At 49.7% G+C, this 57671-nt stretch carries 36 protein-coding genes and 1 riboswitch (1 of these 37 running past the window's edge); of the genes, 17 read left to right on the top strand and 19 right to left on the bottom strand.

Annotated features, from left to right (window positions below):
* A protein-coding gene (locus CWE07_RS12430) for a bifunctional diguanylate cyclase/phosphodiesterase (protein ID WP_111570546.1) crosses the window boundary here: on the top strand, positions 1-1150 show its 3' portion. Its footprint begins 773 nt before the window's first position; the window shows 1150 of its 1923 coding nt (coding positions 774-1923); the start codon falls outside the window, past its left edge; the stop codon is at positions 1148-1150.
* Here the strand turns inward: CWE07_RS12430 and CWE07_RS12425 are convergent.
* From CWE07_RS12425 to CWE07_RS12390, 8 genes are all read right to left on the bottom strand, one after another.
* On the bottom strand, positions 1134-1475 hold the full coding sequence (locus CWE07_RS12425; protein WP_111570547.1) for a tryptophan synthase subunit beta like protein: 342 nt from the start codon (positions 1473-1475) through the stop codon (positions 1134-1136). The genes CWE07_RS12430 and CWE07_RS12425 overlap by 17 nt on opposite strands.
* A gap of 14 nt (positions 1476-1489) precedes the next feature.
* Complete coding sequence (locus tag CWE07_RS12420) at positions 1490-2083, bottom strand: LuxR family transcriptional regulator (protein ID WP_111570548.1); 594 nt, start codon at positions 2081-2083, stop codon at positions 1490-1492.
* A gap of 2 nt (positions 2084-2085) precedes the next feature.
* Positions 2086-3534: an HlyD family type I secretion periplasmic adaptor subunit gene (locus CWE07_RS12415; protein WP_111570549.1), complete on the bottom strand. Its 1449-nt coding sequence runs from the start codon at positions 3532-3534 to the stop codon at positions 2086-2088.
* Entirely contained in the window at positions 3534-5660 is a 2127-nt protein-coding gene (locus CWE07_RS12410) for a type I secretion system permease/ATPase (protein ID WP_111570550.1), read from the bottom strand. The genes CWE07_RS12415 and CWE07_RS12410 overlap by 1 nt, the downstream gene beginning before the upstream one ends.
* Positions 5661-5686: 26 nt before the next feature.
* The gene (locus CWE07_RS12405; RefSeq protein ID WP_111570551.1) at positions 5687-7078 is read right to left on the bottom strand and encodes a TolC family outer membrane protein; all 1392 of its coding nucleotides are present in this window, start codon (positions 7076-7078) and stop codon (positions 5687-5689) included.
* 105 nt (positions 7079-7183) lie between these two features.
* Positions 7184-21349, bottom strand: coding sequence for an Ig-like domain-containing protein (locus tag CWE07_RS12400; protein ID WP_126819013.1), 14166 nt, complete (start codon positions 21347-21349; stop codon positions 7184-7186).
* A gap of 92 nt (positions 21350-21441) precedes the next feature.
* Positions 21442-22413 (bottom strand): alpha/beta fold hydrolase, encoded by a 972-nt coding sequence (locus CWE07_RS12395; protein WP_111570462.1) that lies wholly within the window; start codon positions 22411-22413, stop codon positions 21442-21444.
* A 132-nt stretch (positions 22414-22545) separates the two neighbouring features.
* Complete coding sequence (locus CWE07_RS12390) at positions 22546-24246, bottom strand: DEAD/DEAH box helicase (RefSeq protein ID WP_111570461.1); 1701 nt, start codon at positions 24244-24246, stop codon at positions 22546-22548.
* A gap of 410 nt (positions 24247-24656) precedes the next feature.
* Here CWE07_RS12390 and CWE07_RS12385 point away from each other — a divergent pair, with 410 nt between their 5' ends.
* On the top strand, positions 24657-25211 hold the full coding sequence (locus CWE07_RS12385; protein WP_157983272.1) for a glutathione S-transferase family protein: 555 nt from the start codon (positions 24657-24659) through the stop codon (positions 25209-25211).
* Between the two features lie 31 nt (positions 25212-25242).
* On the opposite strand, the gene CWE07_RS12380 is transcribed toward CWE07_RS12385, so the two are convergent.
* The 3 genes from CWE07_RS12380 to CWE07_RS12370 form a co-directional block, all read right to left on the bottom strand.
* Positions 25243-25869, bottom strand: a complete 627-nt coding sequence (locus CWE07_RS12380) for a hypothetical protein (RefSeq protein ID WP_111570459.1) — start codon at positions 25867-25869, stop codon at positions 25243-25245.
* Between the two features lie 334 nt (positions 25870-26203).
* Positions 26204-27508 (bottom strand): Glu/Leu/Phe/Val family dehydrogenase, encoded by a 1305-nt coding sequence (locus tag CWE07_RS12375; protein ID WP_111570458.1) that lies wholly within the window; start codon positions 27506-27508, stop codon positions 26204-26206.
* A 119-nt stretch (positions 27509-27627) separates the two neighbouring features.
* Positions 27628-29652: an NADPH-dependent 2,4-dienoyl-CoA reductase gene (locus CWE07_RS12370; RefSeq protein ID WP_111570466.1), complete on the bottom strand. Its 2025-nt coding sequence runs from the start codon at positions 29650-29652 to the stop codon at positions 27628-27630.
* A gap of 212 nt (positions 29653-29864) precedes the next feature.
* Between CWE07_RS12370 and CWE07_RS12365 the strand changes: the two genes are divergently transcribed.
* The 7 genes from CWE07_RS12365 to CWE07_RS12335 all read left to right on the top strand — a co-directional run bounded on the left by CWE07_RS12365 (position 29865) and on the right by CWE07_RS12335 (position 37867).
* Positions 29865-30338, top strand: coding sequence for a hypothetical protein (locus CWE07_RS12365; RefSeq protein WP_111570457.1), 474 nt, complete (start codon positions 29865-29867; stop codon positions 30336-30338).
* Complete coding sequence (locus tag CWE07_RS12360) at positions 30335-31462, top strand: PQQ-dependent sugar dehydrogenase (protein WP_111570456.1); 1128 nt, start codon at positions 30335-30337, stop codon at positions 31460-31462. Before CWE07_RS12365 ends, CWE07_RS12360 begins: the two co-directional genes overlap by 4 nt.
* 2 nt (positions 31463-31464) lie before the next feature.
* Positions 31465-32922: an NAD-dependent succinate-semialdehyde dehydrogenase gene (locus CWE07_RS12355; RefSeq protein WP_111570455.1), complete on the top strand. Its 1458-nt coding sequence runs from the start codon at positions 31465-31467 to the stop codon at positions 32920-32922.
* Entirely contained in the window at positions 32919-34277 is a 1359-nt protein-coding gene (locus CWE07_RS12350) for an aldehyde dehydrogenase family protein (protein WP_111570454.1), read from the top strand. Before CWE07_RS12355 ends, CWE07_RS12350 begins: the two co-directional genes overlap by 4 nt.
* 86 nt (positions 34278-34363) lie before the next feature.
* Complete coding sequence (gene trxA / locus CWE07_RS12345) at positions 34364-35248, top strand: thioredoxin (protein WP_111570465.1); 885 nt, start codon at positions 34364-34366, stop codon at positions 35246-35248.
* A gap of 171 nt (positions 35249-35419) precedes the next feature.
* A complete protein-coding gene (locus CWE07_RS12340; RefSeq protein ID WP_126819012.1) occupies positions 35420-37003 on the top strand; it encodes a methyl-accepting chemotaxis protein in 1584 nt (527 codons plus the stop codon).
* Positions 37004-37042: 39 nt separating this feature from the next.
* A riboswitch (yybP-ykoY riboswitch) is annotated at positions 37043-37213 on the top strand.
* A 42-nt stretch (positions 37214-37255) separates the two neighbouring features.
* Complete coding sequence (locus CWE07_RS12335; RefSeq protein ID WP_111570452.1) at positions 37256-37867, top strand: TMEM165/GDT1 family protein; 612 nt, start codon at positions 37256-37258, stop codon at positions 37865-37867.
* Between the two features lie 11 nt (positions 37868-37878).
* Here the strand turns inward: CWE07_RS12335 and CWE07_RS12330 are convergent, their stop codons facing one another.
* Positions 37879-38097 carry a hypothetical protein gene (locus CWE07_RS12330; protein WP_111570451.1) on the bottom strand — a complete coding sequence of 73 codons (219 nt, stop codon included), beginning with the start codon at positions 38095-38097 and terminating at the stop codon, positions 37879-37881.
* Positions 38098-38171: 74 nt separating this feature from the next.
* On the opposite strand from CWE07_RS12330, the gene zapE reads away from it, so the two are divergent.
* Positions 38172-39263 carry a cell division protein ZapE gene (gene zapE / locus CWE07_RS12325; protein ID WP_111570450.1) on the top strand — a complete coding sequence of 364 codons (1092 nt, stop codon included), beginning with the start codon at positions 38172-38174 and terminating at the stop codon, positions 39261-39263.
* Here the strand turns inward: zapE and CWE07_RS12320 are convergent.
* Entirely contained in the window at positions 39260-39598 is a 339-nt protein-coding gene (locus CWE07_RS12320; protein WP_111570449.1) for a zinc ribbon domain-containing protein YjdM, read from the bottom strand. The two genes, zapE and CWE07_RS12320, sit on opposite strands and share 4 nt — an antisense overlap.
* Before the next feature lie 186 nt (positions 39599-39784).
* Here CWE07_RS12320 and CWE07_RS12315 point away from each other — a divergent pair, with 186 nt between their 5' ends.
* Positions 39785-40990, top strand: a complete 1206-nt coding sequence (locus tag CWE07_RS12315; RefSeq protein WP_241974140.1) for a multidrug effflux MFS transporter — start codon at positions 39785-39787, stop codon at positions 40988-40990.
* A 19-nt stretch (positions 40991-41009) separates the two neighbouring features.
* Here CWE07_RS12315 and CWE07_RS12310 read toward each other — a convergent pair whose 3' ends face one another.
* Positions 41010-42290, bottom strand: a complete 1281-nt coding sequence (locus tag CWE07_RS12310) for a phospholipase D-like domain-containing protein (protein ID WP_111570448.1) — start codon at positions 42288-42290, stop codon at positions 41010-41012.
* 174 nt (positions 42291-42464) lie between these two features.
* Here CWE07_RS12310 and CWE07_RS12305 point away from each other — a divergent pair, with 174 nt between their 5' ends.
* The 5 genes from CWE07_RS12305 to nspC all read left to right on the top strand — a co-directional run bounded on the left by CWE07_RS12305 (position 42465) and on the right by nspC (position 50597).
* Positions 42465-43883, top strand: coding sequence for a sodium-dependent transporter (locus CWE07_RS12305; protein WP_111570447.1), 1419 nt, complete (start codon positions 42465-42467; stop codon positions 43881-43883).
* A gap of 8 nt (positions 43884-43891) precedes the next feature.
* On the top strand, positions 43892-45820 hold the full coding sequence (locus CWE07_RS12300; protein ID WP_111570446.1) for a tRNA(Met) cytidine acetyltransferase TmcA domain-containing protein: 1929 nt from the start codon (positions 43892-43894) through the stop codon (positions 45818-45820).
* A gap of 38 nt (positions 45821-45858) precedes the next feature.
* Positions 45859-48135, top strand: a complete 2277-nt coding sequence (locus CWE07_RS12295; protein WP_126819011.1) for a prolyl oligopeptidase family serine peptidase — start codon at positions 45859-45861, stop codon at positions 48133-48135.
* 93 nt (positions 48136-48228) lie between these two features.
* Positions 48229-49431, top strand: a complete 1203-nt coding sequence (locus CWE07_RS12290; protein WP_111570444.1) for a saccharopine dehydrogenase family protein — start codon at positions 48229-48231, stop codon at positions 49429-49431.
* Positions 49432-49460: 29 nt separating this feature from the next.
* Positions 49461-50597: a carboxynorspermidine decarboxylase gene (gene nspC, locus CWE07_RS12285; protein ID WP_111570443.1), complete on the top strand. Its 1137-nt coding sequence runs from the start codon at positions 49461-49463 to the stop codon at positions 50595-50597.
* A gap of 81 nt (positions 50598-50678) precedes the next feature.
* Here the strand turns inward: nspC and CWE07_RS12280 are convergent, their stop codons facing one another.
* The 4 genes from CWE07_RS12280 to murB all read right to left on the bottom strand — a co-directional run bounded on the left by CWE07_RS12280 (position 50679) and on the right by murB (position 54145).
* Positions 50679-51359 (bottom strand): tetratricopeptide repeat protein, encoded by a 681-nt coding sequence (locus CWE07_RS12280; RefSeq protein ID WP_241974139.1) that lies wholly within the window; start codon positions 51357-51359, stop codon positions 50679-50681.
* Positions 51360-51441: 82 nt separating this feature from the next.
* On the bottom strand, positions 51442-52167 hold the full coding sequence (locus CWE07_RS12275; protein ID WP_111570442.1) for a type III pantothenate kinase: 726 nt from the start codon (positions 52165-52167) through the stop codon (positions 51442-51444).
* Positions 52164-53156, bottom strand: coding sequence for a bifunctional biotin--[acetyl-CoA-carboxylase] ligase/biotin operon repressor BirA (birA, locus tag CWE07_RS12270; protein WP_111570441.1), 993 nt, complete (start codon positions 53154-53156; stop codon positions 52164-52166). Before birA ends, CWE07_RS12275 begins: the two co-directional genes overlap by 4 nt.
* A complete protein-coding gene (murB, locus tag CWE07_RS12265) occupies positions 53153-54145 on the bottom strand; it encodes a UDP-N-acetylmuramate dehydrogenase (RefSeq protein ID WP_111570440.1) in 993 nt (330 codons plus the stop codon). Before murB ends, birA begins: the two co-directional genes overlap by 4 nt.
* Positions 54146-54342: 197 nt before the next feature.
* On the opposite strand from murB, the gene CWE07_RS12260 reads away from it, so the two are divergent.
* Entirely contained in the window at positions 54343-54915 is a 573-nt protein-coding gene (locus CWE07_RS12260) for a YceI family protein (RefSeq protein WP_111570439.1), read from the top strand.
* A gap of 90 nt (positions 54916-55005) precedes the next feature.
* On the opposite strand, the gene CWE07_RS12255 is transcribed toward CWE07_RS12260, so the two are convergent.
* Positions 55006-57414, bottom strand: a complete 2409-nt coding sequence (locus tag CWE07_RS12255; RefSeq protein ID WP_111570438.1) for a TonB-dependent receptor plug domain-containing protein — start codon at positions 57412-57414, stop codon at positions 55006-55008.
* Positions 57415-57671: the final 257 nt, after the last annotated feature.

Below are 57671 nucleotides of genomic sequence, written 5' to 3'. Positions count from 1 at the left end.
CGATATTGACGAAGCAGCAAGCCATGGCTTAGTGATGCTAAGGTTACGCGATTTAGACAAGTTGAATCGCACGCTTGGGCGGCGTTCAGTGGATGAGTTTTTGGTGAATCTGAGCCACGAGCTAGACGCTTACTGTCAGCAACAACACTCAAGCATGCAAGAAGCCTTAGTGGCGCGCCTAAATGGCTCCGACTTTGCGATTTTGCTCGAGCAGCCAACCCATACCGAAGAGTTTGCTGAGCGTTTACAGTCTCACGTTGCGCGAGTGCTAGAGCGTTTTAATCAAGCGAATGATAGCGTATTAATTGGCTCAACGAACTTCAATACGAAGGACAGTAAGTCGCAAGCGATGATGCGGCTCGATTCTGCCCTAAGCCAATTGGAAAGCACTGAGACACACCGAGCGTTCCTGCATATCGAAGGCTCTATCGACATACCCTATGCGACTGCCGACGAGTGGCGCAAAGACTTGCTCGATGCAATTGCGTCCAATCAGGTATTTTTTGAATTCTACCCAGTGGTGCATACGGCAAGCGCAGCTGTTATTCATTACGAAGGTATGATCCGCGCTCGACTGAATTCAGATATTCGCCATGCGGGATACTTTTTACCGTGGGCACGGCGACTCGAATTGATTGATCAAATTGAATTAGCTGCGCTACGGCAATTATTCAGCCGCGAACAAACCACAACTGACAACGTGGCAATTAAGTTGTCCTTTGACTTTATCAGTCATCAAGCGAACCGCCACGCCCTTGTGGAATTGATACAGAGTCACCCGACGAAAAAAGTGACTCTTGAGTTTCACGAAGCGGCCCTGATGGGTCATGCCGTGGCATTTGAAGTTTATTGCAAAGAGTTACGCCAGGCAGGTTTCAAAGTGGGTATACAAGGTGCGCTGAATTGCTTTAACCAGTTGAGCAACATTCACGAGTTTGGCCTCGATGAAATTAAACTGCATGCATCTTTGACCCAAAGTGCGCATGACAGCGAAGCAGGTAAGAGCATGCTTGCTGCGTTTTGTAGTTTGGGTCACTCCATTGGCGCAACTGTGATCGCGCAAGGGTTCAATACCAACCATAACGCGAAGCTGTTAGCTGAATTAGGAGTCGACGGTATTACTGGTCCAGGGGTCAGCCTATCTGAATAGTGTCGTCGTCGTGGTCTGCGTCAAACTCTAAATTGGTCGCTTGTTTGCGCAGAGTTTGACGCTTAATTAATTTGCGTTGCGCGGGTTCAGGCAAGTCAGTAAATTGAATCACGCCTTTGGCAATCAAAACATCTACCAAATCTTCAAATATCCGCGCGACTTCGGTATCTGTCTGACCGATAGTGCTAGCGCCTTTGGGCGCTAAGCCAGCCAGATAGTTCTGTAGCTCCACGTCTGATTTAGCGATAAATTCTGCGGTTTCTTCGGTTTTCACCGCGCTAACCAGCTCAATCTCGTTTGCAGCATTGCGTTTTATATAGGGCATAATGACCTCCGCTATTAACTTTTCAGCACTAGTAACGCCAACTGCAAGCGGTCTTTAACGTCTAGTTTTTTAAAGATATTGGTTAGATGCTCTTTTACTGTGCGCTCAGTAATGAATAAGCGGGCGGCAATATCTTGGTTCGATAAGCCATCAATTAATAACGTCACAACCCCAGCTTCTCGAGCCGTCAGTCCGAGCTGTTCATAGCGTGACTTCTTAGGGTTGCCGCCAAATAAGCGTGCAACTGCGCCTGTCATTTGGCGCAGATAAACCGCTGGCACCCAAATAGAATCTTGCGATGCAGCGACTTTGACCGCTTGAATGGTGCGCTCGTCAGCAACTGCAGGACAATAACACAAAGCGCCGCTATTTAACGCCTGATTCATCTCGGCGGCGTCCGGTAGCGCCGCCAGCACCACCACCGCCACTCCTTTTTGCACCGAATCTGCCACCACACGAGACCAGTTGGCATGCGCTGTTAATATCCAGAGCGTATCACCTGCACTCAACTGCTGTGCCGTAGCCGTATCCTCACTCACTTGCACATGTGTATCTAACGTGCGCCACGATGAATTGAAGAATCCCGAAGACGTAAGAAATAAATCCATTTTTAGCGCTCCGATAACGCCATTGAAGTTGCTCGCAGAATAGGCTTGAGTAAATACTGCATCACTGTCCGCTTGCCCGTAATAATATCCACGTCTGTCGTCATACCCGGAATGATATTAATTTCTTCTGGAAACTCATCAGCCACGGTGGCTAAGCGCACAATATAGAATGTATTGTCACGCTCGTCTGTGATGGTATCGGCACTAATATGACGCACTTCTGCCGCGAAGCCACCATAAATCATGAAATCGTACGCGGTAAATTTGATCATGGCATTCTGCCCTGGCCTTAAAAATGCAATGTCTTGTGGCCTAATTCTCGCTTCAATTATCAGTTGATCATTCAGCGGTATAATATCGACTACATCGCGCCCAGGCGTCACTACACCACCAACCGTATTAACATGTAAGGTCTGCACGATACCCCGACTCGCGGTGCGTATTTCACTTTGCCGTACGCGATCGGCAAGGCCCGACTCTCCTGCGGCTAAACCACTCAAACGCGCAGCAGAACGATTAAGCTGCTCACGCCATTCGTTACGCATGGCGACGCTCACTTCACGCAAGCGCGCTTCCGCCTCGTTGATAGCAGCCTGGGTGCGGGCAATCGATGCTTCAGTGCGCTCAAAGTCGCCTTGCAAGATAGTAACCTCACGCTCAAGGCGCAATAGTTCAACTTCTGACACCGCACCACTGCGACGCAGCGGCTGGGTGACCTCTAACTCGCGCCGGGTCAACGCCAAGCTATCCCGATACTGACGAGACGCCGCACGCAGCTCTGCCAACTCATTCTGACGTTGGCTTAACTGCGCTTCGAACACCTGACGGCGTTGGTCAAGCTCATCTAAACTCGACTCATACAAAGAGGTTTCGTCGCTCACCACTTGCGCAGCGCTCTCTTCTAACTCGGCTGGAAAACTCAGTTCAGTGCCCGCAATCAACGCTCTTAAGCGCGCCACCTCGCCAGACAATGCGAAATACTCTGCGCGTTGGGAGCGAAAGTCCGAAACAAAACGGGTTGGGTCAATACGCAGTAGCGTTTCACCCGCTTCAACAACCTGACCTTCGCGCACCAGAATTTCTTGCACTACACCTCCATCAAGTGACTGTAAGCGTTGTAACTGTGAAGACGGCACCACACGCCCTTCGCCGCGCACCGTTTCGTCGATTTCTGCGAACGTCGCCCATACAATAAGCGCAATAAAAGCCAACAGCATGCCATACAATAAAGCTCTTGAGCGCACCGGCTCCTGCTGAACCTTGGCCCATTCACTATCCACGACCCAGTCGCTGCTGGTTGGCATCTTCAACCAGCGGCCAAAAACTTTGGTCAACAAACTACTACCGTGGCCACCTCGTTTAGCCACCGAGTTGATGGCATTGAAAGCGCGCTCTTCGGCAGTTGCTTTTGGTTGCTTGGAGTTAGGCTGCTTCGTATCTTGTTTTGCCATTACCCAGCTCCCACGCGCCCAGAGCGCAACGCATGTAGCACGTCGTCTTTCTTGCCATCGGCGACAATCTTGCCACTGTCCACGACAATAATACGCTCAACTAAATCAAGCATAGATGTTTTGTGGGTGACCACTATCAGCGTTTTTACCTTGGTGTTCTCCAATAGCGTGCGCTTAAGCTGGTCTTCACTACTATGGTCCAAAGAGCCTGTTGGCTCATCCAGAATAATCATGGGAGGATCATTGATAAGCGCCCGCGCCAACGCGATAAGCTGGCGTTGGCCGCCAGAAACATTGCGTCCACGCTCCTGAATCATGTGATTGAGACCGTCTGGATACCGGTTAGTAACATTCGCTAAACCAACTTGGTTAGCGACCTGCACTAACTGCTCCGCGTGCAGCGTTTCGCTCGGCATGGTGATGTTATCTTGAATTGTGCCGAACATAAGATCAGCGTCTTGCGGTAGATAGCCAATGTTGCGTCGCAGCTGGGTCAAGTTGATTTGCTGAAGGTCTATATTATCGACCCGCACCTGCCCTTTTTGTGGGTGATAAAGCCCCATGATTAAACGCGTTATCGATGACTTACCCGAGCCATTACGACCAAGAATCGCTACTTTCTCGCCTGGATTAATTTCAAAACTTACATTACTCAACGCCTCTGGCGTATCATTCGAGTATGCAAAGCTCACATTCTTAAACTGAATGTGTCCATTTAGTATCGGCTTTGACTGTTTACTTGCGTCATCATTGCCCTCACTTTCACGCGCCATCACATCATTTAATGATTTCATTGCTGTTGCTGCAGTATGATACTGGCCAAGCAGGCTTGCCGCCTGACCTATCGGTGCCATTGCACGCGATGACAATAAATACGCAGCAATGATGCCACCTACGGTCAAGTTGCCGGCTATGACTAAGTAGACTCCAATAATGATCATGCTAATCGCAACCGTTTGCTGAATCCATGTACCAGAGGTCGCAAGGGAAGCCGACAGCACGCGCATTCGGGCCGCTGAGCGGCTAATGTAGATAGTGCTCTTCTCCCAAGTTGCCTGCGCTTTACTTTGCCCATTAAAGGTTTTTACCAGCGCCAATGAGCCAACTGCCTCCACCAGTGAAGCATTACGCATCGCAGAGGCACGCATACTGTCTTCAGCCATGCTGCGCATCTTATGCTGGGTGGCGAGCGCGTGGAGAAATAGCAATAGAGCACCCACGATAATTGGTAGCGCCAAATAAGGGTTGATAATCGCAATAACAGCAATAAAGAACACCACAAAAGGTAAGTCGACTAGCGCATTCACTGATGCAGAGCTGAAGAACTGCCTGACGCTCTCAAACCCTTGGATACCAGAGACAAAGGAGCCAGTAGCTTGCGGCGCGTCAGCCATGCGCATCGCAAGCACCCGCTGCAAGATGGATGAAGATACTTTGACGTCGGTTCGGTTGGCCGCCAAATCAACATACCAAGTGCGCATTAAACGCAGAACCATGTCCGCTGTAATCGCAACGAAAGCCCCCACGGCCAGCACCCAAAGCGTTTCGGTTGCTTGGTTTGGCACCACGCGGTCATATACATTCATCACGAATAAAGGCATCGCTAGTGCAAAAATATTAATAAGCAGGGCTGCGATTAAAACGTCTTTATACAGCTTTCGGTTCTCTCTGATAACCCCCCAAAACCAATGGCGATGATTGGCTTTAAAGGTGTCGTCAGCGCGTTTATCAAAGTCAAACTCAGGACGGCAATAGATGATATAGCCATTCGCTTGCTCGGCGATGTCATCTAGCGCAATCTCCGTAGCTGCATCGTTTAGTTCGGGGTAAATGACCTCTGCACTGCCCTTGGCTTTATCGATAGAATGAACGACACAGGCACGATTGTTTGTGAGTAGTACAATGGCAGGTAATAGCGCAGGATTGATGTCCTCAACACTACGCTGAACAATTTTAGAGGCGAGCTTCAAACGCTGAGCCGCACGCTCGAACACACTGGGCGTTAAGTCGTGATTCTCTAGCGGCAGTCCGGCTAAGACTGCCGCTTCGTTAAAGTCGCGGTGGTGAGTGCGAGCTACAAACTCTAAACAGCGAAGTAGCTCCTTCCCTGAACCAGATCTTGGCACATCATGTCCTTGTACTGAATGTATTTTTAATAATTAACGTATTGCCCTAAGTCATATTGAGGACAAACATAATTAAAATCAACGTTCAGTTTAGTGTCATTTCGCGGTGTTGGGAATACACCTTGATTGGCACTGACAGCTTGCATGAGCTGACCCGTACTGCGCAACAACGCAGCTTGACGCACAGTTTGGTCATAACGCGCATTGGTATAGGCAATGCTTGCCTGGAAAAATTCATTTTCCGAGTCGAGCACGTCCAGTAAGGTTCTGTTGCCAATACCGAATTGATCCGCATATGCCACACGCACACGATCAGCTGAGTTCATGTGCTGCTGTAAGTTCGGCAGCTGGCGGTCTAGGTTACGCAAGTCATTGTTACTGACCTGCACTTCCTGACGAATATCCATACACACGCCTGAACGAATATCCTGCGCTTGCTCAAGACCTTCGAGAGAGCGTCGAATATTGGCGCGGTCACTGCCGCCTCGGAACAAATTGTAACGCATTTGCACGCCAACTCGCGCTTCACGCTGAGTGCCCGTAAAAATACCAATTTCGTCGTTTTCACGGATTCCGTATGACGCATTCAGCTCGAAAGTCGGCTTATAACGCCCTTCATTAGCGGTCACGTTATGATTCTGCGCCTCAATATTGTGTAACGCTGCAATAAAGCGCGGATTATGCTCGTACGCGGTTCTTAGCTGCGCAACGACATCGCGGCTTAGTACAGGGTGGTTAAATTCAACGTCCGCTAACACCTGCGGCGGCAAGTCACCGACGATACGTAGGTAACGTGCAATGACATCATGCAAATTTGACTGTTGGGTCAACAAGTTAGATTGCGCTAATGCAGTTCGACCGCTGATTTGCTCTAAATCCGAGCTACGAGCCACACCCGCGTTAAAGCTTTCTTCTACTTGTCCAAACACACGCTCATGCTGGCGAAAGTTCTCCGCCGCTAAACGCACTAACTCTTGTTGCCGTTTAACGTCTAGATAAGCGCGTACGGTTTCATACGTGATGTTGTTGGCAACATCTAGTAACTCTTGGTAGCGAACCGACTGAATTTCTCTTGAACGAGCAATATTGTGGCGGGCAATACCGTTGTATAACAATTGATTCAGCTGAACCTCAGCAAAGCCACCGTTAAAAGTTTGGTTCGCTGAATAATTACGGTCAACGTATTCATAACCGCCAACGACGTCCATATTTGGCTTAATATCACTCGCAGCAATATCAATATCAGCGTCACTCATCAAAACTTCACGCCACTGCTGGCGTACGTCCGGGTTTTGGTTGAGCGCCTGATTTACCGCGCGCTCCAGATTTGCAGCCGCTGGTAGCGAACAAGTCATCGCTACCACGGTTAGACCGCATAAAGCATGCTTCACTGACATGCTTGTTTTATTCTTGTTCATGGTTGCCCCTTAAAAAAAACCAACCTGATCAAACTTCCGGTATTGGCGGTTTTCTGGCCGCCAATACTAGTTCCCTTTAAATTTATTGCCAATCACCTATTAGTACTACTTCGATAATTGGTCTTCATTTGCGTTTGTGCTATTGAAATCAAAAGCTGATGTGCCTTGGTTACCCGAGTCGATTAGCAACTGCCCATCATTTAATAACTTCTGAATGAAGTCAGCAGAGCTTAAACCACCCATATCAACATCACTAAGCTTGATCAATTGGTTAGCATTACTGCTGTCACCAGCCAACGAACCATTTGAACTGATGTAAAGCACGGTGTTCCCTTGACCGTCCTCGGCCGCAATAATGAATTGATGAATATTGTTCGAGTTTTCCCCCTCCAACAAACGCGACAAATCAAGTCTGTCGGCTTCTGGATTGACGTTAAACTTACCTAAGGTAAAGTCTTGTACTTTATCAAAGGCTGGAATATTAACACTACCTTGGTGGTTTTCTTTCCAGATGAACGTATCGTTGCCGCCGCCGCCGATCAGAACGTCACTTCCACCACCACCAATAAGTTGATCATCCTGTAAGCCGCCTACGATAAGATCCGACTCATTACTACCCTGTAAGGTATTTGCGATATTAGTTTCACCGAATATAAACGATTTGATATCTGTAGAAATATTACCAAAGCCATCAGTTGAGACCACGTTAAGTTGACCTTTACGGCCAACCAAAGAGCCTACATCGAAGCTCCAGTTACCATTTGCATCGGCAGTTACGTTACCAAGCAGTGACTGGTTACCCGACTCATTGACTTGGTAAATCTCAATCGCTGCGTTAGCGGCACCTTGCCCGTTGACAATAAACTCACGGAAACCAACATCGGTATCAAACAAGTCATTGATAATATATTGTGTGCCATTCCAGCCCGACCATGTATTACTTCCAGTTGCGACACCCTCTGAGTCAATGACTACGTGTACCACGTTGCCGTTGACCAATCCCCGAAGAATCAAAATATCACGTGCCTCGCCAGTTACGGCGAAATAGTCCGACCGGGTAACTGTCATCACAGTATCCACAGTTTCAACGACGCGCCCTCTACTGTCGACTCGCTGCCAAGAGACTTGATACTTGTCACCCACAGCAAGTAACGCGGTAGCATGACTATCACCAATACTAGTAATCCGCAGATTCACAGTGCGTGACACATCATTCGTAGTCAAACGACCGACTGTGCCACTTGAGCTATTTGCTAAGTCACTAGTGACACCAAATTGAGAGGTCGATAAACCGCCTTCCCAGATCAAGCTTGTTACCTCGATACCAGCCTGCTCTTTTAGCTTGAAGGTAGAGATAGATACTGAAGGAACAATGATGCCTGGTGCATTAGCATCCATCATCGCAAAGTTTCCTACCGCATCACTGACGGTTGCGCTTGCAGTGTACTCACCCACCACAAGCGGACGAACTAGGGTAACTGACCATGTGCCGTCACTTTGAACGACACCTGACACGGTCTGGCTAATTCCATTCGCATCGGTTACCACGACTGAAACGGTTGCACCGATTTCATCCGAGGTACCTGTCAAATCAAGTAAAGTGACATTGGTGTTAGTTGGCAAATCATCGAACGCTAATAACGGAGGTGTCAGATCAATGTCACCACTTGTATCGGCAACCGCTGTGTTTCCAACGTCATCACTTACAGTCGCTTCAACTTGGTAAATACCCTCGGCTAAAGGCTGTTGAACATTTGCACCCCAAGTTCCGTCAGCTAATACCGTTGCAGTTAAAATCTGAATCTGACCATTCGCGTCAGTTACTACGATGCTCACTGTGGCCCCGACTTCATCAGAGGTTCCGCTAATGGCCGGTGTAGTGTCGTTGCTGTCAGGCGCATTGACAGTCAAAGTAGGTGCTGTGGTGTCTAAGTTAACGCTCTCGTTGTCGGTTACGACATCTCCGTTGTTGTCGATAGCGCTAGCCGTTACATTTAAGGCACCATCGCTTAAGCTGCTGACATCAACATTCTGCACACTAAATGCACCATCACTATTAACGGTTGCTTCGGTAGTGACGAAGTTGCCGTTCTGGTCTGTAATAGTCACACTTACTTTAGCGCCAATCGGTACATCTGAGGTCGAGCCATTAATATCCAGCGTTGCTTCCAGATGATCGACTGTTACAGACACATCAAGTGACGGCTCAACCGCATCCAATACAACACTTGTAGTGCTCTCAACAACCTGACCGTTATTATCTACAGCACTAGCCACCACTGAAAGCGGCCCATCTGATAGGCTGCTTACATCAATGCCATCGACCGCATAGGCGCCGTCTTCATCTACTGTAGTTGTCACCACAATTTTGACACCGAATTGGTCTGTGATGGTGATGGTTACAGTTGCGCCTTCAGCTACGTCTTGGGTTGTACCATTCACATCCAAGCTACTTGAACGAGGGTCACCGACTGAAGTGGTGTCGCTATAACTAAATACTTGAGTCCCAGCAGCCTTAGGCATCGCCACGCCATCAGAAGTGAAGATATGCGTACCTGCATCTGGGCTTGCAATGAATGTAGCTGCGCCTGGTTCGAACGTCATCGATAGCTCAAAACTACCGCCGTTAGCACGCAACTCACCGGTAATAGGAGAGTCAGTTCCATTGATAACTCGCCAAATTGTATACGTTTGGCCGTCATCACCCACCATGGTCCCCCTGGAGGTGAAAATAATACCTTCGTTAGTGACAAATACCGATGGTGTCAACGACGGGTCTTGGGCTAAAGCTTCATCGATAGGTAACTCAACGCTACCCAATGATGCCTCAACGGTGATTGAGCTCGCGACTGCATCTAATACTACCGTGGTATCTGCTTCAATCTCGTTGCCATTGTTGTCAATCGCAACTGCATCGATGCTTAATGGCCCGTCGATTAAGCCGCTTACGTCCACAGCTTCGACGCTGAAAGTGTCGTCTGCACCAACAGTGGCTTCGGCCGTTACGGTAATGCCGTTTTGGTCGGTAATCGTAATAGCAACTTTCTGACCCGCAGCTACATCAGTCGAAGTTCCACTGATATCCAGAGTTGCGGCTTCATTATTTACGCTCGCATTGAGGCTAAGCGCAGACTCGAGTGCGTCCAATTCATCAGTATCACTGGCAACAAGATAGTTACCATTATTGTCTGTGGTCGTGCCACTAGCAGTTAAAGTGCCGTCACTTAAACCACTAACGTCGATGTTACCAACTGCAAAGCTACCATCAGCAGCAACTACAGCATTCACTGTGACCAAATTACCAAACTGGTCTTGAATAACGAACTTCACGAGCGAGCCTGGTGCAACATCAACCGAAGTACCGGTAATACTTGCTGTCGCAGTGTCGCTATCAACGGTTAACTCAATAGTTAGACCTGAATCAACTGCGTCTAAAACCACTGCAGTATCAGCTGTGATTTCGTTACCGTTGTTGTCAGTAGCAACAGCGTCAATGGTTAACGGGCCATCGGACAATCCGCTGACATCCACACCTTCCACACTGAAGGTGCCATCTGCATTCACAGTGGCTTCAGCGGTGACTGTGACACCGTTTTGGTCGGTGATGGTGATCGCTACAGTTGAACCTGCAGCGACATCTGTCGAAGTACCGCTGATGTCCAAAGTTGCAGCGTCGTTATCTACAGTCGCAGCAACAGTTAACGCTGACTCTACCGCATCCAATACCGCTGAGGTATCAGCTGTGATGTCGTTACCGTTGTTGTCAGTAGCTGCCGCGTCGATGGTTAATGGACCATCAGTCAGGCCCCTCACATCGACACCTTCTACACTGAAGGTGCCGTCTGCATTCACAGTAGCTTCAGTAGTGACAGCCACACCGTTTTGGTCGGTGATGGTGATCGCTACGGTTTCGCCAGCGGCTACGTCAACTGAAGTACCGCTGATGTCCAGGGTTGCAGCATCATTGTCTACAGTGGCAGCAACGGTTAGAGCAGATTCAACAGCATCCAATACCGCTGAGGTATCTGCAGTAATTTCATTACCATTGTTGTCCGTGGCTACGGCTTCGATAGTCAATGGACCATCAGTCAACCCGCTCACGTCAACGCCTTCAATGGTAAACGTACCGTCTTCTTGAACGGTCGCATCAGCGGTGACAGTGTTGCCATTTTGGTCAGTGATGGTGATCGTAACGCTCTCACCAGCGGCTACATCAACTGAAGTACCGCTGATGTCTAAAGTGGCAGCGTCGTTATCGACGGTTGCAGCTACGGTTAGAGTTGATTCAACCGCATCCAAGACCGCTGAAGTATCAGCTGTGACCTCGTTGCCATTGTTGTCAGTAGCAACCGCGTCGATAGTCAATGGGCCATCAGTCAGGCCTCTCACATCGACACCTTCCACACTAAAGGTGCCGTCTTCTTGAACAGTCGCTTGAGCAGTGACAGTGTTGCCATTTTGGTCGGTGATGGTGATCGCTACAGTTGAACCTGCAGCGACATCTGTCGAAGTACCGCTAATATCTAAAGTGGCAGCGTCATTATCTACAGTGGCAGCAACCGTTAGAGCTGATTCAACTGCATCTAATACCGCTGAGGTATCAGCTGTGATGTCGTTACCGTTGTTATCAGTCGCAACCGCATCGATGGTTAATAGGCCATCAGTCAGGCCGCTGACATCGACACCTTCCACACTAAAGGTGCCGTCTTCTTGAACGGTCGCTTGAGCAGTGACAGTCGCACCGTTTTGATCCGTGATAGTGATCTCAACAGTTGTACCTGCAGCGACATCCGTAGATGTACCGCTGACGTCCAGGGTCGCAGCATCATCGTCTACAGTGGCAGCAACGGTTAGAGCCGATTCAACGGCATCCAATACCGCTGAAGTATCCGCAGCAATTTCATTGCCATTATTGTCAGTGGCAACCACGTCGATGGTTAATGGGCCATCGGTTAAGCCGCTCACATCCACACCTTCCACACTGAAGGTGCCGTCTTCTTGAACGGTCGCTTCAGCAGTGACCGTCACACCATTCTGGTCTGTGATGGTGATCGCAACAGTCGAGCCTGCAGCGACATCAGTCGAAGTACCGCTGATGTCTAAAGTGGCAGCATCATTATCGACGCTCGCAGCGACGGTCAGGGCAGACTCAACCGCATCCAATACCGCTGATGTATCTGCAATAACTTCGTTACCGTTGTTGTCAGTCGCAACCGCGTCGATGGTTAATGGGCCATCAATCAACCCGCTCACGTCAACGCCTTCAATGGTAAACGTACCGTCTTCTTGAACGGTCGCTTGAGCAGTGACCGTCACACCATTTTGGTCAGTGATGGTGATCGTAACGGTCTCACCAGCAGCTACGTCAACTGAAGTACCGCTGATGTCTAAAGTGGCAGCGTCATTATCGACGCTCGCAGCGACGGTCAAGGCAGACTCAACAGCATCCAAGACCGCTGAGGTATCAGCAGCAATTTCATTACCATTATTGTCAGCTGCAACCACGTCGATGGTTAATGGGCCATCGGTTAAGCCGCTGACATCCACACCTTCCACGCTGAAGGTGCCATCTGCATTTACAGTAGCTTCAGCAGTAACGCTAATGCCGTTTTGGTCGGTGATGGTGATCGCAACAGTCGAACCTGGCGCGACATCGGTAGATGTACCGCTAATATCTAAAGTGGCAGCATCATTGTCTACAGTGGCAGCAACGGTTAGAGCCGATTCAACGGCATCCAATACCGCTGAAGTATCCGCAGCAATTTCATTGCCATTATTGTCAGTGGCAACCACGTCGATGGTTAATGGGCCATCGGTTAAGCCGCTCACATCCACACCTTCCACACTGAAGGTGCCATCTGCATTCACAGTCGCTTCTGCAGTGACCGTCACACCGTTCTGGTCGGTGATAGTGATTGCAACAGTCGAGCCTGCAGCAACATCAGCAGATGTACCGCTGATGTCTAAAGTGGCAGCGTCATTATCGACGCTCGCAGCGACGGTCAGGGCAGACTCAACCGCATCCAATACCGCTGATGTATCTGCAATAACTTCGTTACCGTTGTTGTCAGTCGCAACCGCGTCGATGGTTAATGGGCCATCAATCAACCCGCTCACGTCAACGCCTTCAATGGTAAACGTACCGTCTTCTTGAACGGTCGCTTGAGCAGTGACTGTGACACCGTTTTGGTCGGTAATGGTAATCGCAACCGTTTCACCAGCAGCGACATCTGTCGAAGTACCGCTAATATCTAAAGTGGCAGCATCATTATCGACGCTCGCAGCGACGGTCAGGGCAGACTCAACCGCATCCAATATCGCTGAAGTATCAGCATTAATTTCATTACCGTTGTTGTCAGTCGCAACCGCGTCGATGGTCAATGGGCCGTCAGTTAAGCCACTCACATCCACACCTTCCACACTGAAGGTGCCATCTGCATTCACAGTGGCTTCAGCTGTAACGGTATTGCCATTCTGGTCGGTGATGGTGATCGCCACGGTTTCACCAGCCGCAACATCAACTGAAGTACCGCTGATGTCTATAGTCGCAGCGTCGTTGTCTACAGTTGCAGCGACGGTTAGAGCAGATTCAACGGCGTCTAAGACTGCTGAGGTATCCGCCTCGATTTCATTGCCGTTGTTGTCGGTGGCAACCGCATCAATCGTTAATGGGCCATCAGTTAAGCCGCTTACATCGACACCTTCCACGCTGAAGGTGCCATCTGCATTCACAGTAGCTTCAGCAGTAACGGTATTGCCATTCTGGTCGGTAATGGTAATCGCAACGGTTTCGCCAGCGGCAACGTCAACTGAAGTACCGCTGATGTCCAAGGTTGCAGCGTCATTGTCTACGGTCGCAGCAACGGTTAGAGCTGATTCAACGGCATCCAAGACCGCTGAAGTATCTGCAGTAATCTCGTTGCCATTATTATCAGTCGCAACCGCGTCGATGGTTAATAGGCCATCAGTCAGGCCGCTGACATCGACACCTTCCACACTAAAGGTGCCGTCTTCTTGAACGGTCGCTTGAGCAGTGACAGTCGCACCGTTTTGATCCGTGATAGTGATCTCAACAGTTGTACCTGCAGCGACATCCGTAGATGTACCGCTGACGTCCAGGGTCGCAGCATCATCGTCTACAGTGGCGCTTACGCTCAACGCTGACTCTACTGCATCCAATACCGCTGATGTATCTGCAATAACTTCGTTACCGTTGTTGTCAGTCGCAACCGCGTCGATGGTTAATGGGCCATCAATCAACCCGCTCACGTCAACGCCTTCAATGGTAAACGTACCGTCTTCTTGAACGGTCGCTTGAGCAGTGACCGTCACACCATTTTGGTCAGTGATGGTGATCGTAACGGTCTCACCAGCAGCTACGTCAACTGAAGTACCGCTGATGTCTAAAGTGGCAGCGTCGTTATCGACGCTCGCAGCGACGGTCAAGGCAGACTCAACAGCATCCAATACCGCTGAAGTATCAGCAGCAATTTCATTGCCGTTGTTGTCGGTGGCAACTGCATCGATGGTTAATGGGCCATCAGTTAAGACGCTTACATCGACACCTTCAATACTAAACGTACCATCTGCTTGAACGGTCGCTTGAGCAGTGACTGTGACACCGTTTTGGTCAGTAATGGTGATCGCAACGGTTTCGCCAGCAGCAACATCAGTCGATGTACCGCTGATATCCAAGGTCGCAGCGTCGTTGTCTACAGTCGCGCTTACACTCAACGCTGACTCTACTGCATCCAATACCGCTGATGTATCTGCAATAACTTCGTTACCGTTGTTGTCAGTCGCAACCGCGTCGATGGTTAATGGGCCATCAATCAACCCGCTCACGTCAACGCCTTCAATGGTAAACGTACCGTCTTCTTGAACGGTCGCTTCTGCTGTGACGGTCGCACCGTTTTGGTCGGTGATGGTGATTGCCACGGTTTCACCAGCGGCAACATCAACTGAAGTACCGCTGATATCTAAAGTCGCAGCGTCGTTGTCTACGGTCACAGCTACGGTTAGAGCTGATTCAACCGCATCTAATACCGCTGAGGTATCAGCTGTGATGTCGTTGCCGTTGTTGTCAGTAGCTACGGCTTCGATAGTCAATGGACCATCAGTCAGGCCACTCACATCGACACCTTCCACACTGAAGATGCCGTCTGCATTCACAGTGGCTTCAGCAGTAACGCTAATGCCGTTTTGGTCGGTGATAGTGATTGCAACAGTCGAGCCTGGAGCAACATCAGCAGATGTACCGCTGATGTCTAAAGTCGCGGCATCATTGTCTACTGTGGCAGCAACGGTTAAAGCAGATTCAACGGCATCCAATACCGCTGAGGTATCCGCTTCGATTTCATTGCCGTTGTTGTCGGTGGCAACTGCGTCGATGGTTAATGGGCCATCAGTCAGGCCGCTAACATCCACACCTTCCACACTGAAGGTGCCATCTGCATTTACAGTAGCTTCAGCAGTAACACTAATACCATTCTGGTCGGTGATGGTGATCGCGACAGTCGAACCTGGCGCGACATCGGTAGATGTACCGTTAATATCTAAAGTGGCAGCATCATTGTCTACGGTGGCAGCAACGGTTAGAGCAGACTCAACCGCATCTAAGACCGCTGAAGTATCAGCTGTAATGTCGTTACCGTTGTTGTCGGTGGCAATCGCGTCGATGGTTAACGGGCCATCGGTCAGGCCGCTAACATCCACACCTTCCACACTGAAGGTGCCATCTGCATTCACAGTGGCTTCAGCGGTGACTGTGACACCGTTTTGGTCGGTGATGGTGATCGCTACAGTTGAACCTGCAGCGACATCTGTCGAAGTACCGCTGATGTCTAAAGTCGCAGCGTCGTTGTCTACAGTTACAGCAACGGTTAGAGCAGATTCCACAGCATCTAAGACCGCTGAAGTATCAGCTGTGATGTCGTTACCGTTGTTATCGGTGGCAACCGCATCGATAGTTAATGGGCCATCTGTTAAGCCGCTTACATCCACACCTTCCACACTGAAGGTGCCATCTGCATTTACAGTGGCTTCAGCTGTAACGGTATTGCCATTCTGGTCGGTAATGGTAATCGCAACGGTTTCGCCAGCGGCAACGTCAACTGAAGTACCGCTGATGTCCATGGTTGCAGCGTCATTGTCTACGGTCGCAGCAACGGTTAGAGCTGATTCAACGGCATCCAAGACCGCTGAGGTATCAGCTGTGATTTCGTTACCGTTGTTATCGGTGGCAACCGCATCAATCGTTAATGGGCCATCGGTCAATCCGCTTACATCCACACCTTCAATAGTAAACGTACCGTCTTCTTGAACGGTCGCTTGAGCAGTGACCGTCACACCATTCTGGTCGGTGATGGTGATCGCAACAGTCGAGCCAGCGGCTACGTCTACTGAAGTACCACTAATATCTATAGTGGCAGCGTCATTATCGACGCTCGCAGCGACGGTCAGGGCAGACTCAACCGCATCCAATACCGCTGAGGTATCAGCTTCGATCTCATTGCCGTTGTTGTCAGTGGCTACCGCGTCGATAGTCAATGGACCATCAGTCAACCCGCTCACGTCAACGCCTTCAATGGTAAACGTACCGTCTTCTTGAACGGTCGCTTCAGCTGTGATAATCGCACCATTCTGGTCGGTGATGGTGATTGCCACAGTCGAACCTGCTGCGACATCTGTAGATGTACCGCTGATGTCTAAAGTAGCGGCATCGTTGTCTACAGTCGCAGCAACGGTTAGAGCTGATTCAACGGCATCTAAGACTGCTGAGGTATCAGCTGTGATGTCGTTACCGTTGTTGTCAGTAGCAACCGCATCAATGGTTAACGGGCCATCGGTCAACCCGCTCACGTCAACGCCTTCAATGGTAAACGTACCGTCTTCTTGAACGGTCGCTTCTGCTGTGACGGTCGCACCGTTTTGGTCAGTGATGGTGATCGCTACGGTTTCGCCAGCGGCAATGTCAACTGAAGTACCGCTAATATCCAGGGTGGCAGCGTCGTTATCTACAGTTACAGCAACGGTTAGAGCTGATTCAACCGCATCCAATACCGCTGAGGTATCTGCAGTAATTTCATTACCGTTGTTGTCGGTGGCAACCGCGTCGATGGTTAATGGGCCATCGGTCAATCCGCTGGCATCCACATCTACCACGCTGAAAGTGCCGTCTGCATTCACAGTGGCTTCAGCTGTAACGGTATTGCCATTCTGGTCGGTGATGGAGATCGCAACAGTCGAGCCAGCGGCTACGTCAACTGAAGTACCGCTGATGTCTAAAGTGGCAGCGTCGTTATCGACGGTTGCAGCAACGGTTAAAGCAGATTCAACGGCATCCAATACTGCTGAGGTTTCAGCAGTAAGCTCGTTACCGTTGTTGTCAGTCGCAACCGCATCAATGGTTAATGGGCCGTCGGTTAAGCCGCTTACATCCACGCCTTCTACACTAAAGGTACCGTCTTCTTGAACAGTAGCTTGAGCAGTGACCGTCACACCATTCTGGTCGGTGATGATGATCGCTACGGTTGAACCTGCAGCGACATCAGTAGATGTCCCGCTGATGTCCAAGGTCGCAGTGTCGTTGTCTACAGTGGCAGCAACAGTTAGAGCTGATTCAACGGCATCCAATACTGCCGAGGTATCCGCTTCGATTTCATTGCCGTTGTTGTCAGTAGCTACGGCTTCGATAGTCAATGGACCATCAGTCAGGCCACTAACATCGACACCTTCTACACTGAAGGTGCCGTCTGCATTCACAGTGGCTTCTGCAGTAACGGTAGTGCCATTCTGATCGGTGATGGTGATCGCCACGGTTTCACCAGCCGCAACATCAACTGAAGTACCGCTGATGTCTATAGTCGCAGCGTCGTTGTCTACAGTTACAGCAACGGTTAGAGCCGACTCAACGGCATCTAGTACTGCCGAGGTATCCGCTGTGATGTCGTTACCGTTGTTGTCAGTGGCAACAACATCAATAGTGAGCTCACCATCGGTCAGTCCGCTGATGTCCAAACCTTCAATACTGAAGGTGCCGTCCGTATTAACAGTCGCTTGTGCAGTGACGGTGTTGCCATTCTGGTCGGTGATGGTGATAGCTACAGTCGAGCCTGCAGCGACATCTGTCGAAGTACCGCTAATATCTAAAGTGGCAGCGTCGTTATCGACGCTCGCAGCGACGGTCAGGGCAGACTCAACTGCATCCAATATCGCTGAGGTATCCGCAGTAATTTCGTTGCCATTGTTGTCCGTGGCAACCGCATCGATAGTCAATGGGCCATCGGTTAAGCCGCTAACATCCACACCTTCCACGCTGAAAGTGCCGTCTGCATTCACAGTGGCTTCAGCGGTGACCGTCACACCGTTTTGGTCGGTGATGGTGATAGCTACAGTCGAGCCTGCAGCGACATCTGTCGAAGTACCGCTGATATCTAAAGTCGCGGCGTCGTTGTCTACAGTGGCAGCAACAGTTATAGCCGATTCAACCGCATCCAATACCGCTGAGGTATCAGCATTAATCTCATTGCCGTTGTTGTCAGTGGCAACCGCGTCGATAGTCAATGGGCCATCGGTCAATCCGCTTACATCGACACCTTCTACACTGAAGGTGCCATCTGCATTTACAGTCGCTTCAGCAGTAACACTAATACCATTCTGGTCGGTGATGGTGATCGCTACAGTCGAACCTGGCGCGACATCGGTAGATGTACCGCTAATATCTAAAGTGGCAGCATCATTGTCTACGGTGGCAGCAACGGTTAGAGCAGACTCAACGGCATCCAAGCCCGCTGAGGTATCAGCTGTGATGTCGTTACCGTTGTTATCAGTAGCTACGGCTTCGATAATCAATGGGCCGTCAGTTAACTCGCTAACATCGACACCTTCCACGCTGAAGGTGCCGTCTGCATTGACAGTCGCTTCAGCAGTAACGCTAATGCCATTCTGATCGGTGATGGTGATTGCAACGGTTTCACCGGCCGCAACGTCTACTGAAGTACCGCTGATGTCTAAAGTCGCAGCATCGTTGTCTACTGTCGCGCTTACGCTCAACGCTGACTCTACTGCATCCAATACCGCTGAGGTATCTGCTTCGATCTCGTTGCCATTGTTGTCAGTCGCAACCGCATCGATGTTCAATGGGCCATCAGTCAGGCCACTCACATCGACACCTTCAATACTAAACGTACCATCTGCATTCACAGTCGCTTGTGCAGTAACGGTAGTGCCATTCTGGTCGGTAATAATGATCGCTACGGTTGAACCTGCAGCGACATCCGTTGAAGTACCGCTAATATCTAAAGTTGCAGCGTCGTTATCTACGGTTGCAGCAACAGTTAGAGCCGATTCAACGGCATCCAATACCGCTGAAATATCCGCAGCAATTTCATTGCCGTTGTTGTCAATAGCAACAACATCAATAGTGAACTCACCATCGGTCAGTCCGCTGATGTCCAAACCTTCAATACTGAAGGTGCCGTCCGTATTCACAGTCGCTTGTGCAGTGACGGTGTTGCCATTCTGGTCGGTGATGGTGATCGCAACAGTCGAACCTGGCGCAACATCGGTAGATGTACCACTAATATCTAAAGTGGCAGCGTCGTTATCTACGGTTGCAGCAACAGTTAGAGCCGATTCCACCGCATCTAATACCGCTGAAGTATCAGCTGTGATCTCGTTGCCATTATTATCAGTGGCAACAACATCAATACTGAGCTCACCATCGGTCAACCCGCTGATGTCCAAGCCTTCAATACTGAACGTGCCATCTGCTTGAACCGTCGCTTCTGCAGTGACGGTGACGCCATTTTGATCGGTAATAATGATCGCAACAGTTGAACCCGCAGCGACATCCACCGAAGTACCGTTGATATCTAAAGTGGCAGCGTCATTATCTACAGTGGCAGCAACCGTTAGAGCTGATTCAACAGCATCCAATACCGCCGAGGTATCAGCAGAAATTTCATTGCCGTTGTTGTCGGTCGCAACCGCGTCGATAGTCAATGGACCATCAGTCAGGCCGCTAATATCCACACCTTCAACGCTGAAGTTACCATCCGCATCCACAGTAGCTTCCGCGGTGATGGTATTGCCATTTTGATCAGTGATGGTAATCACAACCGTCGAACCCGCAGGCACATCTGTCGATGAACCGCTAATATCGACTGTCGCAGCATCGTTATCCACGATAACACCGACGCTCAATCCTGATTCAACTGCGTCCAACACAACTGAAGTATCAGCAGTAATTTCGCTACCATTGTTGTCAGTAGCAACCGCCTCAATCGTCAATGGGCCATCAGTTAACCCACTGACGTCCACGCCCGACACGCTAAAGGTACCATCTGCATTGACAGTCGCTTGCGCTGTAATGCTGTTACCATTTTGGTCGGTGATCGTTAATGTTACCGTTGAGCCAGTGGCGACATCGGCCGTGGTACCAGTGATCGTTAAACTTGCGCCGTCACCGTCAATTGCAGCAGAGACTGCGATGCTTGAATCGACTGCATCCAGCAATGCTGAGGTTGATGCTTGAACTGAATTACCGGCAAAGTCAAAGCTGCTCGCAACAATTTGCAGCGCTCCATCACTTAAGCCACTTACATCAATTCCGCTGACTAAATAATTACCAGAACCATCAATGGTCGCATTGACGGTAATAGAGTTACCAAACTGATCAGTGATAGTGAGTGAAATCGTTGCGCCAGCAGGAAGGTTAGAAGTTGTTCCGCTTAAGGTAAGCAAGTTTGAGCCAGCTTCAATACTTGCAGCTACAGTGATTTCCGCGTCATCAATTGCTCCACCGCCATTGGCTTCATTCAGCAGCACTGGCTCAGAGCTTACGTTAGCGTATTCGTAACTATTAGCGCTGCTATTCTCATCAGCAATACGCATCAAGCGAACGAAGGATGATCCTTCGCCACCGCCGCCACCATCGCTACCAGCCGCAGTTGCTTCTAAGGTTTCAAGCAGGTCGCCCTCGCCTTCAAGCATCGCAAGCACTGCATCAGGGCTGTCTGCATCAAGTATATTGTCGGGGTCAAAAGCAGGTTCGCTAGTGAAAGAATCTTCACTTACTAAGGCTTCAAACGCAGGGGGAATAACTTGCTGAGCACCATCCTCAAACACTAGAGTGACCGTCGCGCCTTCTGCGGTTACGACCACTTCACCTGGCAATACTTGATCACCTGCTTTTAGCTCGCGCATCGAACCGTCTTCGCTGCGTGCCCATGCTTGCCCTTGAATGTTCAGTACTTGTGCAGTAGCCATAACCCAACCTTTTATGCGGTGAAAATAGGGATTTCTCGTTATGGCTATTTAATCAAATTGGTGCAATAAAACTACTGGACTCAAGTCCAGTTTTACTCTGCTTGTAAACTTCCTATGGGTTGCAGCTGAAACCAAGCATCTATGGGCGCGATGGCCGGCTCAAGCGGCATCGCCATCGCGGGATGCTCAAAACTAGGTAAGTTAATACCAGCTAAGTAAAAGTGTCGATGGTGCCGTGCCACCTCAGCAGAAACCAATGAGAAGTTGCTAATACTGTCATAATAAGAACCCACAACTAAAGTGTTGCTTGGCAGCAGAGTAACCGCGTAGGGCCAAAATAATTTCTTTCGTTCAACGCTAGCGTTTAGCGCAAGACGCTCTAAGCCTTGCTGAAAGCTTTGTTGTGGTATAGCCCGGGCGAATACTGTGTTACGACGGTATAGGTCAATCAACTGCGACGCAGCGTCGTCAAAATCAAGCATCGGCGCAACGACTATCGCGCCCTGAACTGGAAAGCGTTGACTGAGTTCTGCTACTGCCAACGACCCCATCGAAAAGCCATAGGCGTAAACATCATGCGTCGAGTAGTGGTCAGTTAAGTAATCTGCGATGACCTCGATGGAACTCAAACCGAAATTAAAGGGCTTTTGCTCGGTTGGGCTGGCAACCACCAAGGGGCGGAAGCCGCGACTGCGGAAATACAGCGCCTTCAAGCCCAATGCTTCGGCTCGCATGCCATACCCCGGAAACATAACGATAATCGGCGAATTGTCGCTCAGTGGCTCAAATTCCAGCACCACATCTTCTTCATAGAGCTGTTGGTCAATGGCAACTCTCAACGACGCTGTAAGCTTGGTTAATGGCTCTGTGCCGTTCATCTTTTTAACATCAGACCAATCGGTGACATTGACACAGCCAGCTTGGGAGCACCAAGACTGAGTATACTGGCCAACATCCATGTTCAAGTGCCGAGACCCTTTGTAGCTCGCCATTTGGCGCTCAATTAATTGCGCACAGCCGCTTAACAGCCAGACTGCCAGAAGCGTAAGTGTCACTCTTTGCATCTGAAACTCCTTGTAAATTTGTTCCTTGTTATAGCACAGCTTGCAAAGTGAACGCATGACATCATCAAAATCTACGCAAAAAAAAGCCACCTTGGTTATTCCCAAGGTGGCTTTATTCAAATGAAGCTTAGTTTACACTTTCGTCATGCCTGATGGCTGCTGACGGATGCGTGCACGTTGTAACTTCGCGACTACCGCTGCTGGTAAGCCTTTTGGAAGCTCAACATAGCTGTGTTCGCCGTGCAGCTTAATATTGCCGATCATGCGGCTGTCCATATTGGCCTCGTTCGCGATAGCACCAACGATATCACCAGGACGCGCACCATGGTCTTTACCTACGCTTAAGCGATAGGTTTCAAACTCAATGTTGCTCTCACGACCTTTACCTTTACGCGGGCCTTTAGCGCCTTTGTCGAAACGGTCGCGGCCTTTCGCCCCACGGTCGCCACGGTCCGAGCGACCTGAACGGTCAAAACGGTCACCGCGTACTTCACGCTCTTCGCGACGTGGTTTCGGGTCGTCTTTAACAAATAATGGACGTGTTTGCTGCTGCTCGAATAACAATGCTGCGGCTAAATCTTTCATATCCACACCGCCGTCGTTCGCCATTTGCTCAACTAACTCGCGCATTGTGTTCAAATCTTGATTCGCCACTACATCGGCTAAACGCTTCTGACATGCTTCCAAACGGTACGCCGTCATTTCACGTGCAGTCGGCACTTCCATCATTTCGATGGTGCCCTTCGTCTCACGCTCATAGCGACGTAGTAAGTGCATTTCACGTGGACGAGCAAACAAAATCGCTTCGCCTGAACGGCCAGCACGACCAGTACGACCAATCCGGTGTACATAAGACTCAGCGTCGTTCGGCAAGTCATAGTTAATTACGTGACTTACGCCAGGTACGTCCAAACCACGTGCTACGACATCAGTCGCCACTAACACACGAACGCTACCCGCTTTAAGTTGGGAAACCGTCGCTTCACGCTGGGCTTGGTTCATGTCACCGTTTAAGCCCGCCGCTTTAAAACCTTTGTTCTGTAAGTGCTCAGCCAACGTAATCGTGTCTTGACGAGTACGCACAAAGATTAGAGCCAGGTTGTAATCGGTTGTTTCTAAAATACGCTCAAGAGCCGTATTTTTGCTAAGCACAGATACTTTCCAAGCCTTCTGAGTAATATTGGCTTTATGCTCTTGAGTTTTCTCAATTTGCACATGCACCGAATTGCTCAAGAATTTCTGTGCAATTTTGCGGATTTGCGGTGGCATCGTCGCCGAGAACAAAGCACGTTGTGCATCTTTCGGCACGCTTTCCATGATGAACTCGATGTCTTCAACGAAGCCCATATTTAGCATCTCGTCGGCTTCATCAAGCACGCTCATTTTCAGCTTGCTCAGATCTAAAGTGCCTTTATTGATGTGGTCCATCAAACGGCCAGGCGTACCTACAACTACTTGCGCGCCGCCTTTCAGTAATTTAATTTGTGGACCGTACGCAGCACCACCGTACACGGTTGCTACGCTTAAGCCGCGCATAAATTTGCCCATTTGCTCTAGTGATTCAGCCACCTGAATGGCTAATTCACGCGTCGGAGCAACTACTAATAGCTGCGCACCGCGCACTGTGGTATCAATATTGGCTAAAGCAGGCAAACCGAAGGCTGCGGTTTTACCAGTACCTGTTTGCGCTTCACCTAATACGTCACGACCTTCCAATAACGGGCCGATAGCACGTTGTTGGATAGGCGTTGGCGCAGTAAAGCCCATTTCAGTAATGGCACGGATGATTGGCTCTGGTAATTCCAAAGCAGAAAAAGTAGTAAATTCAGACATTTATTAATTCGCACTATTCAACGCTGCAACAAACGACAACCCTGTTACAGACTCACATAGATGTAAGGGCATCGCCCGGCACTTTAGGTTGGAGCTTGAACGCGCGAGAAAAGATTTCGCGGCAAGCCAACTGGATAGGCGTAGTCACCCCATGACAATTCAAGGGTCACCGGCACGTCACAGCAGGCATTTACCTTGAGGAGGCAGAACTATACGCGGATTCACGCAACTTGCAAGGGGGGCGCGCAAATATTGAACAAATTTAACATATGATAAGGGCTGCAGCCTTATTGCGCTGCATTCGTGATGCGATAAAAGCGACTTCTCCATACTGGAAAAATTTTAAGTGCATGGAATTACAAGCATGGCATACTGCGCAAAGTCATTTTAGCAGCTTTTTGGGAGCCACTATGCATTTGTACGGAAGTTATACATCACCCTTTGTTCGCCATTGCCGTATTGCCTTACTTCAGTACCAAGCCAAGTTTAAGCTCATTGAAACAGACTATCAGCAAAGTGCAGCTGGAAGCGCCGCTATGCGAGTGCCTTATTTTGAACATCAAGACATTAAGCTACACGACTCCATGAGCATTATCCGCTTCATTCGAGAATTGCATGGGCACCGGATGTGCGAAACAACCGCAGAATATGACCTGTTATTGTTGGTCAATACCGCGATCGACAGCACGATTAACTTGTTTCTGTTGGAGAAAAGCGGCGTCGATATCGCTGCCAATAGCTACACGCAGCGTCAATCTCAACGTATCCAACAATGCTTAGAGCATTTCGAGTCGGCCGCTGAACAATTAAAGTGGAACGACGCTGGTATTCGCTTAGCGTGTTATCTTGATTGGGTACAGTACCGTCAGCGCCTGGATCTTCGCCAATATCCAGCGTTAATTGCTTGGCTAGAGCAAGCACAGCAGTATCCTGAGTTTGCCGATACTGCCCCGCCTGCTGCATAGCGCGCAATACGTGCTTAGCAGTTGTCATGAATTACCAGCCCTGCGCTTGCAGGGCATCGCGGTTCTCTTGCATCTGCTTGGCATCAACATGAACGCCGCCATCAATCACGCGCCATGGCATCTCGCTGGTGTAACTGGCTAATTCACTCGCATCAAGTTCACCACGGTCTAAGGCGCGTTGGTAATCAAGCAGTAGTTCATACGTGTAAGAGTTGCGCGTATCAATGAAGTCATCTATCAACATCAACACCTGCGGATAGTGCATTTCAGTAGTGACTTTAATTGAACCATCTTGAGCAGGTTCAGCCGCCACGGCCTCAACCTTTACTTGCTCACGCACTAAAGCTTCTAATTGGTGAAATTCATGACCTTCTTGCAATCTAACCTGATTAGCGCCAGCAGCATGTTGCTGAATTTCATTCCATTGTGCTTCATCCCAGACCGCCTTATCCGCAGCCGAGAGAAACTGGTAGTCCATGCTGTCGATAAAGTTCTGTACTACAGCAATTGAAGCCTCAGTGTCGATATCTTGCGTTTGTTCAGGTGACTGGGCGTGCGCTGACACACTAGTGGCAACCAATAAACCCGCAGTTGCTAAAGCCGCTTGGACTAAACTTCCAAGCTTTTTAACTTGCATCTTAGTATCAGTAAATTCCATCGTAGTCTCTCCCTAGGTTATGCCGTAGGTCCTCACGCTTAAGGCATAAACGCTTAACTTCAGTATGACGATTCGATACGCTAGCAAATTCTATTCTGTTGCCGTGTCATTGACGCTTTTATTTTTGCGCGCCTTTGGATACTTAGCTAAGTACTACCAGACAACTTATATGGTATTAAGCCTAGCTTGGTTGGCCATAATCGCCGTTGCCTTTACATACTTTTACGAATGCATGCAGGACAAACATGGTGGGCATGAATGTAACTAGTTGAGTGCTCAAACAAATAAAAAGGGGCTCAAACATGAGCCCCTTGTGTAAATAAATGGATATGCGTTACTGCGCACTGAAGAATTGTTGTGAACCACGGCTATCCATGGCGTCGGTAATACGTTTAATACCTTGCATGTAAGTGGCGGTTCTCAAACTCACTTTCTCTTTCGCTGCAAGCTCAAAAATAGATTCGGCTTGCTCACGAATGCGCTGTTCCGTGCGCTCATTGACCTGCTCAGCGCTCCAGTAGTCGCCACTCCGGTTTTGAATCCACTCGAAATAGCTGACGATCACGCCGCCAGTATTTGCAATAACATCGGGAATAATGGTCACGTCTTTATTCGCTAATACTTGTTCCGCTTTACTGCTTACTGGGCCATTCGCGATTTCTAAGATAACCGGCGCTTTAATGCTTTCAACATTCTCTGCATTAACCGCATTTTCAAGTGCAGCCAGCACTAAAACATCGACATCCAGACTTAATAGATCATCGCGTTCAAGGACTTCGCCATGCTCTTTTTTGCCGCGACAAACAGGTTTCAACGAGCCATCTTTCTTACTGTCATGCACAGCATCAACATCTAAGCCATCTTTGCTATACACGGTACACTTAGAATCTGAAACCGCCACCACTTGGTAACCTTGAGCCTCGGCATTGCGTGCGAAGTGATAGCCAGCGTTGCCAAAGCCTTGCACTGCAACGGTTAGCTTTTTCGGCTTTTTCTTCGCTTTTTCTGCCCAAATGTTCAGCACTTGCAACGCACCCTTGCCAGTCGACTCAACACGCCCTAGCGAGCCGCCTAGCCCCACCGGCTTACCAGTAATAACCCCAGGTAATTGGCGTCTAGCTATCAGGGTGTGCTCATCTTCCATCCAACCCATCACAGTGGCATTGGTGTTCACATCAGGTGCAGGAATATCAATATCGGGGCCGACAAAGTCGTAAACCCCGCGCATGTAGCCGCGAGACAAGCGCTCAAGCTCCATATTCGACAATGACTTAGGGTCGCACTTCACTCCGCCTTTACCACCGCCATAGGGTAAATCGACGGCCGCGCATTTTATGGCCATCCAAAAACTAAGTGCTGTCACTTCGTCGGCATCTACATCAGGGTGGAAGCGAATTCCGCCTTTGGCTGGTCCACGGGTAATGTCATATTGCACTCGATAACCTTGAAATACCTGCAATGAGCCGTCGTCCATACGCACTGGAATTGAGAACTGAATAAGCCGATGGGGGTAACTAAGGCGTTGACGGGCGTCCTCAGACACCTCTAAGCGCTGGTAAATATCTTCAAGTCGGCTCTGCGCATCTGCGAGCACTTCGGGTACTTGTTTATCCGTTGAGTTGGCTTTTTTCTTGCTCATCTAACGCTCCCTTAGGTCACTATTTATCAATATATGAGTCACTTAAGGTATAGACGATAAAAGCCTAATTTGATCAGATAAATGCCGACTTCATTTTAGAAGCCGGCATTTTTATAGGGCTAGATACGTGCTGCTAACTCTGCGCCTTGACGAATTGCGCGCTTCGCATCAAGCTCGGCAGCCACGTCCGCACCGCCAATAATATGCGCCTGCACGCCCTGCGCCGCTAACGCCTCTTGCAATGGACGGAATGGTAATTGACCGGCACACACGACCACGTTGTCGACCGCCAACACACTGACTTCTCCATTACGCTCAATTTCAATGCCCTCAGGTACGATTCGGCGATACGTCACACCGTTGAGCATCCGTACCCCCTTCTTACTCAAGGTACTGCGATGGACCCAACCCGAGGTTTTACCTAGACCAGCACCCACTTTCGTGTCTTTACGCTGCATCAGGTAAACTTCGCGCGGATTAGGTTCAGCTAACGGCTGTGCCAACAACGCGCCGCGCTCACTATAGGTCTTATCAATACCCCAAATCTTGTGCCACTCATCGTTATCCAGTGTCGGCGACTTCGTCGTAGTCAAATACTCTGAGACGTCAAAACCAATGCCACCTGCACCAATCACCGCTACACGCTTGCCGACTTCTTTATGGTCGCGCAGTACGTCGAGATAACCTAATACATGGGGCAAGTCGGCCCCTTCAATCGTTAATTCTCGTGGCGCCACACCGGTGGCTAAGACAATCTCGTCAAACTTGCCCTGCTGCAAAGACTCGGCAGTTTGCCCTTGGCCTAAATGCACATGCACGCCAGTGTCAACCAAGCGTTGTTTGAAGTAGCGAATCGTTTCGTGAAACTCTTCTTTGCCAGGTATCTGTTTGGCGTAATTAAATTGCCCGCCAATATCACTGGCTTTATCAAATAAATGCACCTCATGCCCACGCTCGGCTGCATAGCAAGCGAATGCAAGCCCCGCCGGACCTGCACCAACCACAGCAACGCGCTTGGCTGACGTAACCGGCTGCATCACTAACTCGGTTTCATAACATGCAAGAGGGTTCACTAAGCAGCTAGCGCGCTTATTTTTAAACACGTGGTCTAAGCAGGCTTGGTTACATGCAATACACGTATTGATTTTATCAGCCGCGTTTGCCGCCGCTTTGTTGACAAAATCAGGGTCTGCAAGTAACGGCCGCGCCATCGATACCATATCGGCTTCGCCAGACGCCAAAATTTTCTCAGCAACTTCTGGGGTGTTAATTCGGTTACATGCCACCACTGGCACTTTCAGCTCTTGCTTTAAGCGCGCGGTGATCCAAGTGAACGCGGCACGCGGTACCGATGTGACGATAGTCGGTACGCGAGCTTCATGCCAGCCAATACCCGTATTAATAATGGTCGCACCAGCAGACTCAGCCGCTTTTCCTAACTCAATCACTTCGTCTAAATTATGCCCGTCTTCGACCAAATCAATCATTGATAAGCGATAGATAATAATAAATTTTTCACCGACGGCTTGGCGAATTCGGCGGATAATTTCAAGCGGAAACTGCATCCGGTTTTGAAAACTACCACCCCACTTATCCGTACGTTTGTTGGTTCGGGTACACAAAAATTGGTTAATCAAATAGCCTTCTGAGCCCATCACTTCGACACCATCGTAACCAGCCTGCTGCGCCTTTTTAGCTGCGCGCGCATAGTGATCGATAGTTTTTTGGATTTGCCCTTCGCTCATAGCTTTGGGTTTGAATGGCGTAATCGGAGCTTTAATCGCACTAGGGGCTAAGCTCAGAGGATGATAGGCGTAACGGCCTGCATGCAGGATTTGCAGGCAAATCTTACCATCGGCCTGATGAACAGCCGAGGTGATCTTTTGATGTTTTTTGATATGCCAAAAGTGACTCATTTGGCTGCCATGCGGGGTAAGTCGGCCACGCACATTCGGGCTAATACCCCCTGTTACAATAAGACCGACACCGCCGCGCGCGCGCGCCGCATAGAATTCAGCCATTTTGTCAAAGCCGCCTTTAGCTTCTTCTAAGCCCGTATGCATAGAGCCCATTAGGACGCGATTTTTTAATTGGGTAAACCCTAGGTCTAGGGGTTCGAACATATGCGGGAATGGCGCGCTCATAATATTTTCCTGTGCTGGTCGTACCTGTAAAGCTTTCACTTTAAAGCTTACGCCGCGCACTAGCAAGCTATCTCATCAAAACGATCTACCATGCGTCGCAATGCGTATCTTTTCTGTCGTTTATGCCATCCGAATAAGTGGCATCTTAGCGCGGTTTAGACTAGCTTAAATGTCTGAAACCTCACGTAAACTCTTGCATTGGATTGGCTAGCATGAAGCAAAAACTTAGAATCTTTACCGCCTTTATTTTGGCAGTCGTTATCGCTGGACTGCTTGGAAGCGTGTTTCAAACCCAAGTGAACCTCGCTCAGTTGCGCGATATTGCGCCACCTGTCAGTTTTGCCATGCGCCTTAGCAACACATGGCATGACCTAACCCATTTTGCACCCATCTACACGGGGCTTGTACTGGCTACATTTATCATCGCGTTCACTGTGGGTGAATTGGTCGCTAAAGTAGTGCCTGGTCATCGCATGTTTTGGTTAGTCTTAGCCTCAGCCACAGGCCTGGCAACTTGCTTTTGGCTGGTCGACAGCGTTGCCCCCATGCCTACATTTATTGCCGCAACCCGCACATGGGGAGGGACCGGACTTATGCTACTTGGCGCTGCCATTGCCAGTGTCGTGTACACCCTCATGACCCCTAGCCTCAATGCTCAACAAGACAATCAGGAGTCTGGTCAATGAAATCATTAGCTACCACTTTGGCTACGGCCTGTGCACTTTTAGCATCCCACGCAGCGCATGCCAGCGATCGTGACTACACCACGGACGTGGTTGTCGAAGGGCTTGAATTCCCATGGGGGCTAGATACCTTACCCGACGGACGCATGTTGATTACTGAGCGCACTGGAACCATGCGCGTGTTGGAACAAGATGGTCGGCTGCATGAGCAAGCAGTACAAGGATTACCCGAGGTCTGGGTCGAGGGACAGGCTGGACTTTTCGAAGTTAAAGTAAGTCCCGACTATCGCGAGACCAGTCGTATCTACTGGAGTTATGCCTGTGGCAGCGCAAATGACTCAAGCACCTGTTTAGCGCGCGGCGTGCTCAATGAATCGTCAAGCGGCTCTTTAAGTCTAAGTAATGTGGAGGAGATTTTCCGCTCTTCACCTGGGCGAACGGGCAGCGCGCACTATGGCGGCCGTTTTACTTTTTTGCCCGATGACACCATTGTGCTCGGCTTAGGTGACGGCTTTGATTACCGCGAACAAGCACAAAAGCCGATCAATCATATTGGCAGCATTGTGCGCATGACTCTTAGCGGTTCCGTACCCTCAGATAACCCATTCGTTGGGCTGTCTGAAGCCGATCCTTACACCTATTCATATGGCCACCGAAATGTACAAGGTATCGCTTATGATGCTCGACGCGACCGTCTTTACACCAACGAGCACGGCCCTCGCGGCGGCGATGAACTAAACTTAATGATGCCAGGCGCAAATTATGGTTGGCCGCTGATCACATCCGGTATCGATTATAATTTCGCGCGTATTACGCCGTTTAAACAGCTACCCGGCATGACAGGGCCACTACTGGAGTGGACCCCATCTATTGCCCCTTCTGGCATGGCGTTATATCGCGGCGACAAGTTTGCGCAATGGGAAGGTGATTTTTTTGTCTCCGCACTGGCTAAAAAGAAAGTTCAACGTGTCCGTATCGCGGGCACTGAGGTTGTTGAACAAGAGGATCTATTCACCGAGTTAGAGCGCCGCATCCGTTATGTATACAGCGCACCGGACGGTTTTCTTTATTTACTCACGGACCAACAAAATGGTGAGCTTATTCGAGTTCAGCCGCAAGGAGAGTAAGCATGAGCGAGTTATTAAGCCGCGATGAATTAATCGCCAAAGCTTTATATATTGATGGTAAATGGTTAGATACAGACAAGCATTTTGATGTCACCAACCCAGCCAATGGCGAGGTGGTGGCAAGTGTCGCTAGTGCCAATGCAGAGAGCGTTAATGCGGCTATTGACGCTGCCCATCGAGCATTTAAAAGTTGGCGCCAATGCACTAGCGAACAGCGTAGCAAGAAGCTTCGTGAATGGTTCGATGCCATTATGCAGCATCAACAAGCGCTTGCCGAGATAATGACCCTTGAGCAAGGCAAGCCTGTCGATGAAGCCGCTGGCGAAATCGCCTACGGGGCGAGCTTTGTCGAATGGTTTGCTGAAGAAGCGAAGCGCACACGCGGCGATATTCTACCGATGATAGATAGTCATCAGGAAAACCGCGTGATTAAACAGCCGATTGGGGTTGTTGGTTGCATTACCCCGTGGAACTTCCCGAACGCGATGATTACCCGCAAGGTTGCTCCAGCCCTCGCCGCAGGGTGCACAGTGGTGGTTAAACCACCGTCGCAAACTCCACTTTCAGCCCTTGCTTTGGCTGTGTTGGCGGAAAAGGTCGGTATCCCTGCAGGTGTCATCAATATTCTACCCACGGACGATGCCAAAACCTTTAGCGAAACACTGTGCGCTGACCAAAGAGTGCGCAAGCTATCTTTCACTGGTTCCACCAAGGTCGGCCAAGGGCTGATGAAACTATGCAGTGAGAACATTATCAAGGTATCACTGGAATTGGGCGGCAATGCGCCTTTTATCGTCTTTGACGATGCGGACATCGACCTTGCAGTTGAACAGTTAATGGCGTCGAAGTTTCGCAACGCAGGCCAGACATGTATCAGTGCTAATCGGGTATTAGTCCAGGACAGTGTACACGATGCCTTTGTCCACAAGCTGAAAACCCAAATTGAAAGCTTGAAAGTCGGTGATGGCATGGATTCAGACAACGACTTAGGCCCCCTGATCAACCAAGATGCAGTCGACAAAGCCCATACATTGGTTAGCGATGCCATGAATAAAGGCGCTCACTGCGAACTGAAAGGTGGTCAAGATGACTACCTAGGGCCGTTGTTTTACCGCCCAGTCATGATCACTGGCGTTACCGCGGACATGGATATCAGCCAAACTGAAATTTTTGCGCCCGTGGTGGCTGTGCAGCGCTTTGGCGATGAAGATGAAGGCGTTCAGTTGGCCAACGACACGCCGTTTGGTTTAGCCGCTTATTTCTGTGCCTCCACCCCTTCGCGCATTCACCGTGTTAGTCATCAACTTGAAGCTGGGTTGATTGGCATTAATGCCGGGGCGATTTCGCACTATATGAATCCATTTGGTGGCGTCAAACTATCGGGCATTGGCCGTGAAGGCTCACACTATGGTATAGATGAATACATGGAAGTTAAAACCCTAGTGCAAGGCGGACTATGAAGGCCATTGATACCCTGAGGCAAACCTTTGCCTCAGGCTTAACCCGTGATGTTAACTGGCGCTTACAACAACTCGCAGGTTTAGCTGCGATGCTGGAAGAGCGCCAACAAGATTTTTGCAGCGCATTGCAACAAGACTTAGGCAAAGGGCACGCCGAAGCTTGGGCGACAGAAGTGGGTTACACTTTAAAAGATATTCAACTCACCCGTAAAAATCTGAAAAAGTGGCTACGCCCGCGCAAAGTCGGCACCCCAGTCGTGGCTAAGCCTGGTCACAGCAAATTAGTGCTCGAACCCCTGGGTTGTGTGCTTGTATTCGGCGCGTGGAACTACCCATTACAATTGAGCCTAAGCCCTGTGGTTGCAGCCGTTGCCGCGGGTAATACGGTGCTGTTGAAGCCCTCCGAAGTGAGCCCAGCGACCAGCGCTATGCTTGCAAAGTGGCTACCTGAATATGTAGATGATAATGCGCTAAAAGTGGTTGAGGGTGATGCCGAAGTTGCCACTCAGCTACTACAACACCGTTTCGACCATATTTTTTATACCGGCGGTGGCGAGGTCGGGAAAGTGGTGATGCGTGCAGCAGCTGATTACCTAACCCCAGTAACACTTGAACTAGGCGGTAAAAGCCCAGTTATTGTGACGGCGCATTGCGACATTCAGGTTGCGGCCAAACGTGTGGCTTGGGGTAAATGGATAAATGCAGGGCAGACCTGTATTGCGCCTGATTATGTATTGGTGGATAGCGCGGTCGCGGAGCCATTTAAGCAAGCACTGGTGCAGGCCATCGAAGCCTTCTACGGCACTGAGCCCCAACGCTCTAAAGATTACGGTCGCATAGTCAACGCGCGCCACTTCAATCGTTTGAAAGGGTTACTGCAAGATCAGCAAATCATTAATCAGCAGGATTATGACCGTCGTGAACTGTATATGGCGCCAATGCTCATTGATAACCCCTCGCGGCAGTCGGCTATCATGCAGGATGAAATATTCGGCCCATTACTACCGATCTGCCCGGTGGCTAACTTAGACGCAGCCATTCAAGCAATTCGCAGTTTACCCAAACCATTGGCCTGTTACGCGTTTACTCAGGATAGCCACGAGCAAGCACGGATTGAGACTGAGATCAGCTGTGGCAGCTTATGCTTCAATGACACCCTAGTATTTATGCTGAACCCCGAACTACCATTCGGCGGCGTGGGAAGCAGCGGCATGGGACGCTACCACGGCGAGTTCGGTGTACGCACATTTTCCCATGAAAAACCGGTCATGGTGCGCAGCTTTAAATTTGATGTCAGCCTACGCTACCCGCCGTTTAGCAAAAAAAAGCTGAATTGGTTAAAAAAGCTGATGTAACCAGCCCTTGATTTGTTACCTATCGCCCTCATACATGAGGGCAATAGAGTATTTAATTAAATAGTTAGCATAAGGTGGGTGTGCAAGTGTCATCGTTTCAGCAGCAAGGCGCAACGCTATCAAGTCAGTCGAATATCATCGACATCAATGAACAAAACGCACAACAAGTGCTTATTCAGGGGTCCCAGGACAAGGTCGTACTTATCGACTTTTGGGCTGACTGGTGCGAACCATGTAAGCAGTTGATGCCGGTGCTGGAAAAAATCGCCGCGGATTACCCTGATGATTTGATTCTAGCCAAAATTAACTGTGACGAACAACAAGCCATTGCTGGCCAGTTTGGCGTACGTAGCTTGCCAACCTTAGTTGTTTTCAAGGACGGCCAACCGGTTGATGGTGTGGCTGGGGTGCAACCAGAAAGTGCTATTCGCGACATGTTGAGTAAGTACTTACCTGCGCCCCAAGACGAAGCATTACAGCAGGCGCAGGATGCGTTGCACGCAGAGGACTTTGAAGCTGCATATACTTTCGCCAAACAAGCTTTTGACTTAGCCCCTGAAGACCCAGCTGCGCGCCTGATATTGGCGGACGCTGCAGCAAGTGTCGGCCATACGGAGCAAGCTAAGCAGCTGCTTAGTGAGTTAACCATTGCAGATCAAGACAGCTACTATCAACAAATTTTGGCCAAGATTAAGCTTGCTGAGGAAGCCGCTGATACGCCAGAAATTACCGCCCTAGAGCAAGCGCTAGCAGCTAGCCCTGACGACTTACAAATACATGTGGATCTTGCGCTGCAATATCATCAGGTAAAGCGCCACGAAGAGGCTTTAGAGTTATTGTTTCAAGTGTTACGCAAAGATATGCAATTCGGCGACGCTAAGCAAACGGCGTTAAATGTGATAAATAATCTGCCTTCGGGTGATCCCCTCGCGGCGCGCTACCGTAGAATTATGTACAGCATGCTTTACTAGCTGCTGTCGCTAGCAACGAGTTTTAGGCCGACTTCCTCAGTCGGCCTTTTTTTTACTCTTTTTTGTGTCAATAAATTCATCAACTCATGCCAAAACTTGCGCAAGATCATGATATCCCTTACCGCTTTCCTTTAGGGTGCCTGCGGGCACATTTATCAGGAGAAGCGTCAATTGCGTACGATTATGTCAGGCCTCACGTTTAAGCTTATGCTGTTGGTAGTCATTATTGGGTCAGTCCCCTTATCGATTCTTGGTGGCGTGACATTCTTTACAACCAAAGCCAACCTCGAAGACAACTTAAATCAGCAGCTTACCAGCGCCGTGAATGACAGTGCTCGCTTAGCCCGAATACACATAGAGCAAGTATTGGCGGGGGGCACCCAACACCCGTTGGCCGCAGCGCCAAGCGAGAACCGCGCAGCCACCATGCCCCTTGATACCTCAGCTGGCACTGTTCTGATTCACCTTGAGCGCTTAGAACAATTAATTCAGCTCAGTACCCTGGGCCCGCATGCCAAGTTCACCATCAGACGGGACGCTGACACCTCAAACCAGACCGCCAGCCAAGAGACAAACGTTAGCTCGGCTGTAGCGCCGTTGAGCCACCCTGCCTTAAGCCATACTTGGTCAGTTCGTGCCTCGGTGCCCACCAGTGATTTGTATGCGCCGGTAGAGCGCCTTAATATGGTGATGTGGACATTATGGTTTGCAGCATTCTTTACCGCCCTAACAATTGGCTACCTTTTCTCTAAACGCCTGTTAAAACCACTGCACCTATTACTGCAGCGCTTACAAAACATCGCCAGCCAAGACGCAGACTTAACCCAGAGAATAGAAATTCAAGGCAAGGATGAATTTGCTCAGGTCGCACATGCGTTTAACCGCTTCTTGGCTAATTTAAGTGGGCTCGTGAATAACCTAAGCAGTACCTCATTAGCGTTGAGTGCTCAAGCACAGCAAAGCTTACAAGGTGCTGAGCATTCGCAACATGCGCTGAATCAGCAGCACCAGCAGATTGAGCAAGTCGCAACCGCGATGAATCAAATGTCAGCGACCGTGCAAGAAGTGGCTGGCAACACTCAACTTGCCGCTCAAAGTGCCAATGACGCATTGCATGCCACCCAAGAGGGCAATCAAGTCGTAGCGCAAACCATTACTTCGATTCAGCGTCTAGCCGAGGAGGTTGAGCAAGCCGCAACCGTGATCAGCTCATTGAAAGCCGAAAGTACCCGTATCGGCGGTATTTTAGATGCCATTCGCGGGATTGCAGACCAGACTAACCTGCTGGCTTTGAATGCCGCAATTGAAGCAGCGCGGGCTGGCGATGCAGGTCGCGGCTTCGCCGTGGTGGCAGATGAAGTGCGCACCTTGGCGATCCGCGTGTCTGACGCGACCAATGAAATTCAGCAGATGATTCAGCGATTGCAAGGCAGTGCCGATGATGCCGTTGCGGTGATGCAACGGGGGCAGCAGCAAGCAGGTGTGAGCGTTGCCGACGCCCACCGCACAGACAATGCGTTGCAAAGTATTCGCGCCGCAATCGAACAAATTAACGACATGAATACCCAAGTCGCGACCGCGTCGGAACAGCAGAGCATGGTGGCAGAAGAAATTAATAAAAGCCTGGTGACTATTTCTGGGTTGGCGCAGTCCACCAGCCATGAAGCGGACGATATTGCTCACGGCAGCCAGCATTTACATGGGCTTGCCCATGACCTGCAGCGCATTGTTAATCGCTTTAAAGTCGCACCTTAACTTGACAAGTTTGGCGCGTTGTCGATAATACGCTCTAACCCTCAGGGGAGTAGTCGCTTGCGCATATTTTCCAACAATGCAGCAAGGTGTGCGTCAACATAATTGGCTGAAAACGAGCCATGGCGTACACGGCACTAGCTTGACGAGACCTGTGGTGTGAATCCTGTCACTTGCTTAATTGCAGGTGTCTTTGCTGTCGGGCAACGGATTTACATCACACGGAATCGTTGTGTTGCCCGACCGGAGTACCTCATGGATACTTTCCTTCTATCTGCACTAACCGTTGGTGTTGCCGAAATCGGCGACCGCTCGATGTTTTTAGCCTTACTGTTTGGGCTGCGTTATCAACGACCCTGGCCAATTTTCCTCGGCATGGCACTCGGCCTATTTCTGAATCAAGCATTATCTGCAGTTGTTGGTATCTGGCTATTTCAATTTTTGGATAGCAGCTGGCATGCCTGGATAGTCGGTATTGCATTTTTGCTCATGGCAGCTTGGGTGTTAGTGCCTGAAAAAGATGACGACGAAGCCCCTGAGTTAAGCAAACGGCAGCTATTTTTGGCCGCTATTGTCGCATTCTTTTTTCTGGAAATGGCCGACAAAACGCAGCTTGTGGTGGTGACTTTGGCAGGTAGTCAGCAGGTATTTTGGCCGGTAGTTTTAGGCGCAACCCTAGGCATTCTAGCTACCACTGGGCCTGCGCTATGGTTAGGTTACAAGTTTGCCGACAAACTGCCACTGGCACTCTTAAAGTGGTTAGCTTGTGCACTATTTGCTGTGCTCGGGGTGTGGGTTCTTTTGGGCGCGATGGGAGTTACTGGCGGTGCAGAAGGCCTGAGCCACCTGCTACCGCCTGAGCATTAATATGCATTTACTTAATAGTTAACCGGCGTATTACGCGGTTCAGGCATAGGTTCGTTTGGCTCCCCGATAGCCAAACGCTCAAGGCAAGCGCGGCGCTCATCGTCGTCATTGATAAGCTGACATTCAGCCATCAAAGCGTCACGCTCTGCCTCTGACATCGTAGTGGTGCACGCGGCCAAAAGTACGCTACTTAATCCAGCTGCTAACACCCAAGTTAATTTTGTAGCCATATTGAAGCTGCTCCGTCATGGTTAAATGCTTGATAATTATTCATAAGCTTAGCAGAAGGTTGTAAACTCGCCAGATGATAACATTGCCGCACACGCCAGACCCTAGTCAAGCCCGCGCGTTACGCTATTTAAACGCCCTGCAACAGGCCTTATCCAGCCCAACGATTGACGATGCCAGTAGCGCGACTACGCAAGGCGTCTACCTGTTCGGCCCAGTTGGGCGCGGTAAAAGTATGCTGATGGACAATTTTTATCAGCAACTAGGTATAGAGCAGAAGATCCGCCTTCATTTTCATCATTTCATGCGCAAGGTTCACGCCGAGTTACATCATCTGAGTGGTCAGGACAACCCGCTTGAACGCTTAGCTCAAGCTTGGGCGCGGCAATACAAAGTCATTTGTCTCGACGAATTCATGGTAGAAGACATTGGTGATGCAATGTTGCTAGGCACGCTGTGGCGGCATTTATTCGAGCATAAGGTGGTGCTGGTGACAACTTCCAATATTGCCCCCGACGCGCTCTATCGTAATGGCTTGCAACGTGACCGCTTTTTGCCCGCGATTGACCTGATAAAAACGAATTGCGCCGTACTAGAACTGAATGGAGAAGTCGATTACCGGCGCCAGCATGAACCCCAATCACTGCCCTATTTCAGTCGCCAACAACAACCGCTACTTGACTGGCTTAGTGCCCAAACAGGCCCATTGCAGCGAACGACACAGCTAACGGTGCAAGGCCGTCAGTTAACCTGCCGAGGGCGCAACCAAAGTAGTGCCGTATTTGACTTTGATATGCTTTGCGACGGCCCCCGCAGCCAACGTGACTATATGCAGTTGGCGGAGGAACATCAGGTACTTGTGGTGACTCATGTTCCGAGCTTTAGCTTTGTCGCGCTAGCACATAGTGTGCAAGGTATTGAAGATGAGTATCAACGTGAGACAATCAAAGCAGATTTGCAGAGCGCCTTTGATAATCAAGCGCGCCGCTTTATGGCGCTAGTGGACGAATGTTACGACACGCGGTGCTTGTTATTGATCCACACAGTCGACACACCGCATGCGCCCGCAGCAACGCGCCCCGAAATGCTGTATCAGGGGCGCGCCTTAAAAATACCCTTTGAACGTTGCGTGTCGCGACTCTACGAGATGCAAAGTTGGCAACTTTAAGCTTTTTTGACGAACTCAGATTTAAGCTTCATCGGGCCAATGCCATCAACCTTACAGTCGATATCATGGTCGCCATCAACTAAGCGGATGTTCTTGGCTTTAGTGCCAACTTTGACCACCAGTGACGAGCCTTTCACTTTCAAATCTTTAATCACAGTGACAGTGTCACCGTCCTGTAACACGTTACCATTGGCATCACGAACCTGGCTAGCGTCATCCGCTACAGCTTGCTCAGTCCCCGACCACTCATGTGCGCACTCTGGACAAACGAATAATGCGCCATCTTGGTAGGCGTATTCACTGCCACAGGCAGGACAATTAGGGATATCACTCATAATAACACCTTGAAGCAAGCTAATTATTTGCGCGCAAGCATGCCAGAGGCGACGCGGAAAGTCTATCAAGGGGTCAGTTGTGTAAAGAGTTTTCAGTGATCGTAGCAAGTCACGACGCTAAACCTTGACCCAGCTATCAGGTATACTAGACAGCTCGCTGAAGACGTGACCACAAAGAGGCGCTATTTGACCCAGCAAAGTTTCACCGCTACTCCCCTTGCCCCCATTCGCGGCTTCGCTTGGATGCTTGCTGCGCTCGTTGCCCTTGGCCCCTTAGCTATTGACGCGTACTTACCGGCTATACCGATGATGGCCGAACATTTTGATACCTCTTTGCACCAAATTGAACTGACACTCAGTTTGTTTTTACTTGGCTTCGCAGCGGGGCAATTATTCGGTGGACCCTTTTCAGACCGCCATGGTCGCCGCCTTACTATTTTAATTGGCCTCAGCTTGTTTATGCTTGGTAGTTTAATTACCGCATTCGGCACACAAGTAGAAATGCTATGGCTGGGGCGTTTGCTGCAGGCATTCGGCGGCGGCATGGGGGTTGTCAACACCATGGCGATGGTGCGTGACCGTTACTCAGGGCAAGAAAGCGCGCAAGTGCTGTCACAAATTGTCACTATCTTGATGATAGCGCCGCTAGCCGCGCCTTTTATTGGGAGTTTTTTACTGCTATTCGCTGATTGGCGCGCCATTTTCTTGTTTTTATTTACCTACGCTGTGATTCTACTTCTGGTGCTACGTCGTCACTTACCTGAAACGCAGAACCAAGCCCAAGTGAGCATGGTCAACCCAGTTAAGCGCTATCTAGGCGTGTTAAAAAGTCGACCTGCACTCGCCTTTCTTTTTTCTGTTGCGATGGCAAACGCTGGTATGTTTGCTTTCATCACCGGTTCACCGGGTGTGTACATGGGCTACTTTGGTGCGAGCGAGCAGTTGTACCCATTCTTATTCGGCGCCAATATTGTCACCCTAACCTTAGCCAATCAGCTTAATATTCGCTTATTGCGCCGTTACAGCGCCAAGCGCATTTTAGCCTTTGGACAATTGATACAAATCATCATGGGCATTTGCATGGTCGTTAGCCTAATTTGGCTACCGCTAGAGCTGTGGGCACTGGTGCCTTTGGTCATGCTATTTATTGGCATGCAGGGGCTTATCGTGGCCAATGGCATGTCTAGCGCGACGGACTTTTTCCCGCACAGCGCCGCCACTGCGACGGCGTTAATCAGTGCCAGTGGCTTTACTCTCGGCGCGGTATCAGGCGCTTTAGTGGGCTTTATTGGCGACGGTTCGCCGTTAGCCATGGTTGGCATTATGGCCGCGTGCCCGATTGTTGGTTTTGGTCTGCGTAGCTGGCTGCAACGCCAAGTTATACCAAGCTAAGGCAACACAGCACGTTTATTTAATAATGCGCACCAAAGATGGACGCGATACGCCCGTACATACGCACATACCACGAGCGCTGATGCCAATCATCCAAGGTAAACCTCAAGGCCACACGCATGTCTTGCTGCACAATGTCGAGCAGCTCACGAGTGAAGTCTGGCGACCAAACCAGTAAGTTTGCTTCATCATTAATTCGAAACGAGCGGTTATCTAAATTACTCGAGCCAAACGTCGACCAGGTTTCATCGACAATTAAAAACTTAGCATGGTACATGGCCTCGTCATACTTATAGATTTCGACCCCAGCAGCTAGGATGTCGCGCCAGCGGTTTACCCCCGCATTACGCACAAAGCCTTTATCCATTTCTTCGCCAGACAATAGGATTCTGACTTCAACACCACGTTCACGTGCCTCAAGGATTGCCTCTAAGAAGGTATCGTCCGGATAAAAATACGCTGTGGTGGCGGTAAAACTTTGCTCTGCAGCGGCTAGGGCATACAGTTTCAGTGCGCGAATGCGATGATGGCCTTCACTCGGCGAGCTTTTGACCATCTGTAATGTTACGTCACCGACTTCGTCGAGCTCAGGATAATAACGCTGCCCCTCGAGCAATACGCCAGTGGCATTAAGCCAGTTATCCGAGAAAACTGCTTGAATGGAGCTCACCACTGGCCCTTCAATTCGAAAATGATGGTCACGGAAGCTAAATCCGTCTTCTGCTATCCAATCATTACCGACGTTAGCGCCCCCCACAAACCCTATGCGCCCGTCAATCACCATAATTTTGCGGTGCGTTCGATAGTTCAAATTAGTTAAGTTGTACCAACTCGGAGCATGGTAGCGATGGAGGTTCACACCCGCATCTTCCATCATCACGAACCAGTCATTGTCAGCACGTACTGAGCCAACGAAATCCAGTAACACGTGAACAGCCACCCCACGCTGTGCAGCACGTGCAAAGGCCTCAGCCATCGGCTTAGCCGCGCGATCGCCATAAAACTCGTACACTTCGAATGTCACTGAGTATTGCGCATTTTCAATCGCTGCTATCTTTGCAGCATATATCGCTTCACCGTCTTCAAGGTGGGTCAATGCATTGCCCGATGCAACAGGCAGCTGCGCGAAGGCCTGCAATGATCTGGCAAACTCAGCGTCACTGACCGAATAGTTCACTTCAAGCCCTTGCGTCAGCCGCTTCGGAGTTGGAATCGCATTCATCAATAGAATATTGACGAGCCACAACCCAACCACACCGACGAGCGCAAACACCACGACTAACTTGACCGATAAACGCATACATTCCACTCACTTAATCTCAGGCCTATAAAGATAGCAGCTAGTGGGTCACTCGCCAGTGCCAGCCTGTCGACTTATGTTTCCAGCCGTTGAACTGCTCGGATTTGCCGCCAAGCTACAAAACCTGATATAACCGTTGCCACCTTCTAAAAAGATAACAACAAAAGGACCCTTATGAACGCGGAACGGGAACATTTTAGCTCCAAGTTAGGTTTTGTATTGGCAGCTGCAGGCTCGGCCGTCGGCATCGGTAATATGGTCGGCTTCCCGGTTGCCGCCACCAAAGGTGGTGGCGGTGCTTTCCTGGTGATTTACGCTGCCTTTGTCGCCTTTATATGTCTACCCGTTATGCTCGCTGAGATGAACCTAGGCCGTAAAACTCAGCTTGACCCGCAAGGTGCATACCCCGCAATTGCTGGCAGCAAAAGCCCATGGCGCTTCGCTGGTTGGTTGGCTGTATTGACTCCCTTTATGATAGGGGTGTTTTATATGGTAATTACCGTTTGGATCCTCGGCTATTTGCTGCAAACCGTGATGGGAAATCTTGATACGCTGGCCAATCCAGACTACTTCGGTACCTTTATAAATAATTATTCCGTATTCGCATACTTAGTGGTGGTAGCAGCCATTGTCCACGTTATTTTAGTCGGCGGCGTGCGCAAAGGAATTGAGCGTGCATCGCGTATTTTAATGCCATCCTTATTCGTTATGTTGCTTGGCCTGGTGGCATTTGTCCTGACCTTAGATAACGCATGGACCGGCGTGCGTTTCTTCCTGGTGCCAGATTTCTCGCAGGTAGATGGCGATGTGATTAGCGGCGCTTTATCGCAAGCGTTCTTCTCGCTGTCATTGGGCATGGGTATATTAATCACCTACGGTTCGTACTTCCGTCAACGTGATGATTTAGTCGGCTCGGCTAAGCTAGTCGCGGTCGCCGACTCGCTGGTCGCTTTTGTTGCTGGCTTAATGATTCTGCCAGCTATCTTTGTATTTAACCCCGACACTAACCCGGAGAACTTAAATGAATCGTCGGTGGCGATGATATTCACTTTCTTGCCTCAAATCTTCTTAGCGCTGCAGGATACCTTAGGGTATGGAGGCGCCAGCGCCGTCGCGGCAGTATTCTTCTTGCTGGTATTTTTCGCAGCAATTACATCACTGGTATCGATTATTGAAGTGCCGACGTCCACCATAGTGCGCAAGTACAATATCAGCCGCAAACGCGCATTAGGCTTGTTGGCTCTGACCATGGGTTCACTGACACTTATCGCCATTGCCTCATTCGGCATGATCTCATTTTTCACCAATTTCGTGAGCTACGGCGGTGGTTCTCAGTCGTTCTTTGATGTCATTTACGACGTATTTTATGACACTGTATTACCACTCAACGGGCTACTTATCTGTCTATTTGTAGTCTGGCGCTGGAAGCAGGCTTCTTTCCATGAAGCCCTTGCTGAGGGAAATCGTAGTTACAGCCAAAGCTTGTTAAAGCGCTACATTAGCTTTTCGTTGAGTACCTTTATTCCAGTCATTTTAGCGCTGGTATTTATCAATACCGTGGCAAGCATTTTCTTCGCTGCCCCGCTGTTCTAAGCCGACACATGCAGATGCATACGCGCCTGCAAGCGTTAATTGACAAGGCCGCTGCCACTCGCTGGCGCGGCCTTGCTGTTATTCAAGCTGAGCCTGAGGTTGAGTTTAGCTGGCCAACCGAAGCCTTAGTATTAACAGGCGCTTTGAATCGATATCGCGAACATTTAGGCCAAAGCCAAACTCTGGTGGTGGTCGATATGCGCCACGATCTACACGCTGACGCCTTAGCCGCAGCGGTGCAAATTGTACAAGGTGGTGGGGTTGCCGTATGCGTTGTTCCAAGCCAAACAAATGCTTTTATTACACGCCTGACCAGCTACCTGCCACCGCTTTGGTCATTGCATTGGGTGTGCCCCAGCGCTTGCGCGCATACTGATCTCAGCAATTTGACCGTCAAGGCGCCACAAACCCAAACTATTGAGCTTACCTTAGAGCAACAGGACGTCCTGGAGGCGTTAACTGCGCATATTCATACCCATTCATTGACAGCTCCGGCGTTACTGTCAGCTGCGCGTGGGCGTGGTAAGTCCACCGTGTTAGGTGTGCTGGTGCAACGCTTAGCGGAGTTAAATCGACCCGTGGTCGTGTGCGCGCCGTCGAAGCGCCAGCTGCAAGCATTAGATGCTATCGCAGCGCAACAATATCGCTTTGTCGCGCCTGACGCATTGGCCACTGGTGCCAGACAAGAAGGGATTGTGATTGTGGATGAAGCCGCCAGTTTGCCCGCAAATATACTGGCACAAATTGTTCAGCGTTATCCAGGCGTCATCATGGCCACTACCAATGAGGGTTATGAAACCTGTGGCCGCGGCTTTTTGCTGAACTTTTGCCGTCAACTCAAACATCAATACCCAGCTATGCAACAACTGAGCTTGGTGGCGCCCCAACGCTTCGCCCAAGGTTGCCCACTTGAAACATGGTTACACCAAGTCTTACTTTTACGCCCGACTGCGCAGCCTGATATCAGCGCCAAGGATGCAAGCACAGCGCCGTGTCATTATATGTGGTGTCACGCGAGCACTTTGAGCGAACCCCTTCTTAGCCAGTGCTTTGCGTTGCTCATGGATGCGCACTATCAAACCAGCCCGAATGATCTGAAGCAATTGCTTGATTCCCCAAACCAACAATTATGTATCCAGTTCGCTGACACCGACATGCAACAGGTGACTGCGGTGGCTTGGCTGAGTGAAGAGGGTCAGCTTGATATCGAAATAAGCGAGCAAGTGACGATGGGGCGACGTCGCCCCCCCGGCAACCTGCTGGCACAAAGCTTGAGCTACTATATGCAAGACCCAGAGCTTGCCACCTTGCTTTGGCTTCGAGTCGTGCGTATTGCGGTAGCAGTGCCGCTACAACAGCAAGGCCTGGGTAGCGCACTGCTGCGCCATTTACTTACGGCAGCACACAAGCGTCACTACGTGGCGGTGGGAACAAGCTTCGCAAGCGCACCTGCGATTAATCGATTCTGGCGTCGACATGACTTTCTACCCGTACGTATTGGCAGCAAGCTTGATAGCACAACAGCTCGTCACTCGTTAGTGATGCTTCATTGCATTGCTCCAAACTGGCGTGACCGTGTGACGCTATGGGCTGCAGCCTTTGCGTATGAATTCGAGGCCGCTGCTGTGCTGTATCAGCTAAGTGATGAATATGTCGCTTCCCTCGCTGAATTACCGAATATCAGCATGGAGGCTTACCACAACTGGGCAAGCGCGCGCTTACAAGGCTTTTGTGCCAAGCACCTGGACTTTGCCAACGCACGAATGACGCTGCTGCAAGTACTGAAGCCAAATCTCAATGCTCAACCTTGCTTACGCTATGCACTGTGTGATTTGCCATTAGACGCCGAGTTTAAACGCCAACAAGGTGTCACTGGACGCCGCCAATTACATGAAAAAGTGCGCCAAATTTGTTTAGCCTTGCACATGACGATATAGTAGCAGCTGATAAAGATTTGTTTGGTTTATTGCCTATCATGAATAAGAAGTCGCAGCTCCATCCGTTGTCATTCCCCGCTCAGCATCTACTTGGTCGTCTGAATCCAAGGTTTGCAAGTATCTTGGCGGCATCAGCGCTCGCTGTTAGCTTAACCCACTGTACGGTGGTAGAAGCACCTGAGCCCACGGTGGAAGAGACAAGCATACAATACCCCTACACCTCCCGCTCAGACGCAACGGACGACTATCATGGAACTACGGTGGCTGACCCGTATCGTTGGCTTGAAGCCACTGAACACCCTGCGACGCAGCAATGGGTTGACGCGCAAAACGCGTTGACCGACCAATTTTTTAGTCAGCAGCAAGCTGAACACGGTTTTCAGCCAAGAATTAAACAGCGGTTAACTCAGTTATGGAATTTCCCGCGCCAAAGTGCACCCACTCGCTACGGGCAGCGCTATGTGTACTGGCAAAATAACGGCTTGCAGAATCAAAATGCCATATATTTGCTTGAGCATTTAGATGCGGTTCCGCAACGAATACTCGACGGCAACCAATTAAGTACCGACGGTACTACCGCAATAGCCGATATATCGGTCAGTCCAAATGCCGACTATTTAGCGTATGCGGTTGCCGAACAAGGATCGGATTGGGTGGAATGGCGTGTGCGCGATATGCACACCGGGCAAGACCTTAACGATGTCATTCGTGGCGTTAAATTCACGCCGTTAGCTTGGCTTCCAGATGCCAGCGGATTTTACTACAGCCGCTACCCTGACACCCCTGCTGGCGAACCTGACGACAATCAGCCAGTAGCAATTTACTTTCACCGTCTGAATAGCGCGCAACGCAATGACCGCAATATTTACGACTTGAGCCGCTTTTCAGCGGCCAACCCTTACCCCCACATGACCTCAGATGGGAGATTTTTACTCGCTCGTGTGGAGCATGGGTTTGATGCAAATGCCATACACGTCTTAGATATCAATCAACCAGGTGCGCGCTGGCAGCCGATTATTAATCAATTAGACGGCCGCTATGAATTCATCGCCAGTGACGCGAACCTGCTATTTTTTCATACCACCGCCGAGGCCCCCAATGGCCGCGTTATTGCCGTAGATATGAATCGTCCTGAAGCTAGCCATTGGCAAACATTAATAGAGAGCGATGGCGATGCAGCGATTCGTGACGTGGCTTATATCGGCGGACGCTTTTTCGTGCATCGTTTAGAGCAAGCGCAATCGCGCGTTGACGTGTATAGCGCGCATGGTCGGCACCAACAACAGTTGCCAATAGCGCCAATGAGCACGGTCCACGCGATTACGGGCGGCGCCGAACATTTAGAGGCTTTTATTGAAGTTGAGTCGTTCACGCAACCTGCCAGCGTCTGGCACTACCAAATTGACCATGCTGAATTCACCCAGTTAGACACTCCTCAGCCCCCCGCGCGTTTAGACAAATTAACCACTCGCCAAGTGTGGTACACCAGTTCTGACGGCGAGCCGGTGTCGATGTTTTTGGTCCATCGCAAAGACCTGCAGTTGCAGGGCAACACCCCAACGCTATTGTACGGCTATGGCGGCTTTAATATTGCGCTCACACCAAGATTCAACCCACATTGGATAGCTTGGGTCGAACGTGGTGGTGTGTTAGCAGTACCTAATTTACGAGGCGGCGGTGAGTACGGGCGCGATTGGCATCTTGGTGGCACCCAAGCCAATAAACAGCAAGTGTTCGATGATGCGATTTACGCGGCACGCTGGTTAATTGACAACCAATACACTCAGCCTCAGCGCTTGGCGATTAGTGGCCGCAGTAACGGCGGCTTACTCGTCGGCGCTCTGATGATTCAAGCACCTGACTTATTTGCAGCCGCACTACCCGATGTCGGTGTATTCGACATGCTCAGATACCATACTAGTAGCGCGAACGCTCGGTCATGGCAAAGTGACTTTGGGATTGCTACCGACCCCGATATGTTCGCCGCACTTCGAGCCTATTCACCTCTGCATAACGTAGATAAGCCAGGCTGTTACCCAGCGACTTTGATCACCACAGGCGCCGCTGACAACCGCGTCGCGCCCTGGCACAGCTACAAGTTTGCCGCTAGCCTCCAATATGCACAACATTGCGATGCGCCGATTTTATTGCGCACTTGGGATGCAGTGGGCCATGGCGCTGGCTCTCCAATTTGGTTGCAAATAGAACAAGCGGCAGAGCAATGGGCCTTTTTATATCAAGCACTTGGCTTAGAGCTAAAGCCGCAGGCATTGCAAAGCCAAGCACAATCATCTAATTTAACCGCAATACCTTGAATCAAGCATTGCAAAAGCAAGTGGGCGCAGGCAAAATCGCGCCCACTTTTTCATTCAGCGACACGCGTTTAACCAGTAAAAAAGGGTTTCATCATGTCTAGAGTTTTAATTATCGGCGCCGGCGGCGTAAGCGGCGTTGTAGTCAAAAAATGCGCAATGTTGCCAGAGTACTTCAGCGAAATTCATTTGGCATCGCGTACCGTATCTAAATGTGAAAAGCTGCAACAAGAAGTTGGCAAAGACCGCGTGGTCGGTGTTTACGCAGTGGACGCTGACAATGTCGCAGAGCTAGTGAGCTTAATCAATCAAGTTAAGCCTGACTTAGTGATCAACGTGGCACTACCTTACCAAGACTTACCCATTATGGACGCTTGTTTAGAGACTGGCGTGCATTACTTAGATACAGCCAATTACGAGCCAAAAGACGAGGCCAAATTTGAGTACTCATGGCAGTGGGCGTATCACGATAAATTCAAACAAGCGGGACTAATGGCGTTGTTAGGTAGCGGCTTTGACCCAGGCGTTACCAACGTATTTACCGCTTATGCGGCGAAGCATTATTTTGACGAAATTCACTACTTAGATATCGTCGATTGTAACGGTGGTGACCATGGTCAGGCATTTGCGACCAACTTTAACCCAGAGATCAATATCCGTGAAATTACCCAACGTGGTAAATACTGGGAAAATGGTGAGTGGCATGAAACTGATCCAATCAGCGTGCGTGAAGATCTAGATTACCCGGGCGTCGGTGTGCGTGCGTCTTACTTACTTTTCCATGAAGAACTTGAGTCTCTGGTTAAGCACTTCCCAACGCTGAAACGCGCGCGTTTCTGGATGACGTTTGGCGATGCCTACTTAAACCACTTACGCGTGCTTGAAGGCATTGGTATGACGTCAATTGCACCAATTGACTTCAACGGCCAGCAAATTGCACCGCTTGAGTTCTTGAAAGCCGTATTGCCAAACCCAGGGTCACTGGCTGAAGGCTATGAAGGCCTTACTTGTATTGGAACATACATCACGGGTATCAAAGACGGTAAAGAGAAAACTATCTTTATTTACAACAACTGTGACCATGCCCAGTGTAATGCTGAAGTGGGCGCTCAAGCGGTATCTTACACCACAGGTGTGCCTGCCATGATCGGTGCTTCGCTTATGCTGCAAGGCAAGTGGATGAAGCCTGGCGTTTGGAACATGGAACAGTTTGATCCAGATGAGTTCATGGACCGTCTGAACCAGTACGGTTTGCCATGGCAAGTTGTAGAAGTTGAGCAAAGCCCGTTTAAGCGTTAATTCGTTCGATTTAGTAAGGAGCAGTATCCATGGCAAACCCCTATTTGGACCCGCGTATTCCATCACCGTGCTACGTGTTGGACGAAGCCAAACTGAAAGCTAACCTTGAGCTGATGCAACGTGTGCAGCAAGAGAGCGGCGCGAGTATTATTTTGGCACTGAAGGGGTTTGCGATGTGGAGCGCGTTCCCTCTTGTAAGTCAGTATTTGAAAGGCTGCACAGCAAGTTCAGCATGGGAAGCTGAGCTTGCCGCTGATACCTTTGGCAGCGAAGTGCATGCTTACTCTCCTGCTTATAAAGAGAAGGACATGCAAAGCATTTTGAAGCATTGCAATCACATCTCTTTTAATAGCTTGAGCCAGTGGCAACGCTATGCGGCAGCGGCTAAAGACGCTGGTATATCGGTAGGTATTCGTATCAATCCTGAGCAACCTGAGGCCGATACCGAGTTGTACGATCCGTCTGCGCCAGGTTCGCGCCTTGGCATTCTGAGTCAACAGCTCGAAGGTCAGGACTTGAGTGGAATTGAAGGCTTTCACGTGCATAACCTATGCGAATGTGACTCCTTTGCACTAGAACGTACCCTTGCCGCGGTTGAGCAAAAGTTTGGGCAGTACTTGCATCAGCTTAAGTGGATTAACTTAGGTGGCGGGCACCTGATGACGCGTCAGGGCTATGATGTCGAGCATTTAATCGCTCAACTTAAACGTTTGCGTGAAACCTATGACGTTGAAGTCATTTTAGAGCCAGGTTCAGCGGTCGCATGGCAAACTGGTCCACTGGTGTGTGAAGTAGTAGATATTGTCGAGAACGCTGGGCAAATCGCGATTTTAGATATTTCTGCCACCGCGCATATGCCTGACGTGCTGGAAATGCCTTATCGCCCTAAAATAACAGCGGCGGGTGAGCCCGATGAGTTAGCTCACACGTATCGTTTAGGCGGTAATTCTTGCTTAGCTGGTGACGTAATCGGCTACTGGAGCTTCGAGCAGCCGCTACAAGCCGGTGATCGTTTAGTTTTTGAAGACATGATGCATTACACCATGGTCAAAACAACCTTCTTCAATGGTGTTGAGCATCCAAGCATTGGTATTTTGCGCAGTAATGGTGAATTTGAACTGGTTCGCGAGTTCAGCTATGAAGACTTTAAAGGCCGCTTATCTTAAGCCAAGTAAGATAAGCCAAGTGAGTTAAGCCTGGTGAGGCGCCTGTAGGTTATCGGCAGGCGCAGCCTGCCTCACCTCGCACTATGCGTCCAAAGGACTACGAGCACGCTCAATGATACGTGGTGGCATGCGCTCAGCTAAACGCTGCAGGCGCTGCTGCACTTCGCGGTGGTCTTGGGCGCTAGCGGTAACCGAATTATGTAAGTAATGGTACGCTGCTTCATAATCAAGCGGGCTGCCAACACCGTCTAAAAGCAAATCAGCAAAGCGCTTCTGAGCCGGCAAATAGCCAAGTGCCGCAGCTTCACGTAAATATAGCAACGCCCGTTGCTTATCCTGCTGCACGAAACGCCCAATATGATAGTAACGCCCCATCTGCTCAATCGCTTCTGGCATACCTTGCGCAGCTGCAGCTTCCATATAAGTAACTCCAAGAGCTACATCACGCTCGTAACATACTGCGTACGCGAGCATATCGCCATACAGCAATTGGTACACCGGACGACGCTCAATCTCGGCTTGTGCGCGGATATCTTGATACAGTTGGCAGTCGTCCGTGTCACGAACTTGCTGCAAGTGGGTGTTGCGACGAATCATGCGCACCAAATCGTCGTCAGAATATAACTGAATAGCCTCGAGACCTGCGGTTAACACCGACCTTTGTGCTGCCTCAGCAGCGCGCTCAGGGTTAACGCCACCTTGCCCTGCATGTGCTTGGCTTATGAGTAACGCGGCCACCACGCCAAAAGCTGCTACTTTCATGTTGTGCCTCTGGGGTTCATCGAAATTAAGTATTGTTCACTTTATCGACCAGCGCGGTCAAAACTTCAATCCCAAATGCTGCTTAGGCATTTTGTAGTTCGCGAGCTACCACAGCCAGGCCTTCAAGCACTAAGTGCGGTCGGATTTGAGCATTGTGCACACCGCGAATATCAAGGCCGTCCAAACCGCCGCCGGTAAATAGCCACAGCACGGGCTCCGCCATTGATTGACGAACATACTGGTGAGCCTGCTGAATGAAACCTTCAACAGCTGCCTTGCAGCCCAGATAAAGACCGTCTTCAGTGCACTGACCCAGTTCAACACTTGGGGCGTCAAAGCGAGCACTAATACGCTGACTTTTTGCCACCAGCGCATCCTGCATCGTATGCAAACCGGGTGCAATCCAACCACCCAGATGGCGGCCATCTTTATGCACAAGGTCAAACGTTACCGCGGTTCCGACATCAATCACAGCGCTGTGACCTTTATGATGATGATGGGCTGCGATAATTGCTAACCAACGATCAACACCAAGGCGCTGATAATGGTGATAGCTATTCACAACATCACCGAAATCTCGCTTAGTGTGCACTTGCATGAAAGTGATACCCGCCATGCTTAAGCGCTGTTGGAGCTCTTGGTTCAATGCCTCACTCGCCACAGAAGAGAACAAGACCTGCGTCTGAGGGCTTTGCTCAAGCACCATCAGCAGGTCATTAATACCCATACCATGGCCTAAAAACTTCAGTTGCTGATCATTATAATCTGCCAACTTCCAACGCGTATTGCCAAGCTCAACTAACTTCATTGTCTAGCCCTAATACTAATTTCTCCGCCAAAATAGCGCTTTAATCCACTACCTTGACGAACAAGTAAAGCCCCGTAATTATCAATCCCTTGCCCTACCCCTTGTTGAACATGTTGTCCAAGCAGAATATTTACAGGCTGATTATAAAAGTGGTCCAGGCGCCGCCATTCGGTGACTAAGTCTGCCAGCCCATGCCGGCGAAATTGTTCCAGCACATCTGTGACACCACGAATTAAAGTAACGGCCCATTGGTGTCGATTCAACGGCGCGTCTAGGTGCTTTTGCACGTCCGTATAGGGTTGTTCAATGTTTTGGGTAAAGCGCTCTGGCATACTTAAATTCAAGCCAATACCAATCAAAGCATGTCCTTCACCTGTGGGCTCACCTTCAAGCTCAACTAGCACCCCAGCCACTTTCGCGCCTTGAATATAGACATCATTAGGCCATTTAACACTGACTCCTTGAATGCCTGCCTGTTCAAGAATTTGCGCCAAGCGTAAACCTACCGCCACACTCAAGCCTAAAGCGCTGTTTAGCCCCTCTGGCAACGGCCAATAAAAAGATGCATAGAGGTTACTACCAAAGGGAGATAACCAGGTACGGCCGCGTCGCCCTCGCCCCCGGGTCTGCATTTCCGCTAAAACACAAGTGCCAGGGGTGAGAGTCTTACCGGGTGCATCCACCAGCAGTTGCTTTAAGTCATCGTGGGTCGAGCTGGTTACGCGCTTCAAGTAGATTGGCGCCTGATGTTCCCGCAATTGCTCGCGAATTAAGTCGAATTTCAGCAACTGCAGCGGTTGCGCGAGTCGATACCCTTTACCGTGAACTCTAAACACATCGAGTTGTAGCGCATCTAAATTATCAATGTGCTTATTGATAGCCGTGCGACTAACGCCCAAGGCGTCCGCCAAAGCCTGGCCTGAGTGAAACTGGCCATCGGCAAGGGTCTCAATCAAACGTTCATCAATCCGATTCGATTTGTTCTTCATAATTCGATATGCCCCCGTTCTCCCAGCAACAAAACCTCAGGCTCGAGGCGCACGTTAAAGCGCTGTTCAACTTGTTTGCGCACTTGTTGGGCAAGTTGAATTAAATCCTGCCCAGTGGCTTGATTACTATTGACCAGCACTAGCGCTTGACGCTGATGCACCCCTGCACCGCCAACGCGCAGACTCTTCAACCCAGCTTGGTCAATCAGCCAAGCGGCAGCAAGCTTACAGTCGCCATTCGGGAGCTCGAAGTAACGCAAGTCAGGATAACGCTGGCGTAATTTGCGGCATTGTGTGGCTGATATAACAGGGTTTTTGAAGAAGCTGCCTGCATTTGGCAATACCTTTGGGTCAGGCAACTTGCGCTTGCGCACTTCCACTACGGTATCAAACACCTCACGAGCGCTGACATCCTCAGCTAAGTGCGCCAGATCAGGGTATCCTAGGTGTGGCCGCCAACTAAAGGGCAAGTGGAATACCACTTCAGTAATTAACCAACTCGCGTATTCCGGTTGTTTAAATATGCTGGTGCGATAGCCAAATTGACAAGCATCTTGGCTAAGCTCAAACGCAGTTTGGCTGCGTAAATCGACGCCACGCACACAGGCGATAAATTGTGCGACCTCAACCCCGTATGCACCGATGTTTTGCACTGGGGCTGCGCCCACACTGCCTGGGATCAACGCTAGGTTCTCTAACCCGAAGATGCCTTGCTCCAACAACCGCTCAACACACTGATGCCAATCCTCCCCAGCCCCGATTGTCACCTGATAATAGGCGTCCTTACGCTCGACCGTAAACCCTTGCAGTTGGTTAATGATCAGATGCCCGCAAAAGTCGTGGGTAAATACTGTGTTCGACCCCGCACCTAGAATGAAAGCGTCCGGGTGCCATTCGATAGTCGCAATATCTGCTTTACTTTGTACTCGCTGTACATGGTGCGCAAACGCCGTCAAAGCGAAACTGTGCTTGTCCTTTAAATCAACCATACGTTCTGCAAAGGAAAAAGTGATGCGCCTATTTTAACTCAAATTCGCCCCCATGCGGGTGCCATATTGCGCAAAGACAGCGAAAATCATATTTCTAAGTAATAGATAAAATAATGCTATTTAAAGCTATTTTATATTTAAATTTTAGGACTAAACTGTTTGCATTACGTTATAAATCACCCGCTAGGAGATTACTCATGAAAAAAACTTTAATTGCTGCGGCTGTTGCCGCTATGGCTGCAAGCCCGTTAGCATCGGCAAATGACTACGTGATCGATACTGAGGGCGCCCACGCGTTTATTCAGTTTAAGATTAACCATTTAGGCTACAGCTGGTTGCTTGGGCGTTTTAACGAATTTGAAGGCACGTTCAGCTACGATGAATCAGCGCCAGAAAATGCACGCGTGAATGTCGTGATTGATACTGCGAGCATTGATTCAAATCACCAAGAGCGCGACCAGCACCTTCGCAGCGACGACTTCCTGGACGTAGCGAATTACCCGCAGTCTACTTTCGTAAGCACGGGCTTCACACCTGATGGCAATGGTGGTGGCGTATTGGCTGGTGATTTCACCTTACGTGGCGTGACCCACAATATTGAGTTTCAGATAGATCAAGTAGGTGCAGGTGAAGATCCTTGGGGCATGACGCGCCGCGGCTTTGAAGGCTCGTACACATTCAAGCTTGCAGATTATGGCATTGACTATGACTTAGGCCCAGAAGCCGAGGAAATCGAAATCTATCTTTCTATTGAAGGTATCCAGCAGTAATTAAACTATTACCAAGCTGAATAGACACATTGAAACAAAGAGCCCAGCCAATTGAAATGGCTGGGCTTTTTAGTTCAGAGAGCAAGCGACTTAGAAACGGTAGCTTAACTCAGCGAAGTAACTGCCACCATTGAAGCCAAACGGCGCGTTGGTATTCGGGTACAAGAAAATACCGTTGAATTGGTTTTCAGGCAGTTGACGGTCTGGATAGACGTCAAACAAGTTCTGCACCCCAACACGTGCGCTTAACTGATCATTGAAGCGATAACGCGTGGATAGGTCAGTAATCCATTTACCTGAAAATGTTGTGCGAGTGCCCGCATTATTCTCAATGATGTAATCACCAAAGTAGCTTACTGCTAAATGCGTTTGCCACGCGCCATAATTATGGGTTAAACCGATGGTGCCAGTGTGCTGTGGCACCGAGCGAGTCATCCGCGTGCGCTCAACATTATCAAATAGGCGGTTTTCCAAACCACCAAGTATTTCAGGTAGCTCGACATTATTTACACTAGTTCGATTGTAACCATACGCTAGTTGCGCGCGTAAGCTACCCCAATCGTTGAGCTCAAACTGCTGCGCTACCACCACATCGACGCCTCGAGTCGTCGTGTCGACCGCATTCACAAAGAAGCGCGCATTATCAGCGCCTGCCTGCTCAAGCGCGGCCGCAACAGCCGGCGAGTCAGAAGGAATTAGCGATGACGATAAAATGATGCGATCATCAATATCAATTTGGAATGCATCAATGGTGACAGACAGGCCATTATAACCATTCCACACCAGGCCCAAGCTATAGCTTTGTGATTCTTCAGGTTGTAACGCACCAATGTCTAATGCCTGTGCGACATCGGAAATATTGTTGAAAGTACCTGACTGCTCAGGCACAAGCTCACCGTCTCGGTTAACGAATAGGGTCGAGATATTGGTGAAGTACAATTGCTGCACACTTGGCGCTCTAAAGCCGGTATTGGTGGTTGCGCGTGCTGCAAGTTGATCATTAAATTGATAACGACCAGATAGTTTCCAGCTTACGTTGTCCCCAAAATCTGAATAGTCTTCGTAGCGCAAGGCCGCACCCCATTGAAACGCATCGGTTAGCGCGTTTTCAAGTTCGACGTACAAACCTGTATTGTCACGTGATTCGGTGATTTGAGAATCTGGGGTGAATCCTGTAAAGCCTTGGCTACCTGCGGGACGTCCATCAAAACCGCCATTAATATAAGACGCTTCGTCACCTGCGCGAATTTTGTAATCATTTTCACGGTAGTTAACCCCGAACGCGACTGCGATATCAGAGTTATTGTAGAACTGGAAGAAACGAGTCAGTTCTGCACTAACGCTAAGTTCAGAGGTGCGTAATCCACCAGCAAAAAACTCCTGAGGTGAGTTTGGCCCTAGAGATGCGTTAATACTGTTTTCTAAATGGTACTCAAATAAACTTTCGCCATAACCGACGCTGATATCCGCATCCCAAGTACCTAAACCGAAACGATACCCTGTCACTATGGATGCGTCAGAAGTCTCAGGCGCTAAAGTCGGTAAGAAGCCGTCCGGGTAAACCTCGATCAGGTTGCGGTCATCCAACGCACGACGATAAAATGCACCCGACTTCGATGTCCGATCACTCACACCACCAAAGCTATAGATTTCACCATTGGCTAATTGGTAAGTGAAGTTAGCAAATAGCGCTAAGTTCTCAAACTCGGCATCACCAACGTGGTGGCTTAAACGATTAAATTCGTCTTCTCGAGGATCTAACGACCCATCACCTAACAACGGGTACTGCTGACGAGGGTCTAAACCAGCACGATTGGTGCGGTTCTTATTGTGATACTCTGCAGACAGAGTCAACGCGCCGGCTTGGCCTATGCGAAAACCCGTACTGCCCTGAATTTTAAAATTCTCACCGTCTCCTTCGTAAGTTTGACCACCGGTGATACTGACATCCCCCCCTTGATCTTGGTTACGTAATACGATGTTAATAACGCCTGCTATGGCGTCAGAGCCATACTGTGCTGCGGCACCATCACGTAGTACTTCGATACGCTGAATCGCTGAAATTGGAATCGCGTTTAAATCAACATTCGAACTCCCGCGACCCGTGGTTCCGTTGAGGTGAACCAACGCACTACTGTGACGTCGCTTACCGTTAATCAGAACCAACGTATGGTCCGGTGATAACCCGCGTAAAGAAGCAGGACGAACAGCATCTGATCCATCGGTAATGGACGATGAAGGAAAGTTAAAACTTGGAACCGCGTATTGCAGCGCGCGTGCCGTTTCGGTGATACCTGATGCTTGCAGGTCCTCAGCACTAATAATATCCACCGGCGCAGTTCCATCGGTAGCCGTGCGTTGACTTAAACGCGATCCAATGACAGTGATGCGTTCAGCTTGGGCATCCGCTGATGTTGAGTTAGATTGTGCAATTGCAGCAGACCCTGAGGTCGCAAGCACGCTGGATATTGTTACGGCGAGAAGATTTGTCTTTTTCATTTATAACCCCTTTAACTCATTTTTATCACTATCTTTACGTTAAAAGTAATATAAAAGCGCAGCGTTTGAAATATAACTTTATTGCTAGATATACCTAAATAATCTATGTCTTCGGATGTTTTATGCGCACTGTGTTGGTTTGGTGGTGGGGATGGGGCGGGATGCAAATAAAAAACCCCAGCCTTTTGGGCTGGGGTTGTTTATTTGGATGCCTGGCGGTGTCCTACTCTCACATGGGGAGGCCCCACACTACCATC

This window comes from Aliidiomarina maris, from assembly GCF_003987335.1.
GTDB lineage: Bacteria > Pseudomonadota > Gammaproteobacteria > Enterobacterales > Alteromonadaceae > Aliidiomarina > Aliidiomarina maris.
Note: the sequence above shows the minus strand (reverse complement) of the source record. Positions and strands in the feature narration are given on the sequence as shown.

Excerpts from the sequence above, each read along its gene's own strand:
- CWE07_RS12425 (WP_111570547.1), bottom strand. The coding sequence starts at position 1,475 with ATGCCCTATATAAAACGCAATGCTGCAAACGAGATTGAGCTGGTTAGC.
- CWE07_RS12420 (WP_111570548.1), bottom strand. The coding sequence starts at position 2,083 with ATGGATTTATTTCTTACGTCTTCGGGATTCTTCAATTCATCGTGGCGC.
- CWE07_RS12415 (WP_111570549.1), bottom strand. The coding sequence starts at position 3,534 with ATGGCAAAACAAGATACGAAGCAGCCTAACTCCAAGCAACCAAAAGCA.
- CWE07_RS12405 (WP_111570551.1), bottom strand. The coding sequence starts at position 7,078 with ATGAACAAGAATAAAACAAGCATGTCAGTGAAGCATGCTTTATGCGGT.
- CWE07_RS12400 (WP_126819013.1), bottom strand. The coding sequence starts at position 21,349 with ATGGCTACTGCACAAGTACTGAACATTCAAGGGCAAGCATGGGCACGC.
- CWE07_RS12395 (WP_111570462.1), bottom strand. The coding sequence starts at position 22,413 with ATGCAAAGAGTGACACTTACGCTTCTGGCAGTCTGGCTGTTAAGCGGC.
- CWE07_RS12390 (WP_111570461.1), bottom strand. The coding sequence starts at position 24,246 with ATGTCTGAATTTACTACTTTTTCTGCTTTGGAATTACCAGAGCCAATC.
- CWE07_RS12385 (WP_157983272.1), top strand. The coding sequence starts at position 24,657 with ATGCATTTGTACGGAAGTTATACATCACCCTTTGTTCGCCATTGCCGT.
- CWE07_RS12380 (WP_111570459.1), bottom strand. The coding sequence starts at position 25,869 with ATGGAATTTACTGATACTAAGATGCAAGTTAAAAAGCTTGGAAGTTTA.
- CWE07_RS12375 (WP_111570458.1), bottom strand. The coding sequence starts at position 27,508 with ATGAGCAAGAAAAAAGCCAACTCAACGGATAAACAAGTACCCGAAGTG.
- CWE07_RS12370 (WP_111570466.1), bottom strand. The coding sequence starts at position 29,652 with ATGAGCGCGCCATTCCCGCATATGTTCGAACCCCTAGACCTAGGGTTT.
- CWE07_RS12365 (WP_111570457.1), top strand. The coding sequence starts at position 29,865 with ATGAAGCAAAAACTTAGAATCTTTACCGCCTTTATTTTGGCAGTCGTT.
- CWE07_RS12360 (WP_111570456.1), top strand. The coding sequence starts at position 30,335 with ATGAAATCATTAGCTACCACTTTGGCTACGGCCTGTGCACTTTTAGCA.
- CWE07_RS12355 (WP_111570455.1), top strand. The coding sequence starts at position 31,465 with ATGAGCGAGTTATTAAGCCGCGATGAATTAATCGCCAAAGCTTTATAT.
- CWE07_RS12350 (WP_111570454.1), top strand. The coding sequence starts at position 32,919 with ATGAAGGCCATTGATACCCTGAGGCAAACCTTTGCCTCAGGCTTAACC.
- CWE07_RS12335 (WP_111570452.1), top strand. The coding sequence starts at position 37,256 with ATGGATACTTTCCTTCTATCTGCACTAACCGTTGGTGTTGCCGAAATC.
- CWE07_RS12330 (WP_111570451.1), bottom strand. The coding sequence starts at position 38,097 with ATGGCTACAAAATTAACTTGGGTGTTAGCAGCTGGATTAAGTAGCGTA.
- zapE (WP_111570450.1), top strand. The coding sequence starts at position 38,172 with ATGATAACATTGCCGCACACGCCAGACCCTAGTCAAGCCCGCGCGTTA.
- CWE07_RS12320 (WP_111570449.1), bottom strand. The coding sequence starts at position 39,598 with ATGAGTGATATCCCTAATTGTCCTGCCTGTGGCAGTGAATACGCCTAC.
- CWE07_RS12310 (WP_111570448.1), bottom strand. The coding sequence starts at position 42,290 with ATGCGTTTATCGGTCAAGTTAGTCGTGGTGTTTGCGCTCGTCGGTGTG.
- CWE07_RS12305 (WP_111570447.1), top strand. The coding sequence starts at position 42,465 with ATGAACGCGGAACGGGAACATTTTAGCTCCAAGTTAGGTTTTGTATTG.
- CWE07_RS12300 (WP_111570446.1), top strand. The coding sequence starts at position 43,892 with ATGCAGATGCATACGCGCCTGCAAGCGTTAATTGACAAGGCCGCTGCC.
- CWE07_RS12295 (WP_126819011.1), top strand. The coding sequence starts at position 45,859 with ATGAATAAGAAGTCGCAGCTCCATCCGTTGTCATTCCCCGCTCAGCAT.
- CWE07_RS12290 (WP_111570444.1), top strand. The coding sequence starts at position 48,229 with ATGTCTAGAGTTTTAATTATCGGCGCCGGCGGCGTAAGCGGCGTTGTA.
- nspC (WP_111570443.1), top strand. The coding sequence starts at position 49,461 with ATGGCAAACCCCTATTTGGACCCGCGTATTCCATCACCGTGCTACGTG.
- CWE07_RS12280 (WP_241974139.1), bottom strand. The coding sequence starts at position 51,359 with ATGAAAGTAGCAGCTTTTGGCGTGGTGGCCGCGTTACTCATAAGCCAA.
- CWE07_RS12275 (WP_111570442.1), bottom strand. The coding sequence starts at position 52,167 with ATGAAGTTAGTTGAGCTTGGCAATACGCGTTGGAAGTTGGCAGATTAT.
- birA (WP_111570441.1), bottom strand. The coding sequence starts at position 53,156 with ATGAAGAACAAATCGAATCGGATTGATGAACGTTTGATTGAGACCCTT.
- murB (WP_111570440.1), bottom strand. The coding sequence starts at position 54,145 with ATGGTTGATTTAAAGGACAAGCACAGTTTCGCTTTGACGGCGTTTGCG.
- CWE07_RS12260 (WP_111570439.1), top strand. The coding sequence starts at position 54,343 with ATGAAAAAAACTTTAATTGCTGCGGCTGTTGCCGCTATGGCTGCAAGC.
- CWE07_RS12255 (WP_111570438.1), bottom strand. The coding sequence starts at position 57,414 with ATGAAAAAGACAAATCTTCTCGCCGTAACAATATCCAGCGTGCTTGCG.